Here is a 56,139-nt window from a genome sequence, read left to right as displayed (position 1 = left end):
AATGACCCGGATGTACACAACATCATTTTCACAGATTTCCCGTTTGCGTGGGATGAAAACTCGCCACAACTGCAAGAGTTCATTGAGCTAAGTAATGCGAGTGATAAAGTTATTGCGTTGTTCCCGTTCCCATTAGAAGGTATGACGTACCCGAAAGCAACGGCTACATTAGTGAAAAATGGTATCGCCGTTGTGCCATGTAGTTTAAATCCAGTACGTGCGTTAACGAAATTAGTTGAATATAGCGAGGCATATCGTCGCTCACAAGTAACGGCACTAGCAGATTACAAGCAACCACATGCGGATTTAAGTGATTTACTTGTAGCGGGTGAAACATTGAGCGAAGCGCAGGCGAGTGCAGTGCTGTCACGTTACGAGATTCCGACAACAGAGCGCCGCATCGCGACAACGCTTGAAGAGGCGGTAACACATGCGACGGCCATTGGTTATCCGGTCGTGTTAAAAATCGATTCGCCAGACATTCCACATAAAACGGAAGCAGATGCCATTCGCTTGAATGTCCAAACACCAGAAGCGGTTAGTCAAGCGTATGCAGAGATTGTGAAAAATGCACAAGCGTACAATCCAAAGGCGCGCATTCATGGTGTGTCGGTGCAAGAAATGTTAGCGGAAGGCGTAGAAGTGATTATTGGCGCGCACAACGATGACACATTTGGCCCGGTGATTATGGCGGGACTTGGTGGTATTTTCGTTGAAGTGTTTAAAGATATCGCCTTCAAGGTAGCACCAATTAATCGTCAGGATGCGTTGAATATTATCGATGAATTACAAGGAAAAGCGATTTTACATGGTGCACGCGGAAAAGCACCTGTTGATAAAGAAGCAATTGTTGATGTGCTCTTAAAAGTTTCGGCACTCATTACCGATCACAAGGACCATATTCAAGAGCTGGATATTAATCCACTTGTTGTTTATGAAAAAGGTATTAAAGCAGCAGACGCGATGCTCGTAGTGAAAGAGCCACAAGCGATTCAACAAATGATGGAGGGATAGCGATGAGTGTAGCACATTTAATTGGGAAAGCGGGCAAGCCGTATACAGTTGAAGTGGAAAAGTGTCATATTCGTCAATTCGCGCAAGCGATTGGCGATACGAATCCACTTTATAGCGATGAAGAATTTGCGAAAAAAACCGTACATGGCGGTATTATTGCACCGCCGACATTTCCAATCGCCATGTCTGAAGAAAGCGATGAGGACTTAGATTTAGGACTCGAATATAGCCGTATGTTACACGGGGAACAGCGCTTCATTTATACGCGTCCAATTCGCCCAGGCGATGTCCTAACGTGTCAGTTAAAAGTGACCGATGTCTATGAGCGTGAAGGTAAAAATGGCACGATGGAATTTATCGTCATGGATACGGAAATGACGGATGCAGCTGGTGCGCATGTCGTGACAAGTCGTACAAATATTATTTATCGCTCGGTTTCGGCGAATGCCTAAGGAGGAATGACGATGCTAGAATTAGCGCAGTTGACAACAGGGCAGGAGCTTCCTGCTTATACAAAAGAGCCGGTGACGAAAGTACAGCTCGTAAAATATGCTGGCGCATCGGGCGATTTCAATCCACTTCATACCGATGATGCCTTTGCTCAAAAAATCGGCATGCCCGGTGTTATCGCACACGGCATGCTCATCATGGGCTTTTTAGGCGAATATGTCAATCATCTTGCAGGTGACCTCGCGATTGTCAAAGATTTCAGTATGCGCTTTGGTGCGATGACATTCCCAAAAGATACGATTACGTGCCGCGGCGTTATTAAGGAAACGTATGAACAACACGGTGCGCGCTTTGCGGTACTAACATTATATGCAGAAAAAGGTCCTGAAAAAGTCGTTGGTTCTGGCGAAGCAACGCTACAATTTTAAGTTGAAGGAGTGTTACGGATGAATCAAATTCGAGATAAATATGCCATCGTTGGTGTTGGTGAAAGTAAACGTTCAAAAAACTCAGGCACAACGCCGCTACATTTAGCACTAGATGCTGCACGTGCGGCGATTGCGGATGCTGGTATTGATGCAAAAGAAATCGATGGCTTCATGAGCTATTGTGAGAATGACTCATGCTCGCCACATCAACTCGCAACGTATTTAGGGGTACGCCCAAATTACGTGAAAGAGATTTTAGGCGGCGGTAGTAGTACGGAAATGCTGATTGCCGATGCAGTAGGTTTGATTGAAACAGGTCAAGCGAAAACGGTGCTTATTTATCGCTCGATGAATGGACGTTCTGGTGTCCGCATGGGTGGTGGCGGTTGGAGTAGTGATCTATTACAATCGGCGTTTGAAGGTGGCAGTCACATTATTCCATACGGTGCTGCGAGTCCAAGTCAATGGTTTGGTTTATTCGCAACACGCCATATGAAGCAAAATGGTTTAACGCAAGAACATTTAGGACATGTATGTACGAGCTTTTATGAGCACGCACAGCGCAATCCAAATGCATTCTTCTACGGCAAGCCACTAACGATGGAAGATTATTTAAAAACGGCACAGCTAAGTTCACCGTTTACGAAGCATGATTTCTGCTTAGAGTCAGACGAGGCGAATGCGATTATCGTGACAAGTGCCGAGCGGGCGAAAGATTGTCAGTCAAAACCGGCATATATTATGGGCATGGCGGCGCGTCGTGCAGTGTCACACGCGCATTATTGGAAAAATATCGACGAGGTCGCGTCAGACTATGTTGCAAAGCCACTTTATGAGGCGGCTGGTGTTGGCCCGCAAGATATTGATATCGCTTCAATTTACGACTGCTTTAGCTGGGTTGTACTGCGTCAATTAGAGGCATATGGTCTAGCACCAAAAGGCGAGGTTGGCGATTTTGTAGCCGCAGGGAATTTGAAAATCGATGGTCAATTGCCAACGAACTTAGCTGGTGGCATGTTATCAGAAGGTTATACACATGGCATGAACAACGTGCTTGAAATCGTCCGCCAAGTACGCGGTGAATATGAAGGTACGGAACGTCAGGCGAAAAAACATGATATTGCAATTTGTACAGGTTGGGCAGGTCCAGATATGGCCGGCGCGATGATTTTACGAAAATAGGGGGAGTTCACATGATTGAAGAAACAAAGGTAGAGTATGCGAAACCAATTCCATTAAAAACAATTGATAATGCACCGTACTGGGATGCGGCGGATCGTCACGAGCTTGTGCTTCAAAAATGTACGAGCTGCAATACCTATGCACATCCACCGGGTCCAGCATGTGCACACTGTGGTAGCCAAGAGCTTGTATGGGAAAATCAAGGCACCGATATTAGCGGCACGATTTATACGTATGTCGTATCGTATCGCCCATTTTTACCAGGCTTTGAAAACGATGTACCACTTGTGATTGCGGTTGTTGAACTGGACCATTTACCAGATGTTAAAATTATCGGCAATGTATTAGGAGCAACGGCTGAACAGCTTGATATCGGCACACCAGTGAAGATGGTGTGGCAAGACATTACAGAGGACCGCGCGTTGCCACAATGGACGCTCGCATAAGTTGAGGAGGGATTGCGATGGATTTTTCATACACAGTACAAGAAGAACAGTTTCGCCAAGAATTGCGTACATGGCTTGAAGAAAATTTACCGGAGGGCTGGTTAGAATCGCAACAGCTGCCAACAGAAGAGGCGGCGCTTGGGCAATTTTTACGCCAATGGCAAAAAACATTAGCAGATAGCCGCTGGGCAGCGATTGCTTGGCCCCAAAAACATGGTGGCCGCAATGCGACACTCATGGAAGAAATTATTTATCATCAAGAGATGGTGCGCGTGAAAGCACCGCCACTTGTTAACTATGTAGGCCTTCATATGGTTGGGCCGACATTGATGCAAATTGGGACGCCGGAGCAACAAGAAAAATACATTCCGAAAATTTTAACAGGGGAAGAAGTATGGTGCCAAGGTTATTCTGAGCCAAATGCGGGTTCAGATTTAGCGGCAGTGCAAACGACCGCTGTGAAAAAAGGCGATAAATGGATTATTAATGGTCAAAAAATTTGGACGAGCTTTGCGCACTTTGCGGATCGCTGCTTCCTTGTGGCCCGTACGAGCAAGGGCGAGAAAAAGCATCATGGCATTACATGTTTCTTGCTTGATATGAATCAGCCGGGCGTTGAAGTACGCCCGATTATTCAAATGAATGGGGAGCATGATTTCAACGAAGTGTATTTAACGGATGCCGTCGCGTATGATAGCGAAATTATCGGGCAAGTTGATGATGGCTGGCGCGTAACAATCGCCCTATTGATGCACGAACGTACCGGTATTGGTGCGCAAGTATTCTCACTTGAACAACAGTTTGCAGAGCTTGTTGAAGTAGCGCAAACGGTTACCGAAGATGATGCGCCACTGATTGCGAAGCCAGAAGTACGCAAACGCTTGCTTGATTTATATATGAATCAGCGCGGCTCATTATTGAACTATTATCGCAATTTGACGAAGCAGCTAAAAGTTGGGCATCCAGGTGTTGAAGGCTCAATGGATAAATTATTTGTGAGTGAAATGACGAAAAAATTGTTCTCAGAAGCTATTTCGATTCAAGGTCATGCAGGGATGCTGTGGGAAGAAGATGCTGTACAAGACCAAGGTTATTGGCAGAAAAATTACTTGTATTCATTCGGCCAAACGATTGGTGGCGGTACGAGTGAAATTCAAAAAAATACGATTGCGGAGCGCATCTTAGGCTTGCCAAAAGATGTCGGTCGCTAGAAGGGTTGGTGAAGGTCAATGGATTTCTCATTAAATGAAGAGCAAGAAATGTTTCGTAAGTTTGTGCGTAAATACCTGAATGACCAAGAGCAAACGAAAGTAGCGCGCGACTATATTGCAGGGGATGTCGAAGCGGTCAAGCAAGCAGTTGCAGGTGTCAATGAGCTTGGCTGTATGATGGTCAACATTCCAGATGATTATGACGGTATGGGGCTTGGTAAACTCGATCTTGTACCGATTATGGAAGAGTTCGGTCGTACATTAATGCCCGGCGTCTTTTTAGAAACGAGTGCCTTTGCGGTACCGATCATTGAGCAGTTTGCTACAACAGAGCAGAAGCAACATTATTTATCTGAAGTAGCAAGCGGGGAAAAGGCATTTACGGTTGCTTGGCTCGAGCCGAAACGTAGTTATACAGAAAAAGGAATTCAGCTCGTTGCAACACTCGAACAAGAGCAATTTACGCTAAATGGTGTGAAAACGCAAGTAGCCGATGTTGCACTTGCACAGTACTTCATCGTTCCCGTGCGCGTAAACGATGAAGTGAGCATTGTGATTGTCGATAAGGATACGCCAGGCCTGACAATAACAGCTCAAAAAGGATTTGATGAAACACGTCAATTATCAAATGTCCTGTTTGATGATGTACAAGTGCCACTGAACGCATTGATTGGACCACTTGGAGATGGTTGGGGAATCCTTCAAGAAGGTTTATTATCGTACAATGCGGCTGTCTCATCGGTTTGCGTTGGCGCGATGGAAAAAATCGTTGAAGTGGCAAGTGAATACGCATGTATCCGCGAGCAGTTTGGTCAAGCAATTGGCCGCTATCAAGCGATTAAACACCGCTTAGCTGATATGAAGTTATCGCTTGAAACAGCGCGTTCGCTGTCATACTATGCAAACTGGGCACTTGAAACAACATCAGAGGATCGTGTTGAAGCGATTTGTAGCGCACGTATTTTTGCAACACAAGCATTTGTCGACATTGCGGCGCACAATATTCAAATTCATGGTGGTATTGGTTTCACTGAAGAAATTGATTGTCACTTATTTGTAAAACGTTCGCGATTCTATGAAAATTATTTAGGAACACAAGCACAATACTACGACCGTGCAATTGCTGCGCTTGGTTGGGATGCCACTGCTACAGCCACAGAAAATGAAAATTTACTGATTTCTTAAAAAATAGTTGGTTACTATTTGGAATGGGACTTCTTTTAGCATTTGTTAGTGTATAGGACATTGCTAAGAGAAGTTTTTTGTATGGAAAATCTTAACTCGAGGTGAAGTCGATGTTCAAAACAAATCGTACAGTTGAATCGATGTCATATAAACAAAAAGTACTACTCGTCGCAGGAATTTTCTTATGTATGGAATTAGGAATGATGGTATCTATTGAGTTTTCAATTGCCTTGCCAAGCATTATTACCGATATTGGTGGCGCACAATTTTATGCACTTGTTTTTACTGTAAATATGGCTGTTTCTGCGATTGTTACGCCATTTGTCGGGAAATTAAGTGACATTTATGGCAGGCGTCAAATTTTAATTATTGGTATTTTAATTATTTTAGTGTCAGAAGTCATTACGCCGATGATGGTATCAAATATTTATCATTTAATGATTTTTAGAGGTATCCAAGGAATTGGTGGCGCGACGACAGCTGTTGTTGCATTAATTGTCATTAGTGATATTTTTGATATTGATAATCGTGCGAAATTTTTAGGGTTTTATGGCTCGTTAAATGCGTTAACGGCTATTATTGCACCGACAGTTGGTGGTATTTTCGTACAATACTTCTCATGGCATTGGGTGTTCTACTCAATTGCCCCAGTCGGTATTATTGGCTTAATTATCGTGTTAAAATTGATGCCAAATATTCCGAAAGCTGAACACGCAAAAATGGATTATTTAGGCGCAACGATTTTGTCGGTCGCGATTTTAGCGTTAGTCGGTTTAACATCATTTGGCAGTCCAACTGTGACACCTGTATTATTAATCGTGCTAGGTGTGAGCTTAATAAGCTTTATTTTAGTGCAAAAGAAAGCGGCCGATCCGTTGATTCCGCTACGTTTGTTTAAACATCGTATTTTTACGATTTGTATTGTCGCAAGTATGGCATCGATGTTTGCTGCGACAGGATTGATTTATTTTTTACCGTTATTTTTACAAAATATTCACGGTTTCTCACCAACTGAAACAGGTGTTTTCATGACAGAACGCGGGATTACGTCCTTTATTTTTGCTGCAATAAGTGGTTTTGTTGTTGCAAAATTAAAAGATTTTAAAATGGTCGCCATTGTCGCCATGTTGATTTTTGCGGGCGTGATTTTCTCGTTAACATTCTTTACTGTATCAGCGCCAACGATTGTGCTTACCGTTATTTTCCTTGTGTGGGGGAGTACAAGTGGTGTGTTAATTTCCATTTTCCATACAGGTATTCAAATGAATTTACCTACGAAGGATATTAGTGTGGCGATGAGTGTTATGCAATTAGCTGTAAGTATGGGTGCGCTATTAGCTACGTCACTATTAGGAATGTTTGTCCAAACAGAAAACTTGAGTCAAGGGTTTAGCTATTTACTGTATACGTGTTTAGCAGTCGTTGTCGTGACGCTCATTGCTTTTATTTTAATTGTGCCAAAAAGCAAAAAAGTCATTGTTCCTGTAGCAGAAATAGAGAAAAATATTTCAGAGGGATAAGCTTAGATTTAAAAAGCAGGAATCGCATCGTTATGCGGTTTCTGCTTTTTTCAATCGTCCATTTTCAAAGGGGATTTTAAGATATTAATTTTCTGAATTTTTATTTTTAGTAGTCAAATGAAAAAATTAATGCTACAATCAAGGCCATAAATGAATACATCCTTCGGGGTAGGGTGCAATTCCCAATCGGCGGTTATAGCCCGCGAGCTTTCGAGCAGGATTCGGTGAAATTCCGAGGCCGACAGTATAGTCTGGATGAGAGAAGGATTCGATGCATGACGATAGTGGCGCAGTAGCGTTTCATTATGGTTTATTTGATGCACCGTAAATTTGCAAACCCCGCTTGGTATAGTACCTAGACGGGATTTTTTTATTTCAAAACTACATAGCAATTCTTCGGGGTAGGGTGCAATTCCCAATCGGCGGTTATAGTCCGCGAGCTTTCGAGCAGGATCTGGTGGAATTCCAGGGCCGACAGTATAGTCTGGATGAGAGAAGAATGCGCAGAAAAAGTGTACCATTGTACGCTTATTTGTTGACGCATAAATGAAGGGACCCCGCTAGTACGTGAGGTCCCTTTTTACATGCCCAAAAGTTTGTTCGTAGTATCCCTCTATTCATTTATCCGAAAAAACTAATTGCGTTAGTTTAGAAAGGAGAATGAAACTGTGTTTACAGGAATTATCGAAGAAGTTGGAACAGTAAAAAAAATCACTCGGCAGCAACACGCACTTGCATTAACGATTGCCGCAAAAAAAGTGCTTGAAGATGTGCAGCTTGGTGATAGTATCGCCGTCAATGGCGTATGCTTAACGGTTACGGACTTTACAACAACCACTTTTACAGCAGATGTTATGCCGGAAACGTTTCAAGCAACGAGCCTTGCAAAATTAGCATCAGGTGATGGTGTCAATTTAGAACGTGCAATGTTAGCAACGAGCCGCTTCGGTGGTCATATTGTGTCGGGGCATGTTGATGGTACAGCGACCATTGCAAAAAAGCGTACGGTGTCAAATGCTGTATATATCGACTTGCGACTAGATGCGTCATTGACACGTTATTGCATTAAAAAAGGGTCGATTACAATCGATGGTACGAGCTTAACGATTTTTGATGTCCGCGAACAAGGAATTACTGTATCACTTATTCCGCATACGTATGCAGAAACGATTTTTAGCAAAAAGCGAAAAGGCGAAGTCGTCAACATCGAAACGGATGTTATTGCGAAATACGTTGAAAAGCTAACGGCTAAACAACCGCCATTAACGCGCGACTTTTTAGCGCAACATGGCTATTAGGAGGGAACTGACATGCTACATACAATTGATGAAGCACTTGAACAGTTAAAGCAAGGAAAAATGATTATTGTTGTTGATGATGAGGATCGCGAAAATGAAGGTGATTTTGTCGCATTAGCCGATTATGTGACACCGGATACGATTAACGCGATGGCAACGTATGGTAAGGGGTTGATTTGTACACCGATTTCAGCGGCGATTGCACAAAAATTAGCACTTGCGCCAATGGTGACAAACAATACCGATAATCATGGAACTGCTTTTACGGTAAGTATTGATTATAAAGAAACAGATACAGGCATTAGTGCATTTGAACGTGCACTGACGATTGAAAAATTAATTACGAGCGATGAGCCGGCAGATTTCCGCAGACCAGGTCATATTTTCCCGTTGATTGCCAAAGATGGTGGTGTGCTAGAACGCCGTGGTCATACAGAAGCTGCGGTCGAACTTGCGAAGCTTGCGGGTGTCAAAGAAGCGGGTATTATTTGTGAAATTATGAGCGCCGATGGTCATATGGCACGCTTGCCAGAGCTAGAGCGCATTTCACGAATGATGAACTGTCCATTAATTTCTATTGAACAATTAGTAGCGTATGTACAACAACAAAAGGAGCTGGTTACACATGGGTAAAACAATTGAAGCACAATTAGTAGGTACAGGATTAAAAATTGGAATCGTCGTTGGACGTTTTAACGAATTCATTAACGCAAAATTAGTCGATGGTGCAACAGATGGATTATTACGTCACGGTGTAGAAGAAGCGAATATTGATACAGTATGGGTGCCAGGAGCTTTTGAAGTACCATTTATCGCCAAGAAATTAGCGGAAAAAGGAGAATACGATGCTGTAATCGGTTTAGGTACGGTCATTCGTGGCTCAACAACGCATTATGATTATGTGTGCAATGAAGCAGCAAAAGGCATTGCACAAGTAGGTTTGCAAACAGGGGTGCCAGTAATTTTTGGTATCGTGACAACAGAATCAATCGAACAGGCAATTGAACGTTCAGGAACAAAAGCGGGCAATAAAGGTTATGACGCAGCAGTATCAGCAATTGAAATGGCTAATTTAACGGCGTTACTAAAATAAATAGTTCTTTTGTACCTTCATATAATTGTATTTAATTAATAAATTATACTTAAAAGAATGATTTTTTGAATTGTGACATATGGTATAATTTATATATAAACATTTACAATTAAATGATTTTGGGGGTTAAAAAATGGCATTTTTTTCACGCCATAAAAAAGAACAACAACAAGTCACATTAGATGCGCAGCTGGCAGAGGAACGTAGCAATGTTAGTATCTCAGCTACATTGCAACAATCGATGCAGCACCAAATGGCGATGGTGCAATTAACAATTGATGATTTAGCTATCTTACGTGTGATGCGTCCAGCATTGCAACGAAATTTGGAATCTATTGTTGAAAAGTTTTATGAAAATTTAGCAAAAGAATCGTCACTTGGTCAAATTATCGAAAAACATAGTTCTGTTTCGCGTTTAAGTGCGACATTACGCAAACATATTAGTGAAATGTTTGATGGTGTCATTGATGAAATGTATTTACAAAAGCGTTACAAGATTGCAGAAGTTCATGCACGTATTGGTTTAGCGCCGAAATGGTATATGAGTGCGTTTCAAGATTTACTGAATGGTTTTTTTGTTATCGTAGCGCATACTGATTTTACGCAACGAGAGCAATATCGTATTATTATGGCCATTTCAAAAATTTTAAATTTAGAACAACAAATTGTTTTAGAATCTTATGAAGAACAACATCAACGCCAGTTGCAACAAGAAAATGTGCAAAAGGATCAGATGATGCATGAGATTTTGGCGAATAGTAATGAAGTAGGGCAAATTGTATCTACAACAAATGAAGAATTACAAGCGATGGGTGGCGTGTTGCAAAATTTAACCGACTTATCGCAAGACAATGTTGAAATTAGTAATCAACTTGCACAAACAACGATTGTTGAACAACAACGCGTCCAAAAAACAGGGCATGATGGGCAAGTATTACTTGAAACAATGAGCCAAATTCAGCAGCAAGTCGATGAACTTTCTACATTAAATGAGCAGATGACAACGATTGCAAAATTGATTACGTCGATTGCCGATCAAACGAATTTACTCGCACTCAATGCGTCAATTGAAGCGGCGCGTGCTGGTGAGCAAGGCAAAGGTTTTGCCGTCGTTGCTGATGAAGTACGCAAATTAGCGGAAAATACGAAGCAGTCTGTTGATGAAGTAAGTACGATTTTACATGTGTCACAACAAAAGACGCAAACGATTGTTGCAACGTCAGATACGTTACGCCAACAAATCGATGTCTCTACTGACGAAATGAAAAAGGTAGAGCAGGCGTTTGCAATGATGAATAGTACGATGCAACATTTGAAAGATAGTAATCATCGCTTTAATCAAGATGTTGTACAAATTAATTCATCGATGCAAACGATCCGCCGTAGTAGCGATGATATTTTACAAGCGTCTACGCAGTTAAGCCAGTTTTCATAATAGTGCCTATTTATAATAGAAGAAACTCAGAAGAACGGTAGTGGAGTGTGCATGTTTGTGTAGGGATTAAGAACCTTTTCAATAGTAATCTGTTGAAAAGGTTTTTTTGAATGGTTAATGCCTCAACGTGTTCTGTTATGTAAAAATTTTTCCTTCATGTATAATAGAAACAACATCGAATGAAGTGGAGGTAGTCATATGGAATTTTATTCGTTACAATATTTACTTGAAAATACAGAAGTTTGCTTGATGAACCGTGAGAGCGGGGACAAGTACGATACGTGGTCGACTGAGGTGGAAATTGATTTAACGAGCTTAGGTATTCAAACAGAGCACTTTGAAATTACGCAGTTTGATATCGATATCGTACATAATAAGGAGCGCGACACGACGTTTTTTATTAATGCGACGCCATATGGCACCGATGATTACGAAATTTACTTATGGTTTAATGATGTGTTAGGGCCACGCCTAATGGATATGTTTTTGCGGACGATTCATGAATTTGTACGCGAAAAACGTAGTCTCGCTGAATCTTTTATGAGCGATGATGATTGGACAAATGACTAAGCAGAGGGTGGCTTCGGCCGCTCTTTTTTTTGTGCTATAATAAATGCAATGACACCGTAGCAACAATCGGCATTAATTTAAATATACGGAGGAAAACACATGACCAACCCATTTTTAACAGTAGCGAATGTGCGCTTAATCGAACAGCAAGTGAAGAAAATTTTAAGCGCGAAATCGTCATCGAAAGATCCGGAAGTATTGAATGCGGTAAAAGGTCTTGCAGTTGCTGAAATAAAAGAGAAATTACCGAATGCAACAGCAGAAATTTTACATGCAATTAGCAATATTTCAGATCGTACGGATGCAGAGCTTTTTAAAGAGAGCTTAAAGAGATATACGATACCTTTTAAAACAATTTCGGAAAAAGGCTTACAAAAGCTATTTCGCAAAGATAAAAAATTAAAATTGCCGAAGCTAGAAATGGTTGATTGGCATAGCATTAGCTATTTATCATGGCTTGACTCAGGCACGCATCGCCAATATATCGTTATTGAAAAAGACGGTGCCTTTGTGGCGTTACGCGGCGTATCACAACCACAATATGCTACAAAAGGTATTTGTGCGATTTGTAATCAGCACGGGGCGGTTCACTTATTTACAGCAACCGTAAAAGGCAATGCAGATATGTATACATCATATAGTAATTATATTTGTGATGACGTGGAAACATGCAATGCGCACGTGACGGATTACGAGAAATTAGAAGCTTTTGTGGCGCGCAATTTAGTGTAGAAAGTAGGACCTTGTTATGAAAGAAAACACGACATGGCTGCATATTCGAGCAAGCATTACGTTTGTAGCGCTTATTTGTTTAGCGCTCTTTATCGCGATGGTCGCCGTTTCAAACGAGCCAGTTGTTATTGACGTCAGTACGGCTAAATACATTATTTTCGGATTGTTATTTTTCTTTTTGATTGAGTGTATTCGCTTTGCAATGCGTTTTTATTATAACGTTCAACGTAAATGGCTAATGATTATCGGTGGTGTTTTTTTCGCCGCATGGTTAATTGTTACGTTTATTTGGGACGTATAAAGTGAGAGGTAGGATTGGATTCCTAACCTCTTTTTTTATTTCTTTTGAAGAAAAAGACCTTAATCTTAAACTATCTCTATATTGATATAAAAATATTGTATTATAAGCTACTCCTAATGGCTTATTCTAAATTTTAGCTAAATAACATAGAATTAATTGTATAAAGTTGTTTAGACGTAGATTTTTGATGGAAAAGGAATGATAGCTTGTTTAAAATTGAATTTATTGAGGAAGGCATCTCCATTCGAAAAGTTATTTTGAAAAACTTAAAAACAAGTACAGAAGAAATTTGTTACGACCATACGATGCTGTTAAGTTTTCATCATTTTCGTTTTATGAAAATCGGAGAAACGTATCGCTTTAATCGGTATGTATGGATTGGCACGCAGCAATTTTGTGAAATTGCCAATTTCAAAGGAGATATTTATTACATAGAAAATTTTTATATGAAAAATTGTAACAAGTTTATTCATTTTCAATGGGCACGTAAAGATTTAATTCAAGTAGGGGAGATGATTCATCCAATTCTCAGCTGATTCAAGCATTCTAAACACGCACTTGAAATCGTGGTATAGTGGAAGAAAGGGGGCGTTTAAGCATGAAACAACTCTATATAAAGCAAAAAATGTTTAGCTTAAGTGGAAAGTTTTCTGTAACAGATGCAGCTCAGCAAGATGAATATTTTGTAGAAGGTAGCTTTCTACAGGTACCAAAAACGTTTACAATTTTTGATAAAGAGCGCAATGAAGTCGCACATATTACGAAGAAAATATTTAGCTTGTTACCAAAGTTTTTCGTCGAAGTGGACGGACGAGAAATTTTAACGATTAAAAAGGAGCTGTCGCTATTTAAGGGGCGGTATACGATTGAACATGCCGAAATTGAGATGCGCGGAGATTGGTGGGATATGGACTTTTCGGTCTATCATCAACATCAATTAATTGGCGATGTGCATAAAAAATGGTTTAGTTGGGGCGATCAGTACGAGGTGACGGTGCGTGAGGAAGCGTTTGAAACGATTTTAATTGCACTTGTTGTGGCGATTGATTGTGTCAAATCATCTGAAGCGGCTGCCGCAAGTTCATAGCCATGAAAAAAGGAGAAGCACACGAAAGTCGCTTCTCCTTTTTGTTAGACAAATTTATACATTAAAATATCGTCGATGTATTGGTCATCGTCAATTTTAAATTCTTTTACTTTGCGTCCTTCGACGGTAAAGCCAGCTTTTTTATACAGTTCAACGGCTGGTTCATTAATCGAAAAGACGCTGAGCGAAACTTTTTCAATTAATGGATTTTCACGCGCCCATTTAAGTAGCCGTTTTAATAGTTTGGAGCCAATGCCTTGCTGACGATAGTCTTCATCAACCATCATAAAAAATGTACCGGTATGCTGTAGCAGAACGCGGCGAGGTGATTGGAAGTAAAGCCAGCCAACTACTTTTTCATGCTCTTCAGCGACAAAAATAACTTCGCGTTCGTTTGTTTGCTTATCTTCAATCCAAGCAATTTGTTGTTCGAGTGAACGATTAAATTCTTCTAGTCTTGTGACAAAATAATAAGGTTCTTGTAATATTTTTCGGTGAAGCGCAAGCATTTCAGGTGCATCCGCCACCGTAGCTAAACGAATGGTCATTTTAACAACCCCCTTGTTGGATTTTATTATACAGACAATTGCCTCGAATAACTATCGGAAAATTCGGGTAACTAATAGCATACGCTGTAAAAGGAGAGGATCTTTGTGAATACTTCAGAACTTTTAGCGCGAAATGCAAGGAAATTTGCAACGCGTGATGCGATAATTTGTGAAAATAAGCGTATCACGTATGCACAATTAGATGCTTATGTAGAAAATTTAGCACATGGCTTACATGATTTAGAAATCGGTTATCGGGACCCGGTCGTATTGTTCATGCCAAACTCGATTGAATTAGCGATTAGTTATTTTGCGATTCAGCGTGTTGGCGGCATTGTTATTCCAGTGAGTACTCATTCAACAAAATATGAAGTGGAGCGTATTTTGGCGCATAGTAAAGCGAAGGCACTTATCGTTCATGATGTACTATACCCAATTGTCGGGGAAATTAATAATGTTATTTGCTTGAAAACAGGTGACGAGGCTGGGGATTTTTTAAGTATGCGCTATTTAATGTCGCACGATACCGAAAAAACGCCATTTGAATTGACGTTAAAAGAGGATGATTTAGCATCGATTGTTTACACTTCTGGAACAACGGATGAAGCAAAAGGAGTATTATACAATTATCGTAATTTACTCGCAGTTGCCAATATGGCGGTTGTGGAGTTAGAAATGAAACCGGAAAGTAAAGTGCTCATTTTGATGTCGATGAGCCATTCAGCACCGCTTCATCTGTTTTTCCTCGGCGCGATGCTTGTCGGTGCTACCGTTGTGACAGCACCAGATTATTCGATTGAATCGCTACTTGAACTCGTACAACATGAGCGCACGACGCATTTTTTTGGTACGCCACTCATGTATCATGCGTTAGCGCGCTCAGAGAAGCTTCCTTATACTGATATTTCAACGATGATTTGGTGGGCATACGGTGCTGCACCAATGTCAAAAGCGGAAGTGGACACGGTATTAGAAGCACTCGGCACACAACGGTTAGTATGTATATATGGTTTAACAGAAACAGGCCCTAGTGGCTCAATTTTATTGCCAGAACAGCATGACCGCGGTGCAGGTAGCATTGGTAAGCGCGCGATGTTTGGAACGGAACTACGCATTATGAATGAACATGGCAACGAGGCGGCAGTAGATGAAATTGGCGAAATTTATATAACAGGGGAAGGCATTATGCAAGGCTATATTGATAATGAACTTGAGACGCAAGCAGTGCTACAGCATGGCTGGATGCATACTGGAGACTTAGCGAAGCGCGATGAGCATGGCTTTATTTGGCTTGTAGATCGCACAAAAGATATTATCATTACTGGTGGACAAATTGTCTATCCGCGTGAAACGGAGGAGTTACTAAATCGCATTGATGGCGTGCATGAAACCGCGGTCATTGGTGTGCCACATCCGGAGTTTGGCGAAATTGTCAAAGCTTATTATGTTAGCGATGAGGGCATTGATGCAGAAACATTAGGCAATTTTGCGAATGAGTTTTTAGCAACGTATAAAGTTCCACGTCGTTATGAACGGATAGATGTTTTACCACGAAATGCATCGGGTAAAATTTTAAAACAAGTGCTGCGTGAGCGACAGTAGAGAGAGGGATATGTATGAAGTGGTGGGTTCCGGCGATTTTAATGTATGTATTGATTTGTATGATTGGCTTATTTCTACCAGCTTCAGAAGGGTATGACGTATGGTCATGGAAGTTGTTAGTCGTACAAATATATGCCATTCCAATTTCATTATTCGTGTTAGCTTTTAATTATTGGAATTATAGAAAAAAAACGATACGTTAAAAAGAGAAATTGCGCTGATGCGTAGTTTCTCTTTTTGAATTATAGGAGTGAGTACAAATAATGAAAAAGAAAGAACGTCTGTATTTTAAATTAAATGAAGATGACATTTTGAGTATTGTAAAAGATTATTTAACCAATGAAGTGCCATTTCAAGATGGGCATAGCTCGCTTTTTTCATTTTATTGAGGATGATGAAGGAATTAAAGTAATCGCTGTTTTTAGCGACATAGAGGGTAGGCTAGCAGATGTTGATTTCGTAAAAATTGATAAGGGTATGGCGTTTAATAGTCCGTACACTTCTAATCAAAAGAAATTTTTCTTTGATAGAAATGATAAGGAAAAAGATAGTGTCAAGTGAAAGGATGATGTGAAATTAGAAATCGAATACTTTTCCAAAAGTTATTATGACGAGAAAAAGCCGACAGCGGGTGGATTTTTCCCATTCCCACACTTCATACAGCCTTCATTGGTTGAATATGAACAGTAAAAAGCAGCTATGCGGGCATCTGAAATCCTGCATAGCTGCTTTTTTGTTGCACGTTGTTATTAATAGATCGTCTCAAATTCGATTTCAAGAAGTTGCACAAGCATTTCAAATGTTACGTTTTCTAAATCGTATTCTTGTTCCAAAAGGGTTCTCCTTTACGGTTGTGCCGTTAACTGCTTATCTTTCCGACCATGGAGCATCATATAAAGTACGAGCGTCATGACAATTAAAACAGCTAACCCACTATACAGCGCGCCAAAGCCGACAAGTGGTTCAATGAAACCGAGGATGTACGGACCAAAGCCTAATCCTGCATCTAAAGCGATGAAAAATGTTGACGTTGCAAGTCCAGCGCGCGCACTTGGCGTTACTTTTAGCGCAATGGCTTGTGCGCCTGATTGCAGATTACCATAGCCGGCACCAATAATCGCAGCAGCGACTAATAGTAAAATACTCGAATGGGTCACGCTCAGTAGCGCAAGACCTGCCGCAAAAAGAAGAAAGCAAGGCACCATAATCGCATTTGCGCCCTTCGTATCCATTAGACGGCCACTAAATGGGCGCGTGACTAAAATCGCTACGGCATATACTAAGAAGAAGAAACTTGCAGCAGCGACGAGATCACGTTCTTCGGCAAAAAAGCTAATAAATGACAAAATCGCTGCGTAGCCAAGTGACATTAAAAAGGTCACAATGGCAATGGGAATCGCATTCGGTTCAATATATTGTTTCAAGCTGAATTTTGTTTTTGACGTTTTTGTAAAGGGCATTTTTAGCGCTTTCACCGTTAACCCAATCATCAAGGCGATGACTGCTAAAATGACGCAAAATAAGAAAATGACGTTGTAGGACACAAGGCGGCCAAGCATAATGCCTAAAAAGGGTCCAATCGCTGTACCAAGTGTCGTACTCATACTAAAATAGCCGATGCCTTCTGCTTTACGTGCTGATGGAATAATTTGTGCGATAATCGTACTCGTTGCCGTAGAAGCAATGCCGGCCGCAACCCCATTGATTAAACGGAAAATAAGTAGCATCGTGATGCCGCCACTATGAACGAAATATAGCGCAGTCGTGACGATAAAAGCGGTTAGGCCAATCATCATCATTTTTTTGGCGCCGACATTGTTAATGACACGCCCCGAAAATAATCGCCCGACAAGTGTACCAACGATATAAATCCCCGTTGCTAGCCCGGCTTGACTTGTTGTTGCATCATATTCATTTTTAGCAAATGAGGCAATGGTAACCATTAGTAAATAAAAAATTAAAATGACGATAAAATTTATTAGCGATACGATTATAAAATCTTTCGTCCATAGCTTGTCTTTAGAATGACTCACTATTTATCCCCGGCTCTCTTTAATAAGTTTTGTTGTATTTGATTGAGCGTTTCAATGAATAATTGCTGATGCTCCGTAGGAATATCTTTCATTGATTCTAGTTCAAATTGATCGACATATGTACGAACTTCAGCATACATCGCGCGACCTTCATTCGTAATCAGTAAATGTTTTTTACGCTTATCTTCAGTAGAAGGTTCAACGCGTGCATAGCCCATCGCCACTAAATTTTTCATAATACGCGTGACATTCGGTTTTTCAATCGCTAATAATTTTGCGATTTCCGCCGATGTGAGCTGCTCATCCATTATTAAATAATAAAGCACAGACCAATCAGAGCGATGAATCCCTTGTTGTTCTAAAATGGCATTGAGCTGTGCTTCGAATGTGCGGTTGGTTAACACGAGCTCATGGTAAAGTGTTTGAAACATATGCATTGGATCACCTCGTTAAAAATTAGTTAATGATGTTAACTATTTTTAAATGATAAAAGATAAAAAAATGTTTGTCAATAGAAGTTGGCTTGCAGGGGGGGTTAGTTAAAATAGCAATCATTAAAACGGTGCATTCATTTTTTGATAAGTACTATACGGGGGTATATTAATATTTTTTATAAAATGATAAAATGATAAAATATTGATTTAAAAACATTTATTAAAAAATAATTAAAAATTAAATCAAAATACTTTACATACCTATATAGGGTATGATAAATTACAGTCAAGCAAGATAGCAAGCACATCACATAAGCACGATCATTTACATACCCCCTTTAGGTATGCTACACTAAAGGTGTAAATAACAGAAGGAGGATGAGACACATGGAAGAAACAACATCCTGTCGAAAAAGCCACCATCCGGAGAAAGTAAAAAAAGATTTAACAGTGCGCCTGAATCGTGTCGAAGGGCAAATTCGTGGAATCAAACGTATGATTGACGAAGATACTTATTGCGATGATGTGATTACGCAACTTGCGGCAACACAATCTGCATTAAATAGCGTGGCAAAAATTTTATTAGAGGGTCATTTAAAAGGCTGTGTTGTTGACCGCTTAAATGACGGTGACGACGAAGTATTAGATGAACTGCTCGTCACGTTCCAAAAATTAATGCGAAAATAGGAGGAATTTCAAATGGAAAATGTAACATTAACTGTACAAGGCATGTCATGTAGTCACTGTGTAAAAGCAGTAGAAGGTAGCGTAGGCGAGTTAAACGGTGTCGATACTGTAAAGGTAAATTTAGAAGCAGGTCAAGTGGACGTAGCCTTTGATTCTTCAAAAGTAACCGTTGATACGATTAAAGAAACAATCGACGACCAAGGTTATGACGTTGTTTAAATAACATGCTTAGGAGAGACAGCTCTCCTTTTTATTTTCAAAAATATATACCCCTTATAGGTATGAGGAAGGTGAGAAATCATGACTCAAAATTTAAAAGAAAGTAATCTTCAAATTTCAGGTATGACGTGTGCATCTTGTGCGACACGTATTGAAAAAGGCTTGAAGAAAATGGACGGTGTGGAAGATGCGAATGTCAATTTAGCAATTGAGCGTTCTACAGTGCATTATGATCCTGAGAAAATATCGGAAGAAGATTTTGAAAAGAAAATTGAAGCGCTTGGCTATGGCGTTGTAAAAGAAAAGCAAGAATTTGATATTACCGGTATGACATGTGCTGCTTGTTCGGCGCGTATCGAAAAAGTGCTCAATAAAATGGACGGCGTATCTATAGCGAACGTCAATTTAGCACTCGAACGAGCGACAGTCGAGTTTAATCCGAGTAAAGTTTCAGTAGCCGACATTATCGCACGCGTTGAAAAAGTAGGGTATGGTGCTCATAAGCATGAGGACGAGGCACCGGTCGATTATCGCGAGCAAGCGATTAAAAAACAACAATGGAAATTTATCGCAGCAGCCATTTTATCATTACCGCTTCTCTGGACGATGGTTGGGCACTTCTCGTTTACACAGTGGATGTATGTGCCCGATTTATTTATGAATCCGTGGTTCCAATTTGTCCTTGCATCGATTGTACAACTTGCGATTGGTTATCAATTTTACGTAGGAGCGTATAAAGCGCTGCGAAACGGTAGTGCGAATATGGATGTGCTCGTGGCACTCGGTACATCAGCCGCATACTTCTACAGTGTGTATGAAGTGTTAACAATGCATGGTAATCATATGCCACATTTATATTTTGAAACAAGTGCCGTATTAATTACACTGATTTTACTCGGTAAATTATTTGAGGCAAAAGCAAAAGGACGTTCATCAGAAGCGATTAAAAAATTGATGGGCTTACAAGCAAAAACAGCGATGGTCGTACGTGACGGTGCGGAACTTGAAGTACCGCTTGAAGAAGTTGTTGTAGGTGATGTCATTGTCGTACGCCCTGGTGAAAAAATACCTGTTGATGGGCAAGTAGTCGAAGGCACAACCGCCATTGATGAATCGATGTTAACGGGTGAAAGCATGCCGGTTGATAAAAAACAAGGCGATGACTTATTCGGTGCGACCATTAATAAAAACGGCGCCATTAAAATGACGGCGACAAAAGTGGGCCGTGACACAGCGCTCGCACAAATTATTAAAGTAGTCGAAGATGCACAAGGCACAAAAGCGCCGATTCAACGTTTAGCTGATAAAATTTCAGGTGTGTTCGTTCCGATTGTTGTTGGGATTGCGGTACTGACATTTGTCGTCTGGTATTTCTTCGTACAACCAGGTGATTTTGTCCAAGCATTAGAAGTCTTAATTGCCGTACTTGTTATTGCTTGTCCATGTGCGCTCGGTTTAGCAACACCAACATCGATTATGGCAGGCTCTGGTCGCGCTGCTGAATACGGTATTTTATTCAAAGGCGGCGAATATTTAGAACAAACCGGTGATATCGATACAGTCGTTGTCGATAAAACAGGCACTGTCACAAACGGGGAACCGGTGTTAACAGACGTTATCACAACGATTAATGAACAAGAATTTTTAGCGTATGTTGCAAGTGCGGAACGCCAATCTGAACATCCACTGGCGCAGTCCATTGTACGTGGTGTCAAAGAACGCGGCATTGCACTTTATGAGTCACAGTACTTTGAAGCTGTACCGGGTTACGGTGTACAATCGACAATCAATGCGAAAGCAACGGTTGTTGGGACTGTGAAATTAATGGAACAGTATGGCATTGATGTCACTGCGGCACTTCATGAAAAACAAGCATTGGAACAACAAGGGAAAACTGCGATGCTCGTAGCAATCGATGGTCAATACGCAGGGCTTATTGCCGTATCGGATACGGTGAAAGATACGTCAAAAGAAGCGGTAGCGCGCTTGCATGACATGGGCATTGACGTGATTATGATGACCGGTGACAATGAAGCAACCGCGCAAGCTATTGCGAAAGAAGTTGGCATCAAACATGTGATTGCAGGTGTGTTACCAGAAGGCAAGGCAAGCGAAGTAGAAAAATTACAACAGCAACAGAAAAAAGTAGCGATGGTCGGCGATGGTATTAACGATGCACCAGCTCTTGCGACAGCCGACATTGGTATGGCGATTGGGACAGGTACAGATATTGCGATGGAAGCGGCTGATATTACATTAATCCGCGGCGACCTAAACAGTATTGCCGATGCCATCTTAATGAGTAAAAAAACGATGACCAATATTAAACAAAATTTATTTTGGGCATTCGGTTATAACACATTAGGCATTCCGATTGCAGCGCTTGGTTTATTAGCTCCTTGGGTGGCAGGCGCAGCGATGGCCTTTAGTTCCGTATCCGTTGTGTTAAATGCACTTCGTTTACAACGAGTTAAATTAAAATAACGTTTTAAGAGGCTATCCTTATGTAGCCTCTTTTTATTTTTCTAAAATAATGCTATACTAATGACGTGATTTTAGGTCCTTGTAGCTCAGTAGGATAGAGCAACTCCCTCCTAAGGAGTAGGTCGCAGGTTCGATTCCTGTCAAGGACGTTAGCATTGAAACAAAAACTTTCAACATGCCCTTATGTAGCAAAGGTTTGAAGCACGTTTAATTAATAAATCAAATAGAACTAGTTCTAAAATTGAATTTATTGATTAGACGTGTTTTTTATTTTGACTAAAAGGAAGGCTATATTAAAAAATATGGAAACAAAATCAAAAAACATATATAAGATAAAATTCTCTGCCCCTTTACATATAATGTTAAGGTTTTTTTCTCTGATGAATTGTAATCGTATACACGATTTGCGCCTATAACTCTTTTTTGTTATATTTAATACATAGTATACAGATGGGTATTTAAAAAAGGTTTACAACTACACAAAGCGGGTATAAAAGCTATTGCATATCGAAAATCAAAGGGTGAAGTAGTAATGGGGTTCAATACAGAAGAAGTTTATTTAACGTGCGTTTTACAAAATTATGAACATGTTATTAGTATACATATGGAGCATTTAGCTGATTATGAGCAGAACATTAATCGTTATGAAGACGATTTAAAAGCGTTTGATGAGGAGAAAACGCAAATGACGACACAGGCATATGAAATTTATGAAGAGTTGCAGCAATTGTTAGCGAATATGCGCTTAGAAGCGATAACATTGAAGCAACGTATTGATGACTGTAGACAGAAAATTGAGCATTTAAAGTATTTTTAAATAAGACGAAAAGGACAAATAATAAGCAATTAGCATGTCTATAAGTGGTTTTGAAGTGCGGCGTTTTGGGAAAGTATAAACAAAGCCGATATATGAAGAAGGATTGTATACCCGACTTAATTGAGTATTGGTATGGAGGGATTTTTATGAATTTAGAACGTTTACAATATAGCTTTATTAAAGAATTGGAACGTAAAAATACGAAGATTTGTGCCGCTGATTATGGCGTCGATGCTGCAAGATTTCAAGCATTTGTTTATCAACTACAAAAAGATGGCTATATTAGCAATGTGCATTTAGCTCCAGACAGTGGATTAGACCTCAAAAAAGCCGAAATTACGTATACGGGTATGAAATATTTAGCGGAGCATTTTGAATGGATTATGCCGTATCGTGATGCAATGGACCGAAAAGTGTGGATTGAACAATCTTAAAGAATGAACGCGATGCTACAATGCATCGCGTTTTTTAGTGCTTCGCTGTATAATGAATGGATGAAGGGGCGATGACAGATGTCAATTCATGAACAACTCTGGGCGCTACAAGATACTAACTACCGTGCATTTACGAAAAAACTAATCCCAAATGAGCCGGATATTATTGGCGTACGCATTCCGGCACTGCGCCAACTAGCAAAAGAGCTTATTAACGATGACCCACTAGCATTTTTAGCGCAAGTTGAAAATCGTTATTTTGAAGAAACGCAGCTTGAAGGATTTGTTATTGGCACGATGAAAATGCCTGCAGACGAGCGCATCGCATATATGGAAGCGTTTATTCCAAAAATCCGTAACTGGTCTGTGTGTGATGGCTTTTGCTCTGTTTTAAAGGATGCAAAAAAAAATCAGGCGCTTTACTGGGCGCTCGTTGAAAAATATGCAGCGAGCGATAAAGCGTACGATCAGCGCTTTGCAGCAGTGATGATGCTTAATTATTTTATTAATGACAATTATTTAACGAAAAGCCTAGCGCTACTGGATCAGCTAAAGCATGATGACTATTATGTGCGTATGGGTGTTGCATGGGCCGTATCGATGTTTTTTATTCGTAAGCCAATTGAAACGATGCCCTATTTACACAATAATACGCTTGATGATTGGACGTATAATAAAGCATTATCGAAAATTACGGAATCACTGCGCATTTCAAAGGAAACAAAGGACCGTATTCGCGCGATGAAGCGCAAAAAACAACTAGAAAAAAACGTTCAGAGCGATTAAATGCTTTGAACGTTTTTTTTAATGGAAATCTGTCATCATATGGACGCGCACAACCGATAAAATGCCGCAAATGGCGATTGGAAGTCCGGCGCATAGAAGCGGCAGTAAAAGTTCAATAAAAAAGCTTACGAGCATACACAATAAGCCAAATGCAAAATAGCTGCTAGCAATCATCATCGTTAAACGCTTGTTCGCGCGATTACTTAGACGTTTATTGACATAAAGAAACAGCGCTACACCAATGACGATGCCAGCAATCGTTAATAAAAATTCAATCATGATAAGCCGCCCTTTCGTTGTTTAGCATTTATTTTAACAAAAATGCTCGTTCTTTTCCTATTTTTTCTAGATTCCAGTAAAGATGAAACTTTTTTGAAAATTCTGCGTACATAAAATTAAAGGAGTGACACGATGTATAAACTATTATTTCAACAAGGAAAGTTCGCCGACTTATATGATTATTTTTCGCCAGCATTACAACAACAATGGCCGCTGCGCACATTCCGCAAAGAAGCCAAAATTTTTCAAATGCAGATGCGCGCGATTCAGAGTCAAAAATTATCGGATAATACCGAGCAATGGTTTGATGATAAGCGCCGTTATATCATTACCGTAAAAGTGAATGGCCATGAAATTACTGATTTTCAATTTCATACGCAGCAGCAGACGACAAAACGCTATTCCTTGCCATTTAAAGGACGCTGGCATGTCGTTGATGAGCAAGCATCAACGTATGGATTTTTACCGCGCGACAACAAAAAAATTCTTGCACCGGCAGAAGGGACTGTTGTAGAGGTAAATCAGCAGGAAGGGTATGTGGTCATTCGTCATGCACCTGATGAATATAGTTATGTGGCGAACTTTTCACCAACAGTTGCTGTCAATGAGTTTGTAGCAGAACGTTGTGAGATTGGGCAACAAATGGGAAAGCAAGCACTACAATTTCGTGTAATCAGCGAGGCGCATCATTATTTTTCAAAACCAAAAGCCATTCGTTTCCAACAAAAAGTCACACCGGGAAAAACGGTAAAAAATCGTACAAATTGGCGTGACGTGGGTATTGAGATTGCGGCGGAGCCTGATGCCTGGGGATTAATCATTACGGTGATACGCGGTATTATCGCGCTACCGCGTATGCTGATGCGTGCTATTTTTGACGGAATTTAGTGAAAAGGATTACAAAGGGCAAAAAACGGTTATTTAATAGAAAAGGGGTGATGTTCAATGAATACGCAAGAGCTTGATATGCAATTAAAGCAAGGTCATGAAATTGGCTTTTCATTCCAAAATGCACACTATTATATTGCACAACGTAATGGGGGCTTTGTACTCATCGAAATTGTCGATGATCAAGAAATTGATCGCTCGATGCGCACACCAAATTGTGAAGCGTTTATACGCGACACAGAAATTATGGGTTTATCATTATCGATGATTTTTTCTGCATGTTATGATGATGTGCAACAGCTGACGATTCATTAGGCAGCTGTTTTTTTAAGCCCATTCTTTCATTTTTTAACGGCATATTCAGTCATATGAAAGGGGGAGAAAAATGGAATTTGAATTACATAGAGACGTAACGGGGGAAGCCTACCGTTCATTAATCGAAGCGGCTTGCAATAAAAGTGCAAAATTTCACTTAGTGATTCGTAAGGAGTTAGCCGTTGCGCCGTCAGCAAAAGCCGTGTTAAAGCAATTAGCGCCGTCGTTAATTCGGAAAGTTGAAAAATCAGAGTGGGCGAGCACGATGTTAGATGGATCGACGGCCTATGTGTATTATTACCGCGCTGATGATCACGCGAAAAACGTGCTACAGCAAGCTGTTCAGTCACTGTATAGTTGGGAACAGCCATATTTTCCTGAGGACTTATCTTTTTTCCGCGCCAATGGCATAGACTGGCTTGCGACATCGAGTCATGAACGCCATTGTCATTTGACGTTAGAGCCACATGAGGCAAAGGAATTACTGGATAAAATAGCGACATTGCAATTAGATTAATAGGTGAGTCACGCTGTAGCGTGGCTTTTTTAATTAGCAAATTAGGTATAGTTCACTAATTTATATTTTAATAAATAGATATTTATAGGTGGTTAAAAAGCTCTGTTATAGTTATAATATAGTTGTTTATAGCTATAAAAGATGGGGTGAGGAGAATGTTTCCAACAAGAGAACAACTACAATCGTTTTTTGCGGTGGAGCCAATGATGACAGAAGACCAACAAATGGCGACATATGTTTTTTTTAAAGGCGACGAACGCTATACGGTTACGCTACAGTTTGCCGATCGCTCATTGCATATTCAAGTTGACAATGCAAATCGCACAATGGGCTTATTTGAATTTAAAGAAATTCAACGTTTTGTTATTGTCGATAATGAAGACAACAATAAGCGCTCTGTACTTGAGGTGATTCACGGAGATGCGCTACAATTACTCGAACTAAAGTGGAAGCCGTATTTCAGCATTATTTTAAAAGAAAAAGCGCCTGTTGAATCGTATGCATCGTAGGCCGTTATATCGCCAATGAACAGCGTTAACCGTGTTATGATGGAGCGCTGTTTTTTCATTCTGTGTCGTCATCGGGAACATATTGTAATAAATCACCGGGCTGGCAATCGAGTGCTTTGCATAAGGCCATTAATGTTGAGAAGCGAATGGCTTTCGCTTTGCCGGTTTTTAAATGCGATAAATTGGCGTTTGTCATGCCAACAATGGCTGCTAATTCGTAGAGTTTTAGTTGTTTTTTTGCTAATTGCTTTTCGAGATGAATGCGAATCATGCTGTCCCACCCTTTCATAAGTAGCTATCATTTAGTGAAAATAAAAAATGACCATACACGGTAGAGTGTCCGCTTTCGGCAAAGTGAATATCACCATATTCGATGAATGGTTGTGTAAACTGTGCGTCTGCGTCGAGTGCTGTCGCAAGCTTCGTTAAGGCGATAATAGCTTCTTCCGCATTTTTCATAGGCAATGAATAGCTCGCATATTGTTTAGATGCTATCGTCGCAGTTCGTTCAAATTGTGGTGGCAATGTAGACGTTGCTTCAAATGTCCATTTACTAATCAAGTTATCCCTACTTTCCGTTATAATGAGTGTAACAGTGAGGTGATGTCATGACAACCGAGTTAATCACAATGGGCGTAGTACTTATCATTTGTAGCTATTTGATTGGTGTAAAAAAATATTGGCAATTGCTTGCGGGTATCCAGCTCAAACGCGCGAAAGACCCTGAAAAAGTTGCGAATTTTTTAGCGACGGTGATGCTGTTAGTTGGCGCATTACTTGTGACAACCGGGGGTATTGGATTCCAACCAGCAGAGGCGATGATGACTCCGTGTATTTTCGTGTTATTGCTAGCAGTACTTTATGCCAACGTAAAAATGATGCGTTGAACAATTTTCAAGAGGGTATGAACTAGCAAGGGGGGTTGCGCGTTGGCTAATGGATTATATGTATACACATTGAGTGTACTTGGTTTGATGTTTGCGTTTACGAATATGTATTTAATGAACAAAATAACGGGGTCCTATGCGGATGTTGTGGCGACGGCATTGACGTTATTAACGTTTGCGACATTTATCGGTGTTTGTTTGTTGTTAATTTATTGTCGTGCGAAGCGCCTGATGACGACCGGGGAAACAATTGGTTATTTAATGCTAACGCTTGTGACCGGTGTAGTTTCCGCTTTTATTACGTTGTTTGCGCAACTGTATTAAAAAATAATATTGCGCCAAGCGAATGCATCACGTATAATGAAGGCAATTCTATAAAATGTTCTTATATACCAGACATTTAACCGACTTTTCATTTGAGAAGTCGGTTTTTTTTAATGTATAATTATGAAAATATTTACATAAAAGGGGTTGTATAACATGGAATTATTGTCATTTGAAAAAGAGCGTGGAAAATCGATGCATCAATTTGATTCGACATTTGTGATGACGCGCATTTTGCAAAGTGATGAACCGGTAAATATCGCGGCTGTTTATTTAACACCCGGCGATGTGATTGGTTATCACCGCGCGAGCACATCGCAGCTTGTGCTGATCATGTCTGGTGAGGGGACGGTGCGCGATGAGCAGCATATGCGCCCGATTAAGGCAGGGCAGGCTGTGTTTTGGGCGCAGCAAGAGTGGCATGAAATGGCGACAGAAGTAGGGATGATGGCATTAGTGATCGAAGGGGAATTATTGTCAACTACGCACTTTTTAACAACATTGTAACGCCAAAAAATGGACAGGCACGTTCACCGGGAATAAAACGTTGGACGTGTTTTTTAATTGGCAAAAAAATAAAACCGCCTTTTTCCGATTGATGCTCGAAAAAAGATGGTCCATGAAGAACTGGCCGGTGATTTGTCTGTCCAAGTGGCGTAAGTATAGCTGTTTTCAGGTCAGGTGTGCGCTACCAACGGCTATTTTAAAGGTTCCAAACATCGTAGCCTTGTGCTTCTAGCTCGCGGCGATTGTATAAATTTTTTAAATCGAATATAAGATGACTATTCTCTGAAAAATGACTTGCCAATGTTTCAAGTGGGAAAGCATCTAAGAAAACATCGTGTTTGACAGCGATAATGAGCGCATCTAATGTTTGCAGTTCATCAAACGAACAAAGCTCAATGCCGTATTCTCGTACGACTTCTTGCGCGTCGGCATACGGGTCATAAATTTGTAAATCAAAGCCATACTGTTGTAGCTCGACAATAATATCGATAACTTTTGAGTTACGTGTATCTGGACAGTTTTCTTTAAACGTAATCCCCAATACGCCCACCTTACGCGCTTCTTGTTGTGAATAGTTTGAGAAGAACTGCTTTGTGAAATTTTCGACGATGTAATGTGCGAGTCCATCGTTAACTTGGCGTCCTGCTGAGATGATTTTAGATTGACAGCCGAGTACTTCTGCCTTGTATAGAAAATAATAGGGGTCGACACCAATGCAGTGACCGCCAACAAGCCCTGGTGTGAACGGTAGGAAATTCCACTTTGTCCCAGCTGCTTCAAGCACTTCATTTGTATCGATATTCATTTTATTAAAAATAATCGACAATTCATTCATAAAGGCGATGTTAATGTCGCGTTGGGCATTTTCAATAACTTTTGCGGCCTCTGCAACGCGAATGGACGGGGCAACATGAAGACCCGCGTCAATAATCGAACTATATAGCTCGCGAACGACAGCGAGCGTAGCGTCATCTGAAGCGGAAACGATTTTTAAAATATTGCGTAAATCATTGTTTTTGTCACCAGGATTGATACGCTCCGGTGAGTACGCAACTGCAAAGTCTTTGCCGAATGTTAAACTGGAATGTTGCGCTAACAGTGGCACACAAATTTCTTCGGTTGTACCGGGATAGACGGTCGATTCAAAAATCACGATGTCACCGATCGTTAAATTTTTCCCGATTAACTCACAAGCACTAACCAGTGGCTCAAGGTTAGGTGTTTTATCCACATGTATCGGTGTAGGAACGGTCACGATAAAAATGTTACATGCCGTTAAATGTTGTAGCTCGGATGTGAATTGTACGCGCGATGCTTGTAATTTTTCATCACCAATTTCTTTTGTAGGATCAATGCCTTCTTTGTAAAGTGCAATTTTTTCATGTTGAATATCAAAGCCAACTACATTGTAAACATGAGATAATTCAACAGCTAATGGCAAACCGACATAACCTAAACCAACGACGGCAATCGTGTGCTGCATTCTCTACACCTCCAAGTAAGTATCGTAAATGATTATTTTTCATCTAAATTTTTCAACATGTCGCGCGTTTTTTCGGACATACTACCCGCGCGCCAATAAGCAAATTTCGTATATCCTTTTTGCTGCATATAATGCGTCCATTGTTTAATCGTTTCAGCATCGTTGTACCAAATGACAGCGCCATCATCAGCTGTAAATGACAACGCTGCACTTGCATCATGTCGTGTCGCGGTTGGCTTCATCGCTTCAATTTGTTGCTCGGTTAAGCTCGTAACGCCATCTTTTGCAAAGCGGAAGCCACCGAGCGAAAGCGCAATCGTTATATTGCCAGCATCATTTGGGAAGCGCTTTGCTAAGTGGTCAAGAAATTCAAAATCTGCTTTTGGACCAGCATCGCTATGAGGGCCATGCAAATTGTAAGCCATGACGATAAATTCAATATCATCAGGTAACGCCGCGCTAAATGATGGTTCTAGTACGACACGAAGTGCGAGTTCTTCGTCATGCAGTTGCTGCTGTAAATCACGAATAAATGCCAAGTAGTGTGTTTCTTTATCGGCCGGAATATTTTCATAATCGAGCTCGACCCCATCGACATGTGCTTCTTTCGTAAACGTAATAATTTGTTGTTGATGCTTTTTCGGGTTCGCTAAAATCGCTTCGATGACAGCTTCCGATTTTAATTCTTTTGTGCCGGTAATTTGATCGTTGACGACTGTTAAATAGCGTTTAGCGTGTACATTATTTTTCGATGCTTGAATCAGTTGCTGCGTCGACTCCGGGAGAAAGCCATCGTGCTCGGCATTATAATAAAGCCCAAAAAGCGACACGCTACTTAAACTTTGTCCGAGCGCTTCGACATCGCGAAGCCCGGCCTCGCGTTGCCAATCGACAATCCACATGCTCCGAGGTGTCGTTATGTGCGCGGGTTTACTTTGTGAATAGACATAGAAGTCTAACAATGCAATGAGTACGATGGCAGCAACGACAATCATTTTTTTCATGTTGTTGCGACACCTCCGTTAAAATGTGTGAATGAAGAAATCAACGACATTATCATATTGTTTTTTCGCTGCATCAAGTGCGCGTTCTGGTGCTGAAGCGCGTGTTGAATAAAGCACTTCGCGATTTTTCGTAACGGTAACATCTCCGAAGAAGGCGTCGTAAATCGTATCGACAAATTGCTCTTTTTCTGTGTCGCTCGCCAGCGCTTCACCAGACAATGTTAACGCAAAATCATGCAGCTCTTTGGGCAAGTGCGCCTTATATTCCTTGCCGTCGACTGTAATTATTAAACGCTCGCCAACCGCTTGAATACGGACATCGCGATTATTCATGACATTGCTTGGGTAGGCTGTTTTATCAACGCGTGAGCCTTCTTGCGTTTGAAGATACGTGTAGTTTGATGCTTTACCAAAAGCATAATCTTCATTTTTCCAATCAAGTTCTTGTAAATTCATTTTTTGTAGTTGTCCTTTTTTCGAACCATTTTGCGTTTGAATGAGCAGTTTGTTTTTTTGTAGACTCACCTTTGCTGAAACAGTCCCGTCCGATAAGGTCATGCTTTGTGTTCCCATGACCGCACCGTTGAAATCGGCGGATACGATCGCCTGTGCTGGCCATTTTTTCGTTAATGTTGCCGACACTTCTTTGTCTACTTCTGACGTTAAAATAATATCTTGCTTTGTAAATTCACCACGTCCTTGTTCAACAAGCCAATCTGCTGCGAGCTTTTTATCTCCAACGGTAAATTCGATTGGGATTGCCGATTCGTCTTTCATTTTCATCAGCATATGATTCGTTGCCCAATACGGAGCGACTTGCATACGATTTAAATTGTAAACATCTTGTTTTGCATCATTATAAGCGCGGTAATTTGTATTGAAATGTAGCGAAAAGAGGTTGTGGATATTGCGCTCATTGACCTTTTCAACCATGTCATCCATCGTGTTGTACATCGCATTTGCGTGCATGATAGCATAGGCTTTTGGCAGCGTTCCCCCATCTTTTGTGTACATCTTTTTCATGTTTGTATATTCGTTTGTGAGACGCATATCCATTTTTTCAACGGTTTCTTTTGGAATCATATGTTCATCACGTAAATAATCCATTAAAAAGTGATTGTAATATTCAATTTTCGTTTTATCGGTGACGGCATTTTCCGGTACTTCACCTAAATAATCGCCGTTTGGTGTGTAGGCATTAATATACGAGAGGTGGTTGCCGTTTGTGCCGTGTTCCCAATAACCGCTATCGACCATGCTTTGAATATCACCGGTCGTTAAAAATTTATTGTCTTTGCTTTGCGTATTGTCGGCATACGTGAACATCGTCGCCTTAAAATTTAATTTTTCAAGCGTTGATTGTGAAAAAATACTAGAATCGGTACGGCCATCTTCAAATGATAAAAACAATGCTTTTTCTGGAAGCGGCGTGCCTTTTTCGTAAAAATCAATAATTTGTTGCTGTGAAATCGTTGTAAAGCCTTGTTCTTTTAGCAATGTAAGTTGTTTTGCTAATTGTTCGCGTCCAATATGTTTTGTCGAGCCGCTACGATCGACGCCAAAATACGAGATGGCAACAAAGCCTTGTTTGCTATTGTTGGCAGTTGCTTTTGGCTCGTCGTAATGATAGAGGAAAAATACCGATTTTACGACGAAAAATGCAGCGGCCATAATCGCAATTACTTCTAAAATCGTTCGCACTACTTTGCGACGATTTTTTGCTTTCACATTCAGTTGCTTATTATTCGCCATCTAAACGACCTCCTCGTTTCAGCGCAGCGCGGCGCATTTTGCGTTGTTCTTTCAAGCGGCGTTCCTCGACATCTTGTGGTGTATCGCGCGTACCCCACGTTGATTTCCAAAATGTAAACCAGGCGATTGGCATTTGCCACAGGAGTACAAATTCGTAAAATAAGACGAATGTTAACCCGTGTAGCCACAGTGTACTTTTACGAAATAGGAGATGCGCAAAACTGAGTAATAGCGCCATTACTGCTAGGCCAACAACAAATGTCGTCGGGAAGACGTGGTGCGCAATTGGCACGTAAATTAAGTTGTAAATAACAACGATTGGTGCAGCAATTGGGACAATTAAGCCAACGATGAAAAATAAGAACATCAGCGGTTCCTTTTTCCACATAAACGTTAGCGCACGTAACGATTCGCGTAACCATGAGCGTTTCCAGCGCATTTGTTGTTTTAAAAAGACGTTAAATTCAGAAGGAACAATCGTCGAACAAATGGCTGCATCTTGATAAGTGGTACGATGCGTTTTTAAAATAAAATTTGTCATACTACGGTCATCGCCAAATGTCGCCGCATGCCCTAAAAACTTCTGATTTAGCCAAGCATCTTGGTGTTTTTCGACTAACTCTTTGCGGTAGCATGACAGTGGACCTGACAGGCATGTGACAACATCAAAATAGGATTCTGCCGCTTTCATAATGCGGAACGCGATATAATAACGTACAGTTTGAAGCTTTGTCATCGTGTTTGTAAATTTATTTTCAACTTCGGTACGACCAGAAACACCGCCCATTTTTGGATCTTGGAATGGTTGAACGATATTACGGATAGCGTTTGGTTCTAAAAAGCTATCGGAGTCAACAAAAACGACTAGTTCATGTTTTGCATGTGACACGCCCATAACAAGCGCATCACGTTTGCCGCTATTTTGTTCGAGGCGAATCAATTTCAAACGTTCTGCAACATCAAAACGCGCGCCGTCAGCTTTTAGCTCGTTAATGGCTTTTTGTGCATTACGGAATGTCGCATCGGTTGAACAATCATCAACAACGATAATTTCAAGTTTGTCGATTGGATAGTTTTGGTCAACACATGTCGTAATTGTTCGGTGAATCCATTGTTCTTCATTAAATGCTGGAATAATAATCGTGACACCAGGTTCATAGTGCGGATTAATTGGCACATTGCGGTAGAATAAGCCAAATACATAGCGGCTAAGTAAGAAAGCGGCTGCGATTAAACTATATAAATAAAGGAATTTATTGAATTTAAAGTACAGCACACTTTCGGTCCGCATTAACAAGACGATGACGGCACAAAACAGTAAGAACAAACTAGCCGCAAAAATCGATAAACCCCAGCGCCTTTTTTTCATATAGCTATTTAGCGGTTGCGTAAACTCAAATGCTTGATAATAGTGGTCATCTTCTTCATAAGAGCGCACAGGCTTTGCGTCAATATTCACGCGTGCCTCGTAACCTTCCGGCATAACGCCACCATCTATTTTGAATTTTAACCGTGTTGTGCGCGTTGTGCGTATTGGGTCATCAGAGCGCACGAGCATGCCGGTATTTGAAATATCGCGGCATACCACGTCTTGAACCTCATTTTTTGCGCTTGTCATTTTGACTGGGAAATTACTAATGTAACGTTGCCCTTCTTGTCGTTGACTATAAAGTTCATTCGCATCTAAGTTTGTTTCCGTCACACCGCGACGATCGACTTGCTGACGTTGGTGTAGCGGGTCGGGGATATTTGATAGCTTGCGGCGGTCTTTTTTTACGAGCGTTAATGTTTCGGGTTTGCTCATTGTATTTCACCTTCATTCGTATTGTAGTCGTAGTCGTCAAGCATGTCAGAAACGGTACGGAATTTGTAGCCTTGTTGTTGATACGTTTCTAAAATGGTCGGTAGCACGTTCAAAATATGCGAGTCATCTAAAATATGCATTCCTAAAATACTTCCTGGCTTCCCTTGTGAGAAAACACGATGCAACACGTCTTGTGAGGAGATTTCTAAATCCCAGTCAAACGACGCGACATCATATAAAATGATGTAATCGATGCCTGTTGCTGCAACGATTTTGGCACTTTTATCATCGATTGAGCCATATGGTGGGCGATACATACTTTTTGCGGGTTTTTGAATCGCATATGAAACCGCTTCGTCTGTTTTAATGACCGCTTCTTGTAGTTGTTTTGGTGACAATTTGACTGAGTCAGCGTGGTCATATGAGTGGTTAGCTACTTCATGCCCTTGGTCTACAATTTGCTTCACAAGCTGTGGCGATGTGTGCGCGCCATTACCAATTAAGAAAAACGTCGCCTTGACGTGATGTTCGCGTAAAATATCAAGCACCTTCGTTAGCGTCGTTTCATTACTCCAGTCATCAAATGTAATCGCTAATTCTTTTTTGCCATTCGTTTTGAAACTTTTAACGATTTTTGGTTGTGCATTTTTATAGTCGTCTGTATAGTTCAAGTGATTTGATTTGTAGTTATCCGTTAAATATTCATGCTCCATCGCTTCTTTAATAGTCGTGAGTTTATAACCTTGCTTGGCATACATTTTTTTCAACATCGGTACCGTGCGAATCACTTCAGGATTTAAATAGGTGTTTAACTCAACAATCGAGCCGCTTTTTGCCCAACGCTTAGCATATTTTGTGATTTCTTCGGCGCTTTGCATGTTGCTATCTTGTGGGTTGATATTATTCGTAATCACTTTCATATTAAGTTCAGCGGCCGCTTGTTCAAAATTCCGACTTGAATCCCCAGAACGAGAGCGCACAAATTCCGGTTGAATGCCTAGCTTTTCTTTCATTACTTTATTTGCGAGTGAAATTTCTAAGTATGCTTCTTCATAGCTCAATTTTTCTGGCATAACGAAATTTAATGTATTGTTTTCAATGTCATGCCCCTCATGTAAAATGCGTTTGACAATGGCTGAGCGTTCGGCAACTTCGACACCAGGAATGAAAAACGTCGCCTTTAAATCGTTCGTTTTCAATTCATTTAATAGCCGATCCATCGTCGTATCATCGGCAAGGCCATTGAATGTCAGCGCAATTAATTTTTCCGGGATTTTTACTTGTGACACAGGTTCCACAGCCTGTTTAGCTGGTTGTGGAATGGTAATTTTTTCGTGGGCTTTTGTAACGGGTTGCCCTTCTTCGCCAGCACATCCAGCTAGTAGTACGCATGAGAGCAGGGCATAACTTATTTTTTTCATATACTCACCATCCTTCATTACGTTTCACTAATAAATGCCCGAAATATTATAAAGTAATCTAGATAAAAAGAGCTAATGTAGTGCTTAAATAACTACTGATAATTATTTTTGAAACTATTTTTAATATTTAGATAAGATTAAAGTTCTATTAAAAGTTAAAGTAAAGTTAAAAACTATATCTAAAGCAGTGAATTTGGAATGTGGGATTTTATTGTGAATTTTTTTGAAAAAAAGTGGTTTTGGTCGATAACAAGGAAGAAAGGAGGAGAGTAAATGGTTATTCGTTCATCTTTTGTAGAACAAATGGCGCCTGTTGTAACGAAAAAACGTCAGCAGCCTACATCGACCACATCATTTTCAACAGTTGTTGAGCAGTTGTTGCGTCGTAATGCACAATCGTCAGCAAGTAACGAAACATCAACGGACGAGCGTGTGCAAGCTATTCGCGCTAAATTGGATAGCGGCAAAACATTAACGCCAAGTGAGTTGCTGTATATCCGCTTGAATGACCCACAACAACTAAGCGCTATTGAGCAAACGATGCGTGAGCGCCGCATGATGGAAATGATGATGCGCATGGCGCGTACAAAAACCGATGTTGATATGGCTGTCGTACGCACATCATCAGCAATTTCACAAAGCTCGATGTCACGCGAACAAAAGGACGCGATGCAAAAGCATTTAAAAGATGTGCAAAAAAATTACGAGCAAAGCGAGGAATATGCGCAAAAGCCCGATAGTCCGCTTGATGAACGGCATACGCGCTCAACAAAGCGTGTTACGTCGTATGCAGATGTGTTACGAGCATATCGCTAATGAAAAACAAGTAGGAAACTGACCCACGTAAGTGAAACAAAAAAAAGACACATTCCTTGGACCGACGCTTTCCTGGGGCATGGCAGAAGCCTCCTCGCTTGGGGTCTTCCGCTCATACTATTCCCATAGGAGTCGCCGTCAAATTCTTCTCGAACCACCTTTTTTCGGTATGTAACTGAAGAAAGGTGGTTTCACTTTGCTAATTTCATTTCAATGGCTTCAATTTTGTTTCGTATGAATACGCTTGTTTTTTGCCATCAAAAAACACCTTCAAAGATTGAAAGTGTCGTTTTCTTTTGATGTTGTCTCCGATTTTTAGAACAGTTTGTAAAGACGTTAAACTTATTTTTGTTCAACATACCGTTGTAAATAATTAATAAAACGCTTCGTTGCAGGCGCAATCGTTTTAAATGACGGCGCCGCAATGCCAATCGTACGATATTCCTCTGGTTCAAGTTTAATAATTTCAATATTATTTGGAATGCGAAACATCGCCAATTCCGACAGTACACTAATGCCCATACCATGCGACACCATCGAAAAAATCGCCTGGTCATCAGCGAGTTCAAAGCGCACATTTGGAATGATTTGCTGCTGCTTTAAAATGCGGCGTAAGTCATTGTCACTCCCTTTTTTTGCCCGAATAAATGGCTGCTCTTTAATATCCGCCCACGTCACCGCGTCCAATTTTGTAAACGGATGATGCTCTTCGACAAAACAGACCATCCGATCTTTTTTGAGCGGAATGACATCAAACTGATACGATGTTGGGAGTGATACAAAACCAAAATCGACATAGCCATTGGCAATCCACGATTCAATCGCATCGTAGTCGCCTTCATACAGTTGAATATCAATATCTGGATAAAGTTCGGTAAATTTTTGTAAGATTTCTGGGAGCCACTGTGATGACACACTTGAAAAGGTGCCGATGCGCACTTCGCCAACAACGAGGCCATTAATGTTGGCAATTTCTTGTTCCATTTCTTTTTGTAGCTTCAACATCGCGTGCATATAACTCAGCATACGCTCGCCATTTGATGTGAGCTGGATACCTGACCTGCCGCGCGTCAACAATGAAAAGCCGTATTCTTTTTCTAAACTTGACACAGCATGACTAACGGCAGACTGCGTCAAGCCAAGTTTGTCGCCGGCTTTTGCAAAACTGCCTAATTCAATAATTGTGCTAATGATTTCAAATTTTGCTAGAGACATGTCGATTTCTCCTTAGATGAATTTTTTTCATGTAAATGGTCAAAAACATTCATTTTTCTTATGTTTCTAAGGCTATTATAATAAGTTTTATATTATTTTGAAAGGTTTGGTGATACAAAATGCACGAGTCGAAAGAACGGAACTCGAAATTGCAAATGCGCGGAGATTTAATTATGGTCGTCGTGACATTATTTTGGGGCGCCTCATATTTATTTATCAAAATGGGCTTAGGCTCAATCGAACCGTACAATTTGCAAGCATTGCGTTTTGGCATTGCCTTTGTACTAGCAGGACTTATTTTTTATAAACGAATGTTGAAAACAACGTGGTTGATGTTAAAACATGCGGCATTACTCGGTACATTATTGTTTGCTTCACTCGTTGTCGTAACGATTGGGATGCAGTCAACATCTGCGTCAAACGCGGGCTTCTTATTTAGTTTAGCGGTCGTATTTGTGCCATTATTATTAGCATTTTTATACAAAAAGCGTCCAGAGCGCCATGTGCTTGTCGGCGTCGTATTGTCATTTGTCGGTATTTGTTTGATGACGATGACACAAGGTTTTGGCATCAGTAGCGGAGATTTATTAATTATTGTCGGGGCTTTTTTCTACGCTGTTTACATTTTAGTAACGGACCGCGTAGCGACGCAGAGCGATGCACTCGCGCTCGGTATTTGGCAATTAGCGTTTACAGCATTATGGGGGTTAGGTTTATCAATCATTTTTGAAACACCAAAACTTCCTGAAACACCGACTGCATGGGTAGCAGTGCTCGGTCTAGGTATTTTATGTAGCGCGTGTGGCTTTATCGGTCAAACAGTAGCGCAGCAATATACAACGCCGATTCGTACCGGTTTAATTTTCTCATTAGAACCGGTGTTTACGATTGCGTTCTCGTACGTATTCTTACATGAAGTTTTAACAACACAAGGATATGTTGGCGCGGCATTTATGCTTGTCGGTGTCATTATTGCAAAACTCGATCTACGATTGTTCCGCGCAGTTGAACGCGCGGAAACATAATAATAATGAGACATTGTATGGTGCTAAAAAGTAGAGCGCTAACTCTTCGCCATGCAACTAAACTTAATTTTCGTGCTTTCTCTTTTAGAGGAAGCATTTTTTTAATTTATGTGGGACGTTTTACGCTCGAGTGACGTCTAATAAGTAAGGGAGGGAGAGAATGGAAGAGGAAATTCGGCTACATAGCGTTTATTTACATAAAATCGCTTATTTGTACGTAAAAGACCGTGAACTTGCCAAAGATGTGGTGCAGCAAGTTTGGTTAAAGCGTATGAAACAACATGCACAATTTCGCGGTGATAGTGACGTGAAAACGTATTTAGTGCGCATGACAATCAATGTGTGTCACGATTTATTGCGCAAACAGAAAAAGTGGTACGAGCCGATGACAGACCGTGTTGATTTTCAAACACCAGAACATATTATATTGCAAAAAGAGCGGACAGCAAGTTTGATTGATGCGATCCATCGCTTGCCATTTAAAGAACGTGAAGTCATTATCTTACATTATTTCGAAGAATGGACGACGCCTGAAATTGCGCGATTTTTAGCATTGACACCATCTGCAGTACGCAGTCGGTTACAGCGAGCGCGCGCGCATTTAAAACAACGAGTGAAGGGGGATTTTGATGAAGAAGCAGCTCGAAGTGGAACTACAGTCTATGACATTGACTGATGAAGAATTGACACAGCTCGAAAAATGTACGCAACAAGCGCCAAAACGTACGCGTAAGCCTATTGTTGTGAGTGTCGTGTGGGTGGGCGTTGCGTTTGTATTTATACTTACGCTGCTTCCGGCGTTGCAGCAACCTCTACATAATGGCGCAAAAAATGAGATGGATTGGCATGCCTTTTTCGGCTTATTCGCAACGTTAGTCGTCCTTATAAGCAATGTCGTGTATGTTTTTTTACTGTATCGCTATGCACGTCCACTTTATTGTCCTGCATGCGGTCAGGAACTAACTAACCGCTATGCACGCAAAAAAATGTGGAAAGGTAAAACACCTTGCCCACATTGTGGTATTACAACATTTCGCCTACGCATGGCAAAAAAATATTTTGCACTGCAGCTTTACTTAATTGCGATGTTACAGCTTGAACCGTTTGTATTTCGCATGATGGACTGGCCAGTCGGTGTTAGCTTATTGATTATTGCTGTATTGTATGCGCTCTTTTTTTACCGCGCGTCCACTATATGTGAGCTCGTTGATGAACGCGAAGGACTATGGTAGCGGCGCTTTTACGCCTTGTAAGCCATGACCATCTAACACATGATTTAAACCATGTTCGCAATAGCCAAATTTACGCCACGTACAATCTCCGCATAATTTTTGAATGCTATCCGGCTTTGCGTAAATTTTTAAGCGTTGCTCTATCGTTTCCCATGTGACAATTTGTCCGACATGTAAACCAAGAAATGCTAAGATTGCCGCATCTCGTTCATAAATGCGACGTTCTTCACAATGGTTTTCTTGATCGCATGGAAATTTTGCACAGAGCATATCAGGACCGCTAATAATTTGTACGAGCTTTTGTGGGTTTTGCTGTAGTTTCGTATGGACGGCAGTCATATTCGCAGCATATTCAGCAGAATAGCCAGCGCCTTGATAGCCAACCATACAAAAAATATGATGTCCTCGTAATTGATACATCGCGTTCACCTCATTTGAGTTAACTTTATTTTATTTAATGTTAACTCAATTTTTTTTAAAAAACAATCATTAAATCATGTTATGTGTGTTAGCAGTTGAGTTGTGACGTCTTAACGTAATTTTGATGGGCGTTCGAAAATAGAGAACGATGGCAGCAACTGGCTATGAGAAATTAGCTTTGAGCTCGAAAAGCGTGTTTTGAATACAACATAATTATAAATATGTGACAACATTATGTGAATCAACCTAAAAAAAAGATAATCATTTGTTTCTATCGGTCACTTTCTCAAATAACTACTATTTATTTGGCGATAGTTACTACATCTTTGTAACGAGGCTCCTAAAAAAGCGGACAAAAAATGCCCGTTACGATTCAATTTTGCTCCTTTTTACGGCGATAATGAGCTATTTCCACACACGCTAGTTGAAGGATCTAACGTAGCGTGTCGCATTTTGTCTGTTTTTGAATAAATGACATTCTTCATTTAACCGTCGTATTTTTTGTGTTGAAATGACCCGTCAGAGACGCAAAACGCCCCCCTTTTTGCTCATTCCGGGTGAAAATGGGCTAAAATCATTTCTTGAAAATAATAATGATATGCTTTTTAATAATAAATAAAAATTTTCATTGACAGCTTTGTGCATGATGCTTACTAAAAGCGCTATTTTCTATGCGTTTATTGACCTTGTTTGGCACTTATTTTCAACTATGTTGTATCCAAAACACGCTTCTTGAGCTTCTAGCCAAATTGTCATGCGAGTTAGCTTGTTGAGTGATGGCACGTTGTTTGAGGTCATTTGTCAAACGCCTCGCGAAAAAAGTTGTCAAATAATTTGAAAAATGATACGATGGTCCTTGTAAAAATAACAAGGCAAAGAAAAGGAAGAGTACGTCTTGACGCATGATATAGAGAGCTTCTGATGGTGGAAATGAAGCATATGACGGAGACTGAACATGACCTTCGAGCCCTGCACCGAATTTATAGTAGGCTGCAGCGAGAAGCCACTCGTTACAACAGGAGCAGTATGAACACGTACTGATGAAGGCTAGTTGTGTAAGCAATTAGTAAATTTAGGTGGTACCACGATACTATTCGTCCTAATCGACTTTGTCGATTAGGGCGTTTTTTTTTTATGAGGAGGAGAAATGAATATGAGTATTTTTCATGGCGCGAATTTGTGTATAGCCATAATAGTGAATTACTTGGCGCATTTGCGAATTTTGTGAATCGTAATTTGAAATTTATCGAAAAATCATTTGGTGGAAGCGTGCCACAAGTAGCGATTGATGAGGCTGTATACCACCGTTTAGAGAGCGTCTATGAAGAGGTTGGTCAATTGATTGAAGCAGGGCATTTAAAACAAGCGCTCGAAGTTGTGTTTGATGAAGTGCGCGCGGCGAATCGCTATTTTGATGACAGACAACCTTGGCGTACGCTCACCGAGGCACCTGAGGAATGTGCGCAAACGCTTTCGACTTGTGTGTTATTAATTGAAAATTTTGCGCAACTGCTACAGCCGGTTATTCCATTTGCCTGTGAAAAAATAGCGCATATGTTATCAATTGAAGCGCAAAGTTGGTCGGTTATTACAACATTACCAACAGCCGTTGTCGATGTTGCACCATTATATGAACGTATTGATGTTGCTAAAATTGATGAAGAGCTTGAACAGCTACGCCAACGTGCTAAATAATGAAAAGGAGAAATCGTCTTGTAGAGAGATTTCTCTTTTTTTTATTTTTCCATAAAAAGGATAAAATGTGCATAACAGTACATAGGCATGTTGAATCTTTCACCCTATTTTTTTGAAAAAAAGATTTCTTTTTACACTTAATGGGTAGAAAACTGAGAGAAGCTCATTGTTTTTAAATTTTTGTAAATGCTCCATAACAATGAAAAAGTAGGTGTATATCGATGACAGCGAAGTATGCATCAAAAGAGCAAGTACATCAGTGGATTCAGCAGTGTCAGCAAGGGCATAATGAGGAAGCGCAAACGCAACTAGTACTCAATTACAAATCACTCATTTATTCGATTACCAATCGTTATGTGAAAAGCTATGCGCAGCAAGAGGACTTATTTCAAGTAGGCGTTATTGGTTTATTAAAAGCGATTCGTCGTTTTGACGTGTCGATTCAGCGCAGCTTTGAAGCATTTGCGATTCCGACCATTTTAGGTGAGGTGAAGCGCTATATCCGCGATACAACGTGGGATGTGCATGTACCTCGTAGGGTAAAAGAATTAGGTCCTAAAATTAAGCGAGCGGTCGCAGAACTGACGACAGAATTGCAACGCTCGCCAACGATTCAAGAAGTGGCACAAATGATGGATACGAGTTTAGAAGAAGTGCTTGAAACGATGGAAATGATGACAAGTTACAATACACTTTCGCTTGATGTACCAATGGAAACAGATAGTGATGACAAGGATCGCACGTTTTTTGATGTTGTTGGGACAGTCGATGAAAACTTTGAGCATTTAGAAAAAATGATGGCGGTGCAGGCGAGCATTCAAGTACTAGATCATCGTGAACGTAACGTTATTGAGCTGACGTTTTTATCGAATATGACGCAAATCGAAATCGGCAAGCAGCTTGGTATTTCACAAATGCATGTGTCGCGTATTAAGCGGATTGCGCTCGATAAATTGAAAATGGCCGTTATGAGTTGATAACGGCTGGGGGTATCTATCGATGAATAGATATCTCTTTTTTTGTTTAATACATATACCCCTATATATATAAGAAATAAGTGGTTATCTAATGTGTTATAAATGGCTATTTAATAATATTTTTAAAAAAATAATCAAAAGTTGTTGACATATACCTAATAGGGTATTAATATAGAGCTTGTAAGACATCACACAACATAACTTAAAAGAACGAATAACTCGCTGACAATCAGCGCTTTATTTTTCAATAAATTAATACCTACATGGGTAATTTACGGAGGACTTAATGGAAAAGAAACGCACGACAATCGTATTATTTAGTGGAGATTATGACAAGGCAATGGCTGCCTATATTATTGCGAACGGAGCAGCAGCTTATGACCATGAAGTAACGATTTTTCATACGTTCTGGGGTATTAACGCCCTGCGCAAACAACAGCCAGTAGCAGTGAAAAAAGGATTCCTTGAAAAAATGTTTGCTAAAATGATGCCACGCGGAGCAGAACAGCTCGGGTTATCAAATATGCAAATGCTAGGTATGGGACCAAAAATGATTAAACATGTTATGAAAAAGCATAATGCACTGACATTGACACAATTAGTGGAAATGGCGCAAGAGCAAGATATTAAACTCGTGACATGTACGATGACAATGGATTTATTAGGGCTTCAAAAAGAAGAGCTTCTTGATGATATAACGTATGCCGGTGTTGCAGCGTATTTAGCAGACGCGGAGCAAGGCAACGTCAACTTATTTATTTAATTAATTGGAGGAAATAAACATGACAATTCATGCAGATGTAGTATTAGATGCAAAAGGCTTAGCATGCCCAATGCCAATCGTGAAAACGAAAAAAACGATTGAAAAAGAAGTAGAAGAAGGACAAGTAGTTGAAATTCAAGCAACAGATCAAGGCTCAAAAGCAGATTTAGTCGCATGGGCAAAATCAACAGGTCACCAATATATCGGGTTAGTCGAAGAGGGCGACGTATTATTCCACTATATCCGTAAATGCAATCCTGAAAAAGCAGATGCAGCAGAAAAAACATTTACACAAACGGCATCAAATGATGAGTTAGCAAACGTAACAGGTACGGTTTTAGACGTTCGTGAAGCAGCAGAATATGCATTCGGTCACATTCCAGGTGCCGTATCAATGCCACTTGGCGATTTAGAAGCGCGCATGAACGAATTAAATAAAGAGGAAGCCATCTACGTGATTTGCCGCACAGGGACACGTTCAGATTTAGCCGCACAAACACTTGCAGCAAACGGTTTTACAAACGTTTATAACGTCCTACCAGGCATGAGCGAATGGCAAGGCGAAACAGCGCAAACACTATAAAATTTTTTCAAAAAAATAATACCTACGGGGGTAGAAGATATGACAGTATCAACATGGACTGCACAACAAGTAGCACAAAAAGTAATTAACAATGACAATTTATTTATTTTAGATGTTCGTAATGCGGATGCATTTGCGGACTGGAAAATCGAAGGCCATAAATTTGAGTATTTAAACATTCCATACTTTGAATTATTAGATGGTGTAGAAGAAATTTTACCGAAATTACCAGCGGACAAAGACATTTTAGTAGTCTGTGCAAAAGAAGGCTCATCAATTATGGTAGCAGATATGCTATCAGAAGAAGGCTTAGATGTTGCGTATTTACAGGGCGGTATGAAATCTTGGTCAATGTATTTAGAACCTATTAAAGTAGCAGATTTAACAGATGGTGGCGAATTGTATCAATTCGTACGTCTAGGTAAAGGTTGCTTATCATATATGGTTATTTCAGGTGGCGAAGCAGCAATTATTGATGCGGTACGTTTCACAGAAGTATTTACAAACTTTGCAGCTGAAAAAGGCGCGACAATCAAACACGTATTTGATACACATTTACATGCTGACCACATTTCAGGTGGCCGTCATATCGCTGCACAAACTGGTGCAACATACTATTTACCAGAAAAAGATGCAGAGGAAGTTGTATTTGACTACACAGCATTAGATGATGGCTTAACAGTAAAAATTGGCGCATCTCAAATCGAAGTAGGCGCACTATACTCTCCAGGGCATACAATCGGCTCAACATCATTTGTTGTTGACAATCGTTTCTTATTAACAGGTGATATTTTATTCATCGATTCAATTGGTCGCCCGGACTTAGCAGGTCTTGCTGAGGACTGGGTAGCAGATTTACGCGAAACATTGTATAGCCGCTACCGCACATTAGCAGAAGATTTAATCGTATTACCAGCGCACTTTATGATCATTGATGAATTAAATGAAGATGGTACAGTGGCACGTCGTTTAGGTGATTTATTCGCACAAAACCACGGCTTAAATGTTGCCGATGCAGACGAATTCCGTCACTTAGTAACAGATAACTTACCACCACAACCAAACGCGTACCAAGAAATTCGTCACGTGAATATGGGGAAAGTAACACCAAATAATGACGAGCAAACGGAAATGGAAATTGGTCCAAACCGTTGTGCTGTACGCTAATATTCGCAGTTTGCTGGAGCAATTCATTGTCACACACTGCGCTAAAGCCGCCCCAAACGGCAGATTCTATTAATCACTTACATTAAAAACATGAAAAGAGGACATATACATGAACATCACAAAATCATTAGACGCAAAAGGCTTCGCATGCCCAATGCCAATCGTTAAAACAAAAAAAGCAATGGATACATTAGCAACAGGTGAAGTACTTGAAGTATTCGTAACAGATAAAGGCGCATTAAACGACTTCGCTGCATGGGCACAAGCTGGCGGCCACAACATCTTAGAACAAAAAGAAGATGGCGACGTTATTACGTTCTATATCGAAAAAGCATAATTTTCTTCAAAAAGACGTCCGATGTGGGCGTCTTTTTTTTGTGGGAAAACAACACAACCACACGACTTAAACGTGTGGTTGTGTTGTTTCAAACCCTAATGTTGGCCTTGCGGTGACTTGAGGGAAGTCACAAACGGTAAAACATGACAGTAAAGTGAGCTGCTTCACTTTACGCTTTCAGTATACACAGCGAATGTAAAGGGTATATGAAGCGCGTAATAAGCATTCTTTTTCGACGGCTAGTTAAATCCACCAAATACGCTGGAACCTCAATAGGCGCTAAAATGATGTTAGAATAGAATAAAGGGAGTGAGCACATGGCAGTAGTGATTCGATTTGATTTTGATGAAAATCCAATGGCCTATTTTCATTTTGAACAGAATAATCGCGATGGGTCATTTGATAAATATTGGTTTACCGAAGAAGGGCAAGAGCTCGCACAAGTGAAACAATTTATCGACGAGCACCTCGCAAATGACGCGTTGTACGCGCTGTATTGGTATGACGGCTCGCCGGTGATGATGTCGCGTATTCAGCAAGTGCTAACAAAAAAAGAGTTAGATGCGTTAAATGACACGTTGCAAGAGAAGATTGAGCTGTCGCCGGCGTATGATGAGCCATTGATTTGGTTTGAAAAGGAATTTCGTGTCGTTCACGACAACATCGAGCACTTTTTAACGCCGCTTGATGTCGCGGCTATTGCCTGGGATTTTTATGCGTTTGACGATGTGGAATATGCGCAATTTTTAGCATCGAATCACATTTATTATACGCCGTTTGAAGCGGCATTAATGGTTGATAAAGAAGCGATACAACAGCAATTCTTTTTTGATGAAACGCAGTGGATATTGCTTGAAGAAGCACTTGATTATAAGAAAAATATTATGCTACAAGGGCCACCAGGCGTTGGGAAAACATTTGTCGCAAAGCATTTGGCTTATGCACAAATGCCGTTTAAAGACGAACATTTTATTCGCATGGTGCAGTTTCATCAGTCGTATAGCTATGATGATTTTGTGCAGGGCTATAAACCAACGGCAGATGGTAGCTTTGAATTGAAAAATGGTGTGTTTTATACGTTTTGTCAAACGGCACAGGCAGACCCGTCGCATGCGTATTATTTTATTATTGATGAGATCAATCGCGGCAATGTCAGTAAGATTTTTGGCGAATTGATGATGCTAATCGAAGCAGATAAGCGTGGCCAAGCGTATGCGATCCCGCTGGCGTATGATGACACGCCATTTTATATTCCGGAAAATGTGTCGATTATTGCGACGATGAATACCGCTGACCGTTCGCTTGCCGTTGTCGATTATGCGCTGCGCCGCCGCTTTGCATTTATAACGCTTGAGCCGCAGTACAACCAAAAATTTCGCCAGTATTTACTCGACCGCGAAGTGCCGGTTGTACTCGTCGACTTTATGATCGAAAAAATGACGAAACTCAATACGATTATTGCTGAAGACGGGCATTTAGGACGCGGCTTTATGATTGGGCATAGCTATTTTACAGCACCGAGTGGCGATGCCGTTCGGTGGTATGAGCGCGTCATTCGCCTAGAAATCGAGCCACTTCTTTTGGAATATTGGTTTGATGACCCGGAGCTTGCGCGCACAGAAACAGCGAAGCTTCGCTATGAGGTGTAGCGAATGATTCCGATTGCAAATATTTATTATATGCTGAGCTATAGCGCAGGGCTGTTGCCGGAACAACGCGAGCGCTTTGTTACCGCGTCAGGCGATAATGAATTGCTGGAGTTATTTGCGCAAACATTTGTGCGCCGCTTGATACCCATTATGAAGCGAGGTTTTTATAAGGAATATGTGACGACCGCACAGGAAACGACGGCGCCGCGCGGCAAATTAGTAATGCGCGAATCGATGCGTCTTGTTCCTCAACCACGCGTTGTGAGTGAGGTCGATGAATTTACGGTCGATATCGTGCCGAATCAACTACTAAAGGCGACGCTACTAAAGCTTAGTCGTGATAAGTCGCTTACAAATGACACGCTACGTCAACTCCAGCGGTCGTTGCGTTATTTTCATGATGTGACGACGATTCAAGTGACGTCGCAGCATTTTGCGGCATGGCAATTTCATCGGCATAATCAACATTACCACATATTGCTCGACATTTGCCGCATCATTCATGACTATACGATGATTGATGAAGCGGATGGACGTCTACGTTTTATCGATTTTGAGCGTACACATCGCATGCATGAGCTCTTTGAACGTTTTGTACGCAATTTTTATAAACAGCATTTGCCTGATTATAACGTGTCACGTGAATATTTAGATTGGCATGTTGGTCGCGTCGTTACAGGGGACCGCTCGCTGATTCCAAAAATGCAGACCGACATTTGTATCACGAATGCGCGGCGTAAGCTCATTATTGATACGAAATATTATGAACATACGCTCATGACGACGCGCTACGGTGCTGAGCGTGTGCATTCACAAAATTTATATCAGCTCTATAGCTATTTAGAAAATGCCGAGGTGCGTCCGGTTATGGAAGGAATGCTGTTGTATCCGCAAGTTGATGAGCCGCTTGATTTAGTCGTCGAGCTAAATGGGTATCCGTTAACGGTCGCGACCGTTAATTTGAATGCGCATTGGACAATGATTCATCAGCGGCTAATGGCGTTAGTTGAGCGCACGTAAAAAGAGGAATTGCGATTCATGCGCAATTCCTCTTTTTATTAGTGAATATCTTTTTTCTTGAAATTCCCGCCCTTTACTTCGGCCGTATCATAGACGGTAACGAACGCATTTGGATCGGTTTCGAAAATAATCGTTTTCATCTTCGTATCTTCCATACGGTTGATGACACACGTTACTTCTTTAAACATTTCATTAGAGTAGCCGCCATACACTTCAGAAAGTGTTGCGCTACGGCCAAGACGGTCACGAATCGTTTCAACGAGTAAATCCGGGTCCTTCGTAATGACCTTGTATGTTTTGGAGCCGCTTAAACCTTCTTCAACGATATGAATAACTTTCGTGGCAATAAAGTAAGCAAGGCCTGACAGGATAGCACCTTCTAAGCCAAAGACCGTTGAAACGAGGATAAAGACGAACATATTTAAAAATAAAATTAAATCACTCGTCCCAAATGGTAATCTGCGTGCGAGTAATACCGCTAGCATATCAATACCGTCTAACGCACCACCGTTACGCAATGCAAGACCCATACCAAAACCTAAAATAATACCACCAACAACGGTAATTAATAGCGTGTCGCCTTTGATAATCGTTTCAACTTCGTGAAGAACAATCGTCCCAACGGCCAATGTCACGATTCCAAGCATTGAATAGAACGCAAAACTTTTACCAATTTGTTTGTAGCCTAGCCAAATGAAAGGAATATTAATAATTGCGATTAACGCACCAAGTGGTAAACCAACTAATTGTGATAGGACGATACTAATACCGGTAACGCCACCATCCGATACACTATTTGGGATTAAAATGGCTTCTAAACCATAAGCGGCAATTAAAGCGCCTATCATGACCATTAGCGCTTTAAACGAGGCCTTACCCAATTTTTTCTTTTGTGTTTCTGCCATAAAATCTCCTTCGCTCTATTATAAATTGTCGTACTATCTATTATTTTAAAGAAAAATCGCTTGAAATGCATAGTTATAAGTATTTTTTTCAGAAAATTTCTTGGAAAATGTTTAATTTAGTAAAAAATTGCTCATGAAGCAGCTATTGTCGCCTAGTGTTTTCGTGGTAAAATTTAATAACGATTAAAAGGGGGTGTGCGCGATGAGTATAATCCAAATGTACGCCGTGACGTGCAATGAACGAGAACAGCTACAGTATCAAAAAAAGGCGATTAAAAATACCGGTGATACCGATGCACTGCGCGGTGAAATTTGCCGGGAATTACACGCCAATCGCTACGCGGTCATTCACTACTGTGATGAAGTCGTTATTTTACTTGATGAAGTAGCCGCGTATAAAGCGCATCAGCCCATCTGGACCATTTGTTTAGAAAACGGCACGCAAATGGAGCTCTCTGGTAAATTGTTATTTGCGCGTACATGGCCAACCGAGCGCGGTATTAAACTTATTCCTATTCGCGCCGCAGATATATTTCATATTCGTTGTTTTGCGAATCTACGTGTTACCGGCTGGACACATCACTAAAAAACAGGAATGGCGCCAAGTTGGCACGATTCCTGTTTTGTTAATTATTGAACTTTAAAGAAGCGAATTTCTTGTAAGAGCGCTTCGGCACGCTCAGATAATGCTTCAGCGGCTGCTGTTACTTCTTGCATCGAAGCTAACTGTTCTTCAGATGCGGCCGCGACGCTTTCAGAATTACCTGAAGCATCTTGTGATAATGTCGCAATTTGTTGCATCGCACTAACAATATGTGTAGAAGAAGCGGACATTTGTTGCGCGACTGCGGTAATGTCCATAATTTGACCGGAAATATCAACGATTGCTTCATTGATTTTCGTAAAGCCTGTGCCTGCTTCTGATACCGCATTCATACCCGCAGAGACATCTTCAGAACTGCGTGTCATCGCTACAACGGCTTGTTTTGTATCGGTTTGGATTTCCGAAATCAGCGTGGCGATATCATCTGCCGATTGTTTGGATTGCTCAGCTAAATGGCGCACTTCATCGGCTACTACAGCAAACCCTTTACCATGTTCGCCGGCGCGCGCTGCTTCAATCGCTGCATTTAGCGCCAATAGATTTGTCTGATCTGAAATATCAGTAATGACACTAACGATATCAGCAATTGCTGTAGAGCGTTCATTTAGCGAGTTAATGCGCTGTGCTGTATCATTTGTCGATGTGCTAATTTGATTCATTTGTGTAATGACTTGGTCAATTGAGTGTTGACCATCTTGTGCAATTTGTGTGGCGTTATCAGATAGTTCGGCTACGGAATGAGTTGCTTCTGCAACGCGCGTTACGCCAGCCGACATTTCTTCTAGTGCGCGTTTATTATCGTCAATATAATCTTCCTGCATACGAGAACCCGATGCGACTTCTTGCATCGATGACGTAATTTGTTCGGTTGCTTTTGATGTTTGGTCAGAGCTTGCCATCAATTGTTCGGAAGATGATGCGACATGCTCACTACTTTCCGATACTGTTTCGACAAGATTTTGTAAGTTTTCAACCATTTGATTAAACGATGTTGTTAATTCACCGATTTCATCTTTTGTGCGTACGTCTAACGTTTCGACTGTTAAATCACCGTTGGCAACGCGTTTAGTCGCATCTGTTACACGTGTAATCGGCGTCGCTAAAACACGTGCAAACACAAGACTCGTAATAACCGCTGCAATGACTACAAGAATCATTAGGACAAGCATTAAGATAAAGACTTGATCAGCATGTTGATTGTTAGCGTCATTTTCTTTTGCCATATCTTGCGCTACTTGAGTCGCATAATCTTGTGCTGTTTTCATCATTTCTTGACCAACAGGAAACACTTTTGTTTGCCAATAATCGATGGCTTCTTTTTGTGTCCCACCATTTTTCACTAACGTATTCATATCGTTAAATTGTGCTGCAAAATCATTGTTAAGTTCGAGTAACGAAGCAAGTACGTCTTTATCTTTTTGCGATGTCACGAGCTGCTGTGAACGTTGTAGACGATTGTCAATTTCATCTTTTGCCTTATTAAATTCTTCTTCATTTTTAAGTGCAGTAGAGACGATTAAACCACGTACAGCGAGCGATTGTTTGACCGATTCACTGACGACTACTTGAATGTTGTTGCGTACTTCCCCCTGATGATCGATAAGCTCTGCATAAGAATGAGACGTCGATTGTAGTGTGTAAATAGAGTAACTAATTAAAGCACCAAAGGCGACGGTAATACTTAGTAACACAACTAAAATCTTCGTTTTAATACTTTTCATTTCATAAACCCCCTTTTATTCCGAAAATTCATTTTATTATATCTGATAATAAAATACTATTCTAGTGAAAGTAGTAAAACGGGACATTTATGCTAATTTATAAGCGAAAACAAGCCCTAATATCTAGTAAGTGCTATTTTAAGCAACTTTGGCATTGTTAAAGCGTACTATTTAAATAAGAATGGAGGGATAGAAATGAAAAAATGGTTCATTGGAATCATCGTGTTAAACGTTGCGGTCATTGGCTTGTTATGGGCATGCATTGTCAGTGGCACGAAACCGGTTGCCACAGGACAAACGGCGTATATGATCATTTTAGGCGCGAAAGTGAAGGCGAGTGGCGAACCTTCACTAGCATTGAAGGAACGTTTAGATGTAGCGGTGCCGTATTTGAAAAAATATCCGCATGTTCAAGTCATCGTATCTGGCGGCAGGGGCGACGATGAACCGATTTCAGAAGCGGCGGTGATGGCACGCTATTTGGTAGCGCAAGGCATCGCAGCATCGCGCATAACGACCGAAGCGCAATCGATGTCAACAACTGAAAATATTCGCTATTCGAAAAAGTTATTGCCAAAGAATACGACAGAGGTGACGCTCGTATCGAATGATTTTCATCTTTACCGCGCCACGTATTTAGCGAAAAAAGCCGGACTGACGGCAACTGTTTTAGCTGCTCGTACACCGCAGTCGGTCACGCTACAATTGCATATACGAGAAATGGCTGCGATTGTTAAAACATGGCTCGTTGGGCATTAAAATTTGCGACAAATAAAACCACCTTTCTTCGATTAATGTTCGAAAAAAGGTGGTTCAATTTTGAAGCAGGTCGGTGCACAACCGAGCTTTGTATTACACTGTTTTTTTCAGTAATGTATAGCCATAGCCAATGACCGCGCCAATAATCGCTGGCACAATCCAACCAAGTCCTAAGCTATAAAATGGTAGGAACTCAGCGTAAATTTGTACGATGTTGTTTAAGAACGTAACGCTTGCTGCAGGAACACTGCCAACAAGTGCTGTGTAGCCATCGATAATACTAATGAAAAAGGTTAAGAACATCGCTGTCGCAAAAACGGCGCGGCGTGCGTTAAATAACGGTGCGCATAACGCCAAAATGATGAGCACGATTGCGAGTGGGTAAAGGAACATCAATACAGGGACCGCATACGTAATGATATTGTTTAAACCGAAGTTCGCAATTGTAAACGATACCGCACATAAAATAAATACATACCATTTGTAGCTAATGCGCGGGAATACTTCATGGAAAAATTCACTACATGACGTAATTAAGCCGATACTTGTTTTTAAACAAGCAAGGACGATAATAATCGCTAATAAAATGGCACCAAATGAACCGAAATAATGTTCGGCAACAGCCGCAAAAATGAGCGCGCCATTTTCAAATGAACCGATTGTCCCAACGCTCATGGCACCCATATACGTAATGAAGCCGTAAATTAAACTCATTAATAAAATCGCAAAAAGGCCGGCTTTCCATGTCGCATTGGCAATCGCTTTTTTATCGGTAATGCCTTGTTGTTTAATCGCATTAATTACGACAATCCCAAACGCTAACGATGCTAACGCATCAAGCGTATTGTAGCCTTCTTTAAAACCGGTAATAAAGGCGTGGTCGACATAGTCACCAACAGCACCTTGGAATGAACTCATCGGTTTCACAATGCTAATAATGATTAACACGAATAAAAAAATTAAAAAGGCCGGTGTTAAATATTTACCAATGTAATCCATAATCTTTGCTGGATTTAATGAGAAGTAATAGACGATTGCAAAGAAGACGAAACTAAATAACGCTAAAAATAACGTGATATGTTCCGGTGCGATAAATGGTTCAAAGCCGACTGTAAATGGCACAGTCGCTGTACGTGGAATCGCAAAAAATGGTCCAATCGTTAAATAAAGTGCTACTGAAAAAATGAGGCCAAACTTTGGATGCACACGACTACCTAAATCGCGTAGGCCATTGCTTCCTGTTAGGCCGATTGCTAAAATCCCCATGAGTGGAAGGCCCGTCGCTGTAATAAGGAAACCAATTAATGCTGGCCAAAAGTTTTCTCCAGCGAGCTGTCCAAGTTGAATGGGAAAGATTAAGTTACCGGCACCGAAAAATAGCCCAAATAACATCGTACCAATCAAGGCATAGGTTGAAAATGAAACATTGTTTTTACTCAAAAAGAGCCCTTCTTTCTACTATGAAATTATTAGATACATACAAAGCGAGATCAATAACAGAAGGTGGCAATGAAGCGTGCAATATCGAAAAAAGGAATCGCTAGGTTGCGCGATTCCTTTACAAAAGTAAATTCGAATAGGTCCATAAAAATGGACACTTTGCCTCGTCAGAAGCACTAAATCATGAAGAAAGTTGCGATTTACTCGCAACAAAACCGTTCAATAGCACTTAAATAACGTACAATCATACGCTTTCTTATTAACGGTAGACAACCGGATGCGCTTACTATTAGTTCAGCGTATCTTCTCGGAGAGGATTTTCAATCAAAGGTAGTAGGCTGTTTTGCACCAGTTCAACAGCTCTCTAAACTACTGCACTAAGATTTACTCGTTCTCGTCAATGAATTTGTATGCTCTATGTTGTGAATTATCGTAACAAACTGACAATTCGCTGTCAATAGTTAATTTATGTCTTTGAGTGAAAGTTGTGGTTCTAAGTAGCTATGAAAAAAAGAATACAAAAATTATTAGGTAATTATTCTTTTTTTCTATTTTTTATTTATTTTTAAGTTACCGAGTGGTCAATTTGTAATAGATAAAGAATATTATAACGCATAGTTGAAAAGAAGGGGATTGATTCATATGAAAAAAATCATGTTCGCCGTATGTGGCGCAATGTTCGTTGCGGTAGCACCTATTACAGCAAGCGCTGCGACTGAAACAGCAGCAGTCGTCGTGGAAACGAAGACGGAAACTGTTACATGGAAACCGATGAGCGATCAATCATCCGCTCAGAAAAAAGTACCTGTTATTACACCGGACAAGGCTGCAGTGAAGAAAAAAGTATCGAAAAAAAAGTCAAAAAAATCTTCCACAACGAAAAAATAAACCTTCTTCTTAAGCTGCGTTATTCACCGATACAAAAATCCGACATCCCGTATAAAGGAATGTCGGATTTTTCGTTTACTGCGATTCCCATAGCATTAAATCTTCTTCATCAATAAGGTGCTTCGTCAATGGTTGCTGTGGCTGTTTTGCGACGCGATAATCGACATTGTGAATCGCTTTTTGAACAATATTGCGTACGAGACCAGCATTCGCAAATGTGTCATCGCGATATTCATACACATTCATTAAATAAAACGATAGCGCACGCATCGCTTGTTCGGAATAGGCATAACCAGATTCTTGCGCTATATGCAGTGCAATTTCAAGCAGTTGCTCCGGCGTATAATCAGGAAAGTGGAGCCAATCGCGGAAGCGCCGCTGTAGACCTTCATTATTTTGAATAAATTGCGTCATTTTAGCAGGATAGCCAGCGACAATGACGACCATTTCATGGCGATACGCCTCTAAATAGTTTAGTAGCGTATCAATAACGCGCTTGCCAACATCTTCAGGGCCATATTGTGTTAGCTGATAGGCTTCGTCGATAAAGAGCACGCCATGACGCGCCCGTTTGACATATTGTTGGGTCAACCGTTCCATATCGCCGACATGTGGCCCAACTAGCATATCACGCGTCACTTCAACGAGTTCGCCGCGCTCGACAATGCCAAGTGCCTCATAAATTTTCGCGATAATGCGTGCTACGACCGTCTTACCGGTCCCTGGATTCCCTGTCAGCACAAAATTCGTCGTCAAATGTTCGACATTTTTTTGTTCGTCTCGATAGTAACGTGTTAAGTCGATTAGTTTTGTAATCGACTGTTTGACGTTTTCTAAGCCGACGAGGGCATGTAATTCATTGAGCGCTTGCTGCAATAACTCTTCTTGTATCGGCACCGTAAAGCTACGCGTCTGTTCTTCTGCGACAACCGCTGCAACGTCGGCTGGCGTAATCGTCGCGAGCACTTCCGGTGTCCAATGTGCGCGGTTCATGTCGAGACAACGGAGCTTTTGTGCAGTCACCATTTTTGTAACATCTTGTCGTACAGTGCGTGCATTCGCAAAGTAGCTATCTTTTTTACGCCATAAGCGGATAAATTCTTTTGTGAGTGCTTGTTTCGCCTGTTCGTCTAAGAAACGTTGTTGTTGCTGTAACATCTGTTCGGCAATGTGTACCATTTCTTCGGGCGTATAGTCGTCGAAGTGGAAAAATTGTGTGAAGCGACTTTCAAAGCCC

65 protein-coding genes, 1 tRNA gene, 2 riboswitches and 1 other annotated feature (2 of these 69 running past the window's edge) are annotated in these 56,139 nt (G+C 40.7%); of the genes, 49 read left to right on the top strand and 17 right to left on the bottom strand.

Features of this window, described 5'->3' with window-relative positions; genetic code table 11:
• From V514_RS0109555 to V514_RS18980, 17 genes are all read left to right on the top strand, one after another.
• Window positions 1-1,014: the end of an acetate--CoA ligase family protein gene (locus tag V514_RS0109555; protein WP_029499730.1), read on the top strand. 1,155 nt of this gene lie to the left of the window's left edge; only the last 1,014 of its 2,169 coding nucleotides appear in the window; its start codon lies beyond the left edge, outside the window; the stop codon is at window positions 1,012-1,014.
• Between the two features lie 2 nt (window positions 1,015-1,016).
• On the top strand, window positions 1,017-1,466 hold the full coding sequence (locus V514_RS0109550) for a MaoC family dehydratase N-terminal domain-containing protein (protein ID WP_029499729.1): 450 nt from the start codon (window positions 1,017-1,019) through the stop codon (window positions 1,464-1,466).
• Window positions 1,467-1,478: 12 nt separating this feature from the next.
• Window positions 1,479-1,892, top strand: coding sequence for a MaoC/PaaZ C-terminal domain-containing protein (locus V514_RS0109545; RefSeq protein ID WP_029499728.1), 414 nt, complete (start codon window positions 1,479-1,481; stop codon window positions 1,890-1,892).
• Window positions 1,893-1,910: 18 nt separating this feature from the next.
• On the top strand, window positions 1,911-3,074 hold the full coding sequence (locus V514_RS0109540) for a thiolase C-terminal domain-containing protein (protein ID WP_029499727.1): 1,164 nt from the start codon (window positions 1,911-1,913) through the stop codon (window positions 3,072-3,074).
• A gap of 11 nt (window positions 3,075-3,085) precedes the next feature.
• Window positions 3,086-3,520 carry a Zn-ribbon domain-containing OB-fold protein gene (locus V514_RS0109535; protein ID WP_029499726.1) on the top strand — a complete coding sequence of 145 codons (435 nt, stop codon included), beginning with the start codon at window positions 3,086-3,088 and terminating at the stop codon, window positions 3,518-3,520.
• 17 nt (window positions 3,521-3,537) lie between these two features.
• Complete coding sequence (locus tag V514_RS0109530) at window positions 3,538-4,731, top strand: acyl-CoA dehydrogenase family protein (protein ID WP_029499725.1); 1,194 nt, start codon at window positions 3,538-3,540, stop codon at window positions 4,729-4,731.
• An 18-nt stretch (window positions 4,732-4,749) separates the two neighbouring features.
• The gene (locus V514_RS0109525) at window positions 4,750-5,916 is read left to right on the top strand and encodes an acyl-CoA dehydrogenase family protein (RefSeq protein ID WP_029499724.1); all 1,167 of its coding nucleotides are present in this window, start codon (window positions 4,750-4,752) and stop codon (window positions 5,914-5,916) included.
• A 110-nt stretch (window positions 5,917-6,026) separates the two neighbouring features.
• The gene (locus tag V514_RS0109520; protein WP_029499723.1) at window positions 6,027-7,436 is read left to right on the top strand and encodes an MFS transporter; all 1,410 of its coding nucleotides are present in this window, start codon (window positions 6,027-6,029) and stop codon (window positions 7,434-7,436) included.
• Window positions 7,437-7,591: 155 nt separating this feature from the next.
• Window positions 7,592-7,707: riboswitch (FMN riboswitch) on the top strand.
• Between the two features lie 117 nt (window positions 7,708-7,824).
• Window positions 7,825-7,940: riboswitch (FMN riboswitch) on the top strand.
• Between the two features lie 164 nt (window positions 7,941-8,104).
• Entirely contained in the window at window positions 8,105-8,734 is a 630-nt protein-coding gene (gene ribE, locus V514_RS0109515; RefSeq protein ID WP_029499722.1) for a riboflavin synthase, read from the top strand.
• Between the two features lie 12 nt (window positions 8,735-8,746).
• Window positions 8,747-9,367 carry a 3,4-dihydroxy-2-butanone-4-phosphate synthase gene (gene ribB / locus V514_RS0109510; RefSeq protein ID WP_029499721.1) on the top strand — a complete coding sequence of 207 codons (621 nt, stop codon included), beginning with the start codon at window positions 8,747-8,749 and terminating at the stop codon, window positions 9,365-9,367.
• Window positions 9,360-9,827: a 6,7-dimethyl-8-ribityllumazine synthase gene (ribH, locus tag V514_RS0109505; RefSeq protein WP_029499720.1), complete on the top strand. Its 468-nt coding sequence runs from the start codon at window positions 9,360-9,362 to the stop codon at window positions 9,825-9,827. The genes ribB and ribH overlap by 8 nt, the downstream gene beginning before the upstream one ends.
• Window positions 9,828-9,960: 133 nt before the next feature.
• The gene (locus V514_RS0109500) at window positions 9,961-11,262 is read left to right on the top strand and encodes a globin-coupled sensor protein (RefSeq protein WP_029499719.1); all 1,302 of its coding nucleotides are present in this window, start codon (window positions 9,961-9,963) and stop codon (window positions 11,260-11,262) included.
• Window positions 11,263-11,460: 198 nt separating this feature from the next.
• Complete coding sequence (locus V514_RS0109495; RefSeq protein WP_029499718.1) at window positions 11,461-11,832, top strand: hypothetical protein; 372 nt, start codon at window positions 11,461-11,463, stop codon at window positions 11,830-11,832.
• Window positions 11,833-11,931: 99 nt separating this feature from the next.
• A complete protein-coding gene (locus V514_RS0109490; protein ID WP_029499717.1) occupies window positions 11,932-12,564 on the top strand; it encodes a FusB/FusC family EF-G-binding protein in 633 nt (210 codons plus the stop codon).
• A 16-nt stretch (window positions 12,565-12,580) separates the two neighbouring features.
• Window positions 12,581-12,865, top strand: coding sequence for a hypothetical protein (locus V514_RS0109485; RefSeq protein WP_029499716.1), 285 nt, complete (start codon window positions 12,581-12,583; stop codon window positions 12,863-12,865).
• A gap of 206 nt (window positions 12,866-13,071) precedes the next feature.
• Entirely contained in the window at window positions 13,072-13,401 is a 330-nt protein-coding gene (locus V514_RS0109480; protein ID WP_029499715.1) for a hypothetical protein, read from the top strand.
• Between the two features lie 62 nt (window positions 13,402-13,463).
• On the top strand, window positions 13,464-13,952 hold the full coding sequence (locus V514_RS18980; RefSeq protein WP_035944581.1) for an LURP-one-related/scramblase family protein: 489 nt from the start codon (window positions 13,464-13,466) through the stop codon (window positions 13,950-13,952).
• Between the two features lie 44 nt (window positions 13,953-13,996).
• Here V514_RS18980 and V514_RS0109470 read toward each other — a convergent pair whose 3' ends face one another.
• Window positions 13,997-14,500 (bottom strand): GNAT family N-acetyltransferase, encoded by a 504-nt coding sequence (locus tag V514_RS0109470; RefSeq protein WP_029499714.1) that lies wholly within the window; start codon window positions 14,498-14,500, stop codon window positions 13,997-13,999.
• A gap of 105 nt (window positions 14,501-14,605) precedes the next feature.
• Here V514_RS0109470 and V514_RS0109465 point away from each other — a divergent pair, with 105 nt between their 5' ends.
• From V514_RS0109465 to V514_RS0109450, 3 genes are all read left to right on the top strand, one after another.
• Window positions 14,606-16,102: a class I adenylate-forming enzyme family protein gene (locus tag V514_RS0109465; RefSeq protein WP_029499713.1), complete on the top strand. Its 1,497-nt coding sequence runs from the start codon at window positions 14,606-14,608 to the stop codon at window positions 16,100-16,102.
• A gap of 14 nt (window positions 16,103-16,116) precedes the next feature.
• Complete coding sequence (locus V514_RS0109460) at window positions 16,117-16,305, top strand: DUF4017 family protein (protein WP_029499712.1); 189 nt, start codon at window positions 16,117-16,119, stop codon at window positions 16,303-16,305.
• Window positions 16,306-16,459: 154 nt separating this feature from the next.
• Window positions 16,460-16,663, top strand: a complete 204-nt coding sequence (locus V514_RS0109450) for a hypothetical protein (RefSeq protein WP_029499711.1) — start codon at window positions 16,460-16,462, stop codon at window positions 16,661-16,663.
• Between the two features lie 284 nt (window positions 16,664-16,947).
• Here the strand turns inward: V514_RS0109450 and V514_RS0109440 are convergent, their stop codons facing one another.
• Window positions 16,948-18,135 (bottom strand): MFS transporter, encoded by a 1,188-nt coding sequence (locus tag V514_RS0109440; protein ID WP_029499710.1) that lies wholly within the window; start codon window positions 18,133-18,135, stop codon window positions 16,948-16,950.
• A complete protein-coding gene (locus tag V514_RS0109435; RefSeq protein WP_029499709.1) occupies window positions 18,135-18,572 on the bottom strand; it encodes a MarR family winged helix-turn-helix transcriptional regulator in 438 nt (145 codons plus the stop codon). Before V514_RS0109435 ends, V514_RS0109440 begins: the two co-directional genes overlap by 1 nt.
• A 384-nt stretch (window positions 18,573-18,956) precedes the next feature.
• On the opposite strand from V514_RS0109435, the gene V514_RS0109430 reads away from it, so the two are divergent.
• The 7 genes from V514_RS0109430 to V514_RS0109400 all read left to right on the top strand — a co-directional run bounded on the left by V514_RS0109430 (window position 18,957) and on the right by V514_RS0109400 (window position 23,996).
• Window positions 18,957-19,256: a metal-sensitive transcriptional regulator gene (locus V514_RS0109430; protein ID WP_029499708.1), complete on the top strand. Its 300-nt coding sequence runs from the start codon at window positions 18,957-18,959 to the stop codon at window positions 19,254-19,256.
• A 12-nt stretch (window positions 19,257-19,268) separates the two neighbouring features.
• Window positions 19,269-19,475, top strand: coding sequence for a copper chaperone CopZ (gene copZ / locus V514_RS0109425; protein ID WP_029499707.1), 207 nt, complete (start codon window positions 19,269-19,271; stop codon window positions 19,473-19,475).
• A gap of 81 nt (window positions 19,476-19,556) precedes the next feature.
• Window positions 19,557-21,959: a heavy metal translocating P-type ATPase gene (locus V514_RS0109420; RefSeq protein ID WP_029499706.1), complete on the top strand. Its 2,403-nt coding sequence runs from the start codon at window positions 19,557-19,559 to the stop codon at window positions 21,957-21,959.
• A 75-nt stretch (window positions 21,960-22,034) separates the two neighbouring features.
• Window positions 22,035-22,108 (top strand) — tRNA-Arg (locus V514_RS0109415).
• Window positions 22,109-22,491: 383 nt separating this feature from the next.
• A complete protein-coding gene (locus V514_RS0109410) occupies window positions 22,492-22,776 on the top strand; it encodes a hypothetical protein (protein WP_029499705.1) in 285 nt (94 codons plus the stop codon).
• Between the two features lie 146 nt (window positions 22,777-22,922).
• On the top strand, window positions 22,923-23,210 hold the full coding sequence (locus V514_RS0109405; RefSeq protein WP_029499704.1) for a YjcQ family protein: 288 nt from the start codon (window positions 22,923-22,925) through the stop codon (window positions 23,208-23,210).
• A 78-nt stretch (window positions 23,211-23,288) separates the two neighbouring features.
• Entirely contained in the window at window positions 23,289-23,996 is a 708-nt protein-coding gene (locus tag V514_RS0109400; RefSeq protein ID WP_029499703.1) for a DNA alkylation repair protein, read from the top strand.
• An 18-nt stretch (window positions 23,997-24,014) separates the two neighbouring features.
• On the opposite strand, the gene V514_RS0109395 is transcribed toward V514_RS0109400, so the two are convergent.
• Window positions 24,015-24,275 (bottom strand): hypothetical protein, encoded by a 261-nt coding sequence (locus V514_RS0109395; protein ID WP_029499702.1) that lies wholly within the window; start codon window positions 24,273-24,275, stop codon window positions 24,015-24,017.
• A gap of 132 nt (window positions 24,276-24,407) precedes the next feature.
• On the opposite strand from V514_RS0109395, the gene V514_RS0109390 reads away from it, so the two are divergent.
• The 4 genes from V514_RS0109390 (at window position 24,408) to V514_RS0109375 (ending at window position 26,504) form a co-directional block, all read left to right on the top strand.
• Window positions 24,408-25,163, top strand: coding sequence for a M23 family metallopeptidase (locus V514_RS0109390; protein ID WP_029499701.1), 756 nt, complete (start codon window positions 24,408-24,410; stop codon window positions 25,161-25,163).
• A gap of 57 nt (window positions 25,164-25,220) precedes the next feature.
• Window positions 25,221-25,478, top strand: a complete 258-nt coding sequence (locus V514_RS0109385; protein ID WP_029499700.1) for a hypothetical protein — start codon at window positions 25,221-25,223, stop codon at window positions 25,476-25,478.
• Between the two features lie 70 nt (window positions 25,479-25,548).
• Window positions 25,549-25,995, top strand: a complete 447-nt coding sequence (locus tag V514_RS0109380) for a hypothetical protein (RefSeq protein WP_029499699.1) — start codon at window positions 25,549-25,551, stop codon at window positions 25,993-25,995.
• Window positions 25,996-26,150: 155 nt separating this feature from the next.
• Window positions 26,151-26,504: a hypothetical protein gene (locus V514_RS0109375; RefSeq protein ID WP_029499698.1), complete on the top strand. Its 354-nt coding sequence runs from the start codon at window positions 26,151-26,153 to the stop codon at window positions 26,502-26,504.
• 55 nt (window positions 26,505-26,559) lie between these two features.
• Here the strand turns inward: V514_RS0109375 and V514_RS0109370 are convergent, their stop codons facing one another.
• Both V514_RS0109370 and V514_RS0109365 read right to left on the bottom strand, forming a co-directional pair.
• Window positions 26,560-26,775 (bottom strand): helix-turn-helix domain-containing protein, encoded by a 216-nt coding sequence (locus tag V514_RS0109370; RefSeq protein WP_029499697.1) that lies wholly within the window; start codon window positions 26,773-26,775, stop codon window positions 26,560-26,562.
• Between the two features lie 14 nt (window positions 26,776-26,789).
• The gene (locus V514_RS0109365) at window positions 26,790-27,065 is read right to left on the bottom strand and encodes a hypothetical protein (RefSeq protein WP_029499696.1); all 276 of its coding nucleotides are present in this window, start codon (window positions 27,063-27,065) and stop codon (window positions 26,790-26,792) included.
• Window positions 27,066-27,112: 47 nt separating this feature from the next.
• Here V514_RS0109365 and V514_RS0109360 point away from each other — a divergent pair, with 47 nt between their 5' ends.
• The 3 genes from V514_RS0109360 (at window position 27,113) to V514_RS0109350 (ending at window position 28,222) form a co-directional block, all read left to right on the top strand.
• Window positions 27,113-27,391 (top strand): DUF3784 domain-containing protein, encoded by a 279-nt coding sequence (locus tag V514_RS0109360; protein ID WP_029499695.1) that lies wholly within the window; start codon window positions 27,113-27,115, stop codon window positions 27,389-27,391.
• A gap of 42 nt (window positions 27,392-27,433) precedes the next feature.
• On the top strand, window positions 27,434-27,715 hold the full coding sequence (locus V514_RS0109355) for a hypothetical protein (protein WP_029499694.1): 282 nt from the start codon (window positions 27,434-27,436) through the stop codon (window positions 27,713-27,715).
• Window positions 27,716-27,871: 156 nt separating this feature from the next.
• A complete protein-coding gene (locus tag V514_RS0109350) occupies window positions 27,872-28,222 on the top strand; it encodes a cupin domain-containing protein (RefSeq protein WP_029499693.1) in 351 nt (116 codons plus the stop codon).
• Between the two features lie 196 nt (window positions 28,223-28,418).
• On the opposite strand, the gene V514_RS18975 is transcribed toward V514_RS0109350, so the two are convergent.
• From V514_RS18975 to V514_RS0109325, 5 genes are read right to left on the bottom strand one after another with little or no spacing between them, the layout of a single operon-like run.
• Window positions 28,419-29,705: a nucleotide sugar dehydrogenase gene (locus V514_RS18975; RefSeq protein ID WP_035944576.1), complete on the bottom strand. Its 1,287-nt coding sequence runs from the start codon at window positions 29,703-29,705 to the stop codon at window positions 28,419-28,421.
• A gap of 32 nt (window positions 29,706-29,737) precedes the next feature.
• Window positions 29,738-30,709, bottom strand: a complete 972-nt coding sequence (locus tag V514_RS0109340; protein WP_029499692.1) for a glycosyl hydrolase family 18 protein — start codon at window positions 30,707-30,709, stop codon at window positions 29,738-29,740.
• A gap of 18 nt (window positions 30,710-30,727) precedes the next feature.
• Entirely contained in the window at window positions 30,728-32,461 is a 1,734-nt protein-coding gene (locus V514_RS0109335; RefSeq protein ID WP_029499691.1) for a polysaccharide deacetylase family protein, read from the bottom strand.
• Entirely contained in the window at window positions 32,451-34,265 is a 1,815-nt protein-coding gene (locus V514_RS0109330) for a glycosyltransferase family 2 protein (protein ID WP_029499690.1), read from the bottom strand. Before V514_RS0109330 ends, V514_RS0109335 begins: the two co-directional genes overlap by 11 nt.
• A complete protein-coding gene (locus V514_RS0109325) occupies window positions 34,262-35,686 on the bottom strand; it encodes a polysaccharide deacetylase family protein (RefSeq protein ID WP_029499689.1) in 1,425 nt (474 codons plus the stop codon). Before V514_RS0109325 ends, V514_RS0109330 begins: the two co-directional genes overlap by 4 nt.
• 273 nt (window positions 35,687-35,959) lie before the next feature.
• Here V514_RS0109325 and V514_RS0109320 point away from each other — a divergent pair, with 273 nt between their 5' ends.
• Entirely contained in the window at window positions 35,960-36,502 is a 543-nt protein-coding gene (locus V514_RS0109320) for a hypothetical protein (RefSeq protein ID WP_029499688.1), read from the top strand.
• A gap of 342 nt (window positions 36,503-36,844) precedes the next feature.
• Here the strand turns inward: V514_RS0109320 and V514_RS0109315 are convergent, their stop codons facing one another.
• Window positions 36,845-37,717: a LysR family transcriptional regulator gene (locus tag V514_RS0109315; RefSeq protein WP_029499687.1), complete on the bottom strand. Its 873-nt coding sequence runs from the start codon at window positions 37,715-37,717 to the stop codon at window positions 36,845-36,847.
• Between the two features lie 119 nt (window positions 37,718-37,836).
• Here V514_RS0109315 and V514_RS0109310 point away from each other — a divergent pair, with 119 nt between their 5' ends.
• The 3 genes from V514_RS0109310 to V514_RS0109300 all read left to right on the top strand — a co-directional run bounded on the left by V514_RS0109310 (window position 37,837) and on the right by V514_RS0109300 (window position 39,974).
• On the top strand, window positions 37,837-38,742 hold the full coding sequence (locus V514_RS0109310; RefSeq protein WP_029499686.1) for a DMT family transporter: 906 nt from the start codon (window positions 37,837-37,839) through the stop codon (window positions 38,740-38,742).
• A gap of 160 nt (window positions 38,743-38,902) precedes the next feature.
• Window positions 38,903-39,418, top strand: a complete 516-nt coding sequence (locus V514_RS0109305; RefSeq protein ID WP_029499685.1) for an RNA polymerase sigma factor — start codon at window positions 38,903-38,905, stop codon at window positions 39,416-39,418.
• Window positions 39,372-39,974 carry a hypothetical protein gene (locus V514_RS0109300; RefSeq protein ID WP_152528959.1) on the top strand — a complete coding sequence of 201 codons (603 nt, stop codon included), beginning with the start codon at window positions 39,372-39,374 and terminating at the stop codon, window positions 39,972-39,974. The genes V514_RS0109305 and V514_RS0109300 overlap by 47 nt, the downstream gene beginning before the upstream one ends.
• On the opposite strand, the gene V514_RS0109295 is transcribed toward V514_RS0109300, so the two are convergent.
• Window positions 39,966-40,394 carry a DUF1284 domain-containing protein gene (locus V514_RS0109295; RefSeq protein WP_029499683.1) on the bottom strand — a complete coding sequence of 143 codons (429 nt, stop codon included), beginning with the start codon at window positions 40,392-40,394 and terminating at the stop codon, window positions 39,966-39,968. The two genes, V514_RS0109300 and V514_RS0109295, sit on opposite strands and share 9 nt — an antisense overlap.
• Window positions 40,395-41,260: 866 nt before the next feature.
• Window positions 41,261-41,499: a binding site (T-box leader), on the top strand.
• Between the two features lie 29 nt (window positions 41,500-41,528).
• Between V514_RS0109295 and V514_RS0109290 the strand changes: the two genes are divergently transcribed.
• The 8 genes from V514_RS0109290 to V514_RS0109255 all read left to right on the top strand — a co-directional run bounded on the left by V514_RS0109290 (window position 41,529) and on the right by V514_RS0109255 (window position 48,585).
• Window positions 41,529-42,089 (top strand): class I tRNA ligase family protein, encoded by a 561-nt coding sequence (locus V514_RS0109290; RefSeq protein WP_081715023.1) that lies wholly within the window; start codon window positions 41,529-41,531, stop codon window positions 42,087-42,089.
• Window positions 42,090-42,310: 221 nt separating this feature from the next.
• Window positions 42,311-43,066, top strand: coding sequence for an RNA polymerase sigma factor SigB (sigB, locus tag V514_RS0109285; protein ID WP_029499681.1), 756 nt, complete (start codon window positions 42,311-42,313; stop codon window positions 43,064-43,066).
• Window positions 43,067-43,352: 286 nt separating this feature from the next.
• A complete protein-coding gene (locus V514_RS0109280) occupies window positions 43,353-43,829 on the top strand; it encodes a DsrE/DsrF/DrsH-like family protein (protein WP_029499680.1) in 477 nt (158 codons plus the stop codon).
• A gap of 19 nt (window positions 43,830-43,848) precedes the next feature.
• Entirely contained in the window at window positions 43,849-44,412 is a 564-nt protein-coding gene (locus V514_RS0109275) for a sulfurtransferase TusA family protein (protein ID WP_029499679.1), read from the top strand.
• 39 nt (window positions 44,413-44,451) lie between these two features.
• Window positions 44,452-45,579 (top strand): MBL fold metallo-hydrolase, encoded by a 1,128-nt coding sequence (locus tag V514_RS0109270; RefSeq protein ID WP_029499678.1) that lies wholly within the window; start codon window positions 44,452-44,454, stop codon window positions 45,577-45,579.
• Window positions 45,580-45,688: 109 nt separating this feature from the next.
• Window positions 45,689-45,916, top strand: coding sequence for a sulfurtransferase TusA family protein (locus V514_RS0109265; RefSeq protein ID WP_029499677.1), 228 nt, complete (start codon window positions 45,689-45,691; stop codon window positions 45,914-45,916).
• 317 nt (window positions 45,917-46,233) lie between these two features.
• The gene (locus V514_RS18970) at window positions 46,234-47,565 is read left to right on the top strand and encodes an AAA family ATPase (RefSeq protein ID WP_029499676.1); all 1,332 of its coding nucleotides are present in this window, start codon (window positions 46,234-46,236) and stop codon (window positions 47,563-47,565) included.
• A 3-nt stretch (window positions 47,566-47,568) separates the two neighbouring features.
• Window positions 47,569-48,585 carry a 5-methylcytosine restriction system specificity protein McrC gene (locus V514_RS0109255; protein ID WP_029499675.1) on the top strand — a complete coding sequence of 339 codons (1,017 nt, stop codon included), beginning with the start codon at window positions 47,569-47,571 and terminating at the stop codon, window positions 48,583-48,585.
• 38 nt (window positions 48,586-48,623) lie between these two features.
• Here the strand turns inward: V514_RS0109255 and V514_RS0109250 are convergent, their stop codons facing one another.
• Complete coding sequence (locus tag V514_RS0109250; RefSeq protein ID WP_029499674.1) at window positions 48,624-49,490, bottom strand: YitT family protein; 867 nt, start codon at window positions 49,488-49,490, stop codon at window positions 48,624-48,626.
• A gap of 202 nt (window positions 49,491-49,692) precedes the next feature.
• Between V514_RS0109250 and V514_RS0109245 the strand changes: the two genes are divergently transcribed.
• Window positions 49,693-50,076: a hypothetical protein gene (locus V514_RS0109245; protein WP_029499673.1), complete on the top strand. Its 384-nt coding sequence runs from the start codon at window positions 49,693-49,695 to the stop codon at window positions 50,074-50,076.
• Window positions 50,077-50,120: 44 nt separating this feature from the next.
• On the opposite strand, the gene V514_RS18965 is transcribed toward V514_RS0109245, so the two are convergent.
• Window positions 50,121-51,815 carry a methyl-accepting chemotaxis protein gene (locus V514_RS18965; protein ID WP_029499672.1) on the bottom strand — a complete coding sequence of 565 codons (1,695 nt, stop codon included), beginning with the start codon at window positions 51,813-51,815 and terminating at the stop codon, window positions 50,121-50,123.
• Between the two features lie 195 nt (window positions 51,816-52,010).
• Here V514_RS18965 and V514_RS0109235 point away from each other — a divergent pair, with 195 nt between their 5' ends.
• The gene (locus tag V514_RS0109235; protein ID WP_029499671.1) at window positions 52,011-52,574 is read left to right on the top strand and encodes a YdcF family protein; all 564 of its coding nucleotides are present in this window, start codon (window positions 52,011-52,013) and stop codon (window positions 52,572-52,574) included.
• 93 nt (window positions 52,575-52,667) lie between these two features.
• Here the strand turns inward: V514_RS0109235 and brnQ are convergent, their stop codons facing one another.
• Window positions 52,668-54,014 carry a branched-chain amino acid transport system II carrier protein gene (brnQ, locus tag V514_RS0109230; RefSeq protein ID WP_029499670.1) on the bottom strand — a complete coding sequence of 449 codons (1,347 nt, stop codon included), beginning with the start codon at window positions 54,012-54,014 and terminating at the stop codon, window positions 52,668-52,670.
• 642 nt (window positions 54,015-54,656) lie between these two features.
• Between brnQ and V514_RS0109225 the strand changes: the two genes are divergently transcribed.
• Complete coding sequence (locus V514_RS0109225; protein ID WP_029499669.1) at window positions 54,657-54,902, top strand: hypothetical protein; 246 nt, start codon at window positions 54,657-54,659, stop codon at window positions 54,900-54,902.
• Window positions 54,903-54,977: 75 nt separating this feature from the next.
• Here the strand turns inward: V514_RS0109225 and V514_RS19710 are convergent, their stop codons facing one another.
• A protein-coding gene (locus V514_RS19710) for a right-handed parallel beta-helix repeat-containing protein (RefSeq protein ID WP_029499668.1) crosses the window boundary here: on the bottom strand, window positions 54,978-56,139 show its 3' end. Its footprint extends 2,420 nt past the window's final position; only the last 1,162 of its 3,582 coding nucleotides appear in the window; the start codon falls outside the window, past its right edge — the gene reads right to left on this strand; the stop codon is at window positions 54,978-54,980.

Source organism: Kurthia huakuii LAM0618, assembly GCF_000505545.1.
GTDB classification, from domain to species: domain Bacteria; phylum Bacillota; class Bacilli; order Bacillales_A; family Planococcaceae; genus Kurthia; species Kurthia huakuii.
This window is presented reverse-complemented; position numbering and strand designations above follow the sequence as displayed.

What these genes read in the sequence shown, in the direction of transcription:
- V514_RS0109320 (WP_029499688.1), top strand. Translation starts at nt 35,960, where the DNA reads ATGGTTATTCGTTCATCTTTTGTAGAACAAATGGCGCCTGTTGTAACG.
- V514_RS0109400 (WP_029499703.1), top strand. Translation starts at nt 23,289, where the DNA reads ATGTCAATTCATGAACAACTCTGGGCGCTACAAGATACTAACTACCGT.
- V514_RS0109340 (WP_029499692.1), bottom strand. Translation starts at nt 30,709, where the DNA reads ATGAAAAAAATGATTGTCGTTGCTGCCATCGTACTCATTGCATTGTTA.
- V514_RS0109315 (WP_029499687.1), bottom strand. Translation starts at nt 37,717, where the DNA reads ATGTCTCTAGCAAAATTTGAAATCATTAGCACAATTATTGAATTAGGC.
- V514_RS0109380 (WP_029499699.1), top strand. Translation starts at nt 25,549, where the DNA reads ATGGAATTTGAATTACATAGAGACGTAACGGGGGAAGCCTACCGTTCA.
- V514_RS0109305 (WP_029499685.1), top strand. Translation starts at nt 38,903, where the DNA reads ATGGAAGAGGAAATTCGGCTACATAGCGTTTATTTACATAAAATCGCT.
- V514_RS0109395 (WP_029499702.1), bottom strand. Translation starts at nt 24,275, where the DNA reads ATGATTGAATTTTTATTAACGATTGCTGGCATCGTCATTGGTGTAGCG.
- V514_RS0109310 (WP_029499686.1), top strand. Translation starts at nt 37,837, where the DNA reads ATGCACGAGTCGAAAGAACGGAACTCGAAATTGCAAATGCGCGGAGAT.
- ribB (WP_029499721.1), top strand. Translation starts at nt 8,747, where the DNA reads ATGCTACATACAATTGATGAAGCACTTGAACAGTTAAAGCAAGGAAAA.
- V514_RS0109360 (WP_029499695.1), top strand. Translation starts at nt 27,113, where the DNA reads ATGACAACCGAGTTAATCACAATGGGCGTAGTACTTATCATTTGTAGC.
- V514_RS0109350 (WP_029499693.1), top strand. Translation starts at nt 27,872, where the DNA reads ATGGAATTATTGTCATTTGAAAAAGAGCGTGGAAAATCGATGCATCAA.
- V514_RS0109405 (WP_029499704.1), top strand. Translation starts at nt 22,923, where the DNA reads ATGAATTTAGAACGTTTACAATATAGCTTTATTAAAGAATTGGAACGT.
- V514_RS0109265 (WP_029499677.1), top strand. Translation starts at nt 45,689, where the DNA reads ATGAACATCACAAAATCATTAGACGCAAAAGGCTTCGCATGCCCAATG.
- V514_RS0109500 (WP_029499719.1), top strand. Translation starts at nt 9,961, where the DNA reads ATGGCATTTTTTTCACGCCATAAAAAAGAACAACAACAAGTCACATTA.
- V514_RS0109385 (WP_029499700.1), top strand. Translation starts at nt 25,221, where the DNA reads ATGAATACGCAAGAGCTTGATATGCAATTAAAGCAAGGTCATGAAATT.
- V514_RS0109255 (WP_029499675.1), top strand. Translation starts at nt 47,569, where the DNA reads ATGATTCCGATTGCAAATATTTATTATATGCTGAGCTATAGCGCAGGG.
- V514_RS0109410 (WP_029499705.1), top strand. Translation starts at nt 22,492, where the DNA reads ATGGGGTTCAATACAGAAGAAGTTTATTTAACGTGCGTTTTACAAAAT.
- V514_RS0109335 (WP_029499691.1), bottom strand. Translation starts at nt 32,461, where the DNA reads ATGGCGAATAATAAGCAACTGAATGTGAAAGCAAAAAATCGTCGCAAA.
- V514_RS0109245 (WP_029499673.1), top strand. Translation starts at nt 49,693, where the DNA reads ATGAGTATAATCCAAATGTACGCCGTGACGTGCAATGAACGAGAACAG.
- V514_RS0109520 (WP_029499723.1), top strand. Translation starts at nt 6,027, where the DNA reads ATGTTCAAAACAAATCGTACAGTTGAATCGATGTCATATAAACAAAAA.
- V514_RS0109460 (WP_029499712.1), top strand. Translation starts at nt 16,117, where the DNA reads ATGAAGTGGTGGGTTCCGGCGATTTTAATGTATGTATTGATTTGTATG.
- V514_RS18975 (WP_035944576.1), bottom strand. Translation starts at nt 29,705, where the DNA reads ATGCAGCACACGATTGCCGTCGTTGGTTTAGGTTATGTCGGTTTGCCA.
- copZ (WP_029499707.1), top strand. Translation starts at nt 19,269, where the DNA reads ATGGAAAATGTAACATTAACTGTACAAGGCATGTCATGTAGTCACTGT.
- V514_RS0109280 (WP_029499680.1), top strand. Translation starts at nt 43,353, where the DNA reads ATGGAAAAGAAACGCACGACAATCGTATTATTTAGTGGAGATTATGAC.
- sigB (WP_029499681.1), top strand. Translation starts at nt 42,311, where the DNA reads ATGACAGCGAAGTATGCATCAAAAGAGCAAGTACATCAGTGGATTCAG.
- V514_RS0109225 (WP_029499669.1), top strand. Translation starts at nt 54,657, where the DNA reads ATGAAAAAAATCATGTTCGCCGTATGTGGCGCAATGTTCGTTGCGGTA.
- V514_RS0109530 (WP_029499725.1), top strand. Translation starts at nt 3,538, where the DNA reads ATGGATTTTTCATACACAGTACAAGAAGAACAGTTTCGCCAAGAATTG.
- V514_RS0109545 (WP_029499728.1), top strand. Translation starts at nt 1,479, where the DNA reads ATGCTAGAATTAGCGCAGTTGACAACAGGGCAGGAGCTTCCTGCTTAT.
- V514_RS0109370 (WP_029499697.1), bottom strand. Translation starts at nt 26,775, where the DNA reads ATGATTCGCATTCATCTCGAAAAGCAATTAGCAAAAAAACAACTAAAA.
- V514_RS0109250 (WP_029499674.1), bottom strand. Translation starts at nt 49,490, where the DNA reads ATGGCAGAAACACAAAAGAAAAAATTGGGTAAGGCCTCGTTTAAAGCG.
- V514_RS0109435 (WP_029499709.1), bottom strand. Translation starts at nt 18,572, where the DNA reads ATGCATATGTTTCAAACACTTTACCATGAGCTCGTGTTAACCAACCGC.
- V514_RS0109330 (WP_029499690.1), bottom strand. Translation starts at nt 34,265, where the DNA reads ATGAGCAAACCCGAAACATTAACGCTCGTAAAAAAAGACCGCCGCAAG.
- V514_RS0109490 (WP_029499717.1), top strand. Translation starts at nt 11,932, where the DNA reads ATGACCAACCCATTTTTAACAGTAGCGAATGTGCGCTTAATCGAACAG.
- V514_RS0109295 (WP_029499683.1), bottom strand. Translation starts at nt 40,394, where the DNA reads ATGTATCAATTACGAGGACATCATATTTTTTGTATGGTTGGCTATCAA.
- V514_RS18965 (WP_029499672.1), bottom strand. Translation starts at nt 51,815, where the DNA reads ATGAAAAGTATTAAAACGAAGATTTTAGTTGTGTTACTAAGTATTACC.
- V514_RS0109430 (WP_029499708.1), top strand. Translation starts at nt 18,957, where the DNA reads ATGGAAGAAACAACATCCTGTCGAAAAAGCCACCATCCGGAGAAAGTA.
- V514_RS0109270 (WP_029499678.1), top strand. Translation starts at nt 44,452, where the DNA reads ATGACAGTATCAACATGGACTGCACAACAAGTAGCACAAAAAGTAATT.
- V514_RS0109540 (WP_029499727.1), top strand. Translation starts at nt 1,911, where the DNA reads ATGAATCAAATTCGAGATAAATATGCCATCGTTGGTGTTGGTGAAAGT.
- V514_RS0109290 (WP_081715023.1), top strand. Translation starts at nt 41,529, where the DNA reads ATGAGGAGGAGAAATGAATATGAGTATTTTTCATGGCGCGAATTTGTG.
- V514_RS18980 (WP_035944581.1), top strand. Translation starts at nt 13,464, where the DNA reads ATGAAACAACTCTATATAAAGCAAAAAATGTTTAGCTTAAGTGGAAAG.
- V514_RS0109485 (WP_029499716.1), top strand. Translation starts at nt 12,581, where the DNA reads ATGAAAGAAAACACGACATGGCTGCATATTCGAGCAAGCATTACGTTT.
- V514_RS0109420 (WP_029499706.1), top strand. Translation starts at nt 19,557, where the DNA reads ATGACTCAAAATTTAAAAGAAAGTAATCTTCAAATTTCAGGTATGACG.
- V514_RS0109235 (WP_029499671.1), top strand. Translation starts at nt 52,011, where the DNA reads ATGAAAAAATGGTTCATTGGAATCATCGTGTTAAACGTTGCGGTCATT.
- V514_RS0109390 (WP_029499701.1), top strand. Translation starts at nt 24,408, where the DNA reads ATGTATAAACTATTATTTCAACAAGGAAAGTTCGCCGACTTATATGAT.
- V514_RS0109495 (WP_029499718.1), top strand. Translation starts at nt 11,461, where the DNA reads ATGGAATTTTATTCGTTACAATATTTACTTGAAAATACAGAAGTTTGC.
- V514_RS0109275 (WP_029499679.1), top strand. Translation starts at nt 43,849, where the DNA reads ATGACAATTCATGCAGATGTAGTATTAGATGCAAAAGGCTTAGCATGC.
- V514_RS0109325 (WP_029499689.1), bottom strand. Translation starts at nt 35,686, where the DNA reads ATGAAAAAAATAAGTTATGCCCTGCTCTCATGCGTACTACTAGCTGGA.
- ribH (WP_029499720.1), top strand. Translation starts at nt 9,360, where the DNA reads ATGGGTAAAACAATTGAAGCACAATTAGTAGGTACAGGATTAAAAATT.
- V514_RS0109450 (WP_029499711.1), top strand. Translation starts at nt 16,460, where the DNA reads ATGGGCATAGCTCGCTTTTTTCATTTTATTGAGGATGATGAAGGAATT.
- V514_RS0109470 (WP_029499714.1), bottom strand. Translation starts at nt 14,500, where the DNA reads ATGACCATTCGTTTAGCTACGGTGGCGGATGCACCTGAAATGCTTGCG.
- V514_RS0109550 (WP_029499729.1), top strand. Translation starts at nt 1,017, where the DNA reads ATGAGTGTAGCACATTTAATTGGGAAAGCGGGCAAGCCGTATACAGTT.
- V514_RS0109375 (WP_029499698.1), top strand. Translation starts at nt 26,151, where the DNA reads ATGTTTCCAACAAGAGAACAACTACAATCGTTTTTTGCGGTGGAGCCA.
- V514_RS0109300 (WP_152528959.1), top strand. Translation starts at nt 39,372, where the DNA reads ATGAAGAAGCAGCTCGAAGTGGAACTACAGTCTATGACATTGACTGAT.
- V514_RS18970 (WP_029499676.1), top strand. Translation starts at nt 46,234, where the DNA reads ATGGCAGTAGTGATTCGATTTGATTTTGATGAAAATCCAATGGCCTAT.
- V514_RS0109525 (WP_029499724.1), top strand. Translation starts at nt 4,750, where the DNA reads ATGGATTTCTCATTAAATGAAGAGCAAGAAATGTTTCGTAAGTTTGTG.
- V514_RS0109535 (WP_029499726.1), top strand. Translation starts at nt 3,086, where the DNA reads ATGATTGAAGAAACAAAGGTAGAGTATGCGAAACCAATTCCATTAAAA.